Below are 57,671 nucleotides of genomic sequence, written 5' to 3' on the forward strand. Positions count from 1 at the left end.
CCACACTAGAGAAGTTTGATCCTGTTTTTGCTTCTATTTTTGTTTCCCCGCTAAAAACTATGGGTTTATAAAATAGATTCGTTGCCTAACTGAATATAAACTGTGAAAATTCCGGAAGGGGCACTGGTAATATAAAAATAGTATAACAAGAAAAAGATCACCTTCTACACTGCATAGAGGATGATCCGTTCTATCTTCATTTTCGCTGATCTAAAAACATCCCGTCCGGGTTATAGGAGGCGTATGGATTGGCGTATTGGACGGACTTGCTTTTCTTTTGCTTCATTACAATGATGTCATTTTTAATTTCATGTAATTGTTCGGTTAAAATTGGTTCGATCGATTGGTTGATTTGAACAATCGCTGATCCTATTTTCTTATCTTTTTCGGAATACGTTTCAGGAAGCTGTTCCATAATGGACTGGCGCTGGTCCAGCAATTCGTTCAGTCTCGTAATATAGGCTTCCCGCTTCTCTTTTGGCAGGCCGCTTTTTACGTGTCCATACAGCTTTTGCGAAACTTCCAGCAAAATTTCAATAGGACCCATTACACCCTGCCGCCTTCACCATATTGCTGCCTCCGGTTGATTTGGATCACTTCTTTCCACGTATCACGAAATTCCGTTACGTATCCTTCGACTTCTTCTAAAATCTCAATATCGCTTTTGACGTTCGCTTCAATTAAACGGCGATGGATATAGTCATACATTTGCATGAGCGACTTTGAGATTTCAATGTCCATGTCCAGCGTTACCATTAACTCTTGAATAATCTTCTGGGCTTTAAGGCAATTTGTATTTTTTTCTTCGATATGATTTGCCTTTATGGCCGCTTTGGCCAGGCCGATAAATTTTAAACATCCGTTATATAACATTAACGTCAACTCACCTGGTGATGCCGTTTGGACGCTGTTCGTTTGATATTGTTGATACGGATTCGGTAGAGACAATTCGATCCACTCCCTCTAGTTGCTTCCTTTAAATTGATACTTATTGCCCGCCGCCAAATTGCTGCATCAAGTAGGCGCTTTGCTGGTTGGCCCGCTGAATCGCGGTCTCCATTGCTGTAAACTGGCGGTAGTAGCGGTCTTCAGTATCTTTTAGGCGCTCTTGCAAGTCAGAAATACGTTTATCGACATCAATTAAATTTTTGCCGATCGTGAACTGTTGGTTCGTTGAATAGCTTTTCCCGGCTTTCAGTTCGACTTTGGCCATCGTCGCGTCGATCGAGTCGCGCATCCGGTAAGCAATTCCTTTATCTTCATAGGTTGTTCCTCTATTGGCGAAAACTTTCATAACGCTTTCAGGATCCTTGGCAATCGCATCACGGAGCTTCGTTTCATCGATTTCAAGCTTTCCGTTCGCCAAATAATCGCTCGTCGTCTTAATCCCAATTTGGGCAAGCTGGTTCATCTCTTTGTTGCCTGTGTTGACCGATGAATAAATATCGCGGCGCAGTTGGGCCAGTCCGCTTGATAAAATCGAATCGCCGCTCAACATCCCGCTTTTTGCTTTCTCATCCCATAGCTCCGCTTCTTTATCGGACATTTCCTTACGCTGCTCAGACGTCAGCGGCGGATAGTCGCGATACCGTTTTTCGGAAATCTTGTCATTGACCTTGCCGATCACTTCATTATATTTATCCACAAAGCTTTTAATCGTGTTAAAAATGGAATCGGTATCCGTCGTCGTCGTGATTGTCGCCGTGCTATTCGCCTGTTTTAACGTATAAGTAATGTTGGAAATCGTAAACGTATTGGTTGTTCGCTCAGTCGCCAAACCGTTGATCGTAAACGCAGCGTTTTTTCCTGTATTGGCAATGGCCGTCGATGTAAAGCCCAATGTTTTTGTAAAAAAGTTGCCCCCGGTTTCACTGACCAGTTCAATTTCCGCCCCGTTTTTATTGTCGCCCGTCTGTTTTGTCGAGATGGAAACTTTATCCGTTTGTGAGTCATAAAAGGCCGTAACCCCGAGACCAGAGTCATTGATTTTTTTAAAAATGTCATTAAGGGAATCTTTAGACGGATCAATATCAAATTTTAAATTTTTAAATGTGCCGTCGGGTTGAAAGACTTTCAACTCAAACGAAGTTCCAAAGCTGTTATCTCTAAATGTCCCTGCCTGGTCTAAAGGTTTTGTCGGGTCAATTTTTGCATTCGGATCGGCTGAGAGCGTTCCGGATATTCCTGTTGAGATCTCTGCAAGTTGGCTTACCGAAATTTGCGCGGACGTGTTGCCGGAAAGACCGCTTGCTGTAGCGGTAACGGCTGCTTCATTCGTGCTCGTCACCTTTTTGGTAAGGAAATTCCCCTGTCGGCCAACGCCTGTAAAAAGGAGGTCATCCAGCTCCTTTAATGTTTTATTCATATCACGGTAGCCATCCCGCTGCCATTCGAGAATTTGTTTCTTTTGCGTTAATTTATCAAGCGGCTGGCGTTCGGCCTTCATTAAGTCAGAGACCATTTTATCAATGTCCATTCCACTCGCCAAACCGCTAATTCTCATGTTGTTGCTCATTTTCGTTCACCGCCTGACTAAATTTTTTTATCCACCAATAAACCCATAAAATCAAGCATCGCTGCATACATATCAAGGAACTTTTTCGGTGGGATTTCTTTAATCACTTCCTGTGTCCGGTCATCCACGATTTGAACGTAATAGTCGTTTAGCTTCTCATGCAGGACAAATTTAGCAGATGTATGCGACGGCGTTAAAAATTGATTCACACCGCTAATCATTTTTTCGATGTCTTCTTTACCAGGATGTACCGACAGTCGTTCTTGCTGTTCTGAGGCTTCTGGCTGTTCCGTCAGTAAATTCCTTTCATTTGTCAATTGAAATGAAATGGGTGGGGTTACACGATTCACTTCCACCACGACTGCCTCCTTGCATAAAAATAGAACTACTAGTTATATCGGTTAAAATGGCGGAAAATTAAATGAGCGGAAAGTCCTAATTTAAATAAGAAAAAAAAACAATGCCCTTCCGTTAAATATGTGAAAAGGCATTGTCTTATCGTTTTACGTATAGATATTCAGCAATAATCCCTTCAATTCCCCGATTACATCTAAAATATCGAGGCTGCTTTTTTGGCCTTCAACGACCGCATTTGTTAAATTTGTAATCTTTTGATCGACTTCCTGAACGATTTGATAAACTTTTGTCTGGCCCCGGCGGTTATATCCGCGGCGCTCTTCTAAGCTGAGCCCGTGTTTTACGGCATCTTCCAAAAACTCTTTGACGAGCTGTTTATATTTCCTTAGTTCCTCGACGGTCCGTTTTTCAGCTAAAACTTTTCCCTGATCTTCGATTTTCGTCATGAGCTGATTGAGCTTTTCAATCGTTTGTTGCTCTCTTCCCTTTGCCATCACTTCCGCAAAAGAAACCTTTTCCGCTGTCTGGCTGGGTTTAGGTTGAAGTGGATTAAACCCGGGACGCCAAATTTTCTGTACATCCATGCCTATTTCACGCCTTTATCATTATTTCATTTCAAGCTTAATACTCTTTTTCCAATTGTTCAATCATTAGCAGGATCTCGGCAATGACCGCATACAATTGAGGGGGAATGCTCTCCCCTAAATCGATCTCGAGCAAATTCCCAATCAACGACTCATCCTTCTGAATAGGGATATTATGTTTCTGGGCAAGCTTAATAATTTCTTCGGCAAGCTTTCCTCTTCCTTGAGCCGTTACTTTCGGCGCTCTTCCTGATGACTCATCATATTGAATAACAGCTGCAGAAGGGCCGTTCATTTTTTTCCGATTGACCGCGTTAAAATATTGACTTCTCATACCGTAATGTTCAATCCTTTGTCCGTGCTGTAATCCTCTTGTCCGTGTGTCGCCTGAGCAGATGGGGATTCTTTCTTTTCGTTCAGCGGAGAAAATTGGATACTCGAAACATGGTAACCGATCTCTTTTAATCTTATAGATGCTTCTTTAGCAAGCGGCTCCAGCTTTTCTTTAGCATCCTCTTTGTCATTTTTAATGGTTATAGAAAGCTTCCGATTGACGACAGAAATCGTAATTCCGACTTCCCCTAATTTTTTCGTTTCCAGTAAAAAATATAAGCTGCAATTCTCCCAATCTACCTTTTCCCCACTATTTCGCGAATTCAATACGATCTTTACATTTTTCACTTCATCGTTCATGACAAATGGCAATTGAAAAAGCAAATTGGATATGCCGCTGGATTCCGTTTTAGCAAGCAATTGCTGGCCGGCAAGATGGGTTAACGCCGTTTCAGCCAATTGGCCTGCTTTTGAATGAACCTGTTCGTTCGCCAGCTTAATAAGCGACGATTTTATATTTTCCGGTAGTTCCGTCGCAGATTCCTTGTTTGAAAGGAGATGTCTGGCCACATCGGATTCATGATTGAAGCCGAGCTGGCGTACTTTTTCAAACATGTGCCTTGGTGATGCTTCTGCCGCATCGTCTATGACTGGCAAAAAGGAAGAAGGGGAAGGAGCTTTAAAAAGCTCTTCGGCGACAAAGTGCTGCACTTTCGTGATGCCCGGCTGCCAATTGATTTTCTCTAACTCTGCCTGCACTTGTTTGACGATTTGCCCGCTAGACGACATGTCCCCTTTTTGCACGAATTGCTTCGCTTCCGCCAACCGGCTGCTTGCCTCCATTAACGCCTTTTCCGTCTCCATATCGGCAAACAACATCATGTCGCTTTTTAAAATGCTTTGATCAATCTTTTGAATGACCGTCTCAAGCAATTGTTTTGCCGGCACCGCTGCATTTTTCCCCTGTCCGAGGATTGGCTCCACATGGTTCAGGCTGCGGACAACCTCTCTTTGCATCTGTTTAAAATCCTGCGCTAAACGTGAAAGCCTGGCGGTCACGGTATGAATCACTATATCTTTTGATTGGAAAGGACCCAGTGCTGGTGCTTCTTTCGCATTTAGTGAAAGAGGAAAAACGTCATTATTATCACTTTTATGAATAGCCGTTACGTTCTCCATCTCCGTCGCAATTGTCCGGTTCCCGTTCAATGCATTTATAGATGAATGAAGACCTGGTTCTTCTTGAACAGAAAGAGGAACATCGCCAGGGCCACTTGAACGCGCAAGGCTATTTTCCAATTTTGCGAATTGTTTAATGGCTTCGTCCGTTATACGCATGACTTCCTGGTCAGGGGATTGAAGCTGCGATGGTTTCTCCTGTCCAATCGAAAGACGTTGAAGTTCTTTTTCCAACTGGACGAGCAGTTCCGAGAACGGCCTTCCATTCAATGCCGAATGAAGAGCTTCTAAATTTTTTGCGGTTAATGAAATATCTTTTTTGACTGCCATTTCAATCGTTTGCAATTTTGCCGATAATGGCGCTTTTTCTGTTTTTAAAAAAGTAGCAACAGCTTCTATCACTTCTCCCGTTACGGGAATTCCTTTTTGTTTCAAAATGGTTAACGCCGCTTCTAAACCGGGGAAATTCTCCATTCCGCGCGGTAATGCCCCTTGTTGCAGACGTGACGAAACGTTCGGGACGATGCTCGCTTCAATGGTTCCGTTCTTGATCGCTTGAATCTGCAACTTCATCGTGCCATTGTCTGGATGAAACGCGGAAGAGGTAAATTGAACATGAACATCATTTCCTTTAATGGTCACAATCGCTTCATGAGCCGATTTCCACTCCTTAATCGAAGCAGAATAAACATCCCCAACCTTGAGCGCTAAAGGCTCTTCGCCAGACAAAGCGTGGGCCGCAATCACAAATGGTTTTTGACTTACTTCCATTGACTTCACTCCGACCTGTTCTGCTTATAATAGTTATATCGGAAGAAAAGTGGGTTTGTTTATAAAAAATCGAGTTGACTTGATAATAGTTCTACTTTAAAATCCATTTAGGAACACTTGTTCTGAATGTATAAAAACAATGGAAGGTGAATAATTTGAACGATTCAATAAATTTGCCTGATTACAAATTAATTAAAAAAGTGCCAAATGAAGGGCTTGAAATGTTATGTGGAAAATTACTTGGTGATGGAAATATCCTTATTCAAGCGAAAAGAACTCCAAGATTCCGATTCTCTCACTCCGTTAAAGATAAAGAATGGTGCTTTTATTGTTACAAAGAACTCTCCGTTTATTTTCCTTTAAATTCTCCCCGGTATCGAAAAATAACTGACAAAAGAGTAAACGCTGGTTTTACAGAGATGTATTATGTTCAGTCAAAAACCTCTTTAGTTTTTAAGGAATTAAAAAAACTTTGGTATCCTGACAATAAAAAAGTTCTCCCTATAAAATTACTCTATCATGTCATGAGCCCTCTATGTCTTGCTTGGTGGTATCAGGATGATGGTAATTTAAAAATTGGAAATGGTATCCCCAATAAAATTACACTATCAACTGATTCTTTTTCATACGAAGAAAACCATTTCTTAATTCAATTACTTCAATCCAAGTTTGGACTATCTTTTTCATTAGATGGACAAAATCGACTTTTATTATATGACCGTCCACAAATATTTTACTTTTTAAGCATCGTAAGGCCTTACATTTTAATGAAAAGAAAGATGTGGATCCCACTACCTGCTAACAAGTTTTTTCCAAAATTTAAAAGAACAACAATTTATTTATCAAAACAAATTAGAATTAATAAACCTACATACGATATAAACCAACAATTAACGATTTTACCAAGATTAAATGAAATACTTGATAGTGATAAAACGTATCAGCTTTTCTACCAAAAGTACATCATACCATTAAAACAGAGTGTAACAAATTCATATCAAATCAGAATTAATCAAAAGTCTTTAATCGAATTAGACAAATGTCAGAAAAGAACAGGTTTGAAAATCAGTGAGATTGTAGAATTATGTTATCTTCTCAATAAATATAAACACAACTTTCTCAAAGTGAGAGTTGCAAATAACCCTTGATACACTTTATTTAAAATAGAATCTAGTGAAAATCTAGAGGGTTTTCAAATAATCTTAATATTAACGAAGAAATCAAAGAACTCTCTTGTGATCGTGGGTTGACTTGCTTTCCAACTGAGCTTTTCGGCTTTAAAATAGTCATAAAAACTGTTTCAAAATTGGAAGCCAACTTCTGAACTTTGCACACAGTGATTCTTCTGTAGAATACTCTACTCCTTCACTAGCTTTATGATAACAATGTTCACAAGTTTTGCAGAAAAATTTTTCATAATTTCGATTCCTCCTCCAAAGTAGAAAAAGGACTTCCCTACAAAGAGAGTGAAGCCCCGTTTTGGCTGGACATCATGTACATGGATGTTCAATATTATGATATATACTTATTTTTAGAGTTATTGCGGATTGCCCTTTATAACATTGCATCCTGTTTAGCTAGTGCCAAAATTTTTTCTTCATCGTCACCCAGACTAATTTTCCCTATCTTGAAATCTTTACTATTACTACAATCAACACACTTTAGTGTTGTTTCTGTTTCAAAACCACTATCAACCAGATTGCTTGCACACTTGCCACAAAAAATAATACTAAGACTCATGTCTTCATCCCCCTTATCAGTGTAAAAAGGGAATTCCAGTAAAATTAGAATTCCCAATTTGAGATAAATACTATTAACGAAGAAGTTGAAGAACTCCCTGTGGTTGTTGGTTGGCTTGCTTTGCCGCTGAGCCTTTCAGCTTCAGAATAGACTATATCTTCACCCATCTATTTGATTGGGGCCGGGCACTTCGAATGGCTTTTGCCACCCTACAAGATTCATAGTCATAGTTTTCACCTTAGACCGTGTTCTTTAGTCGTTGAACGTTCTCCAGGCTTTCGCCACAGGAGCTTCGCTGCTGATTATCCATCTATCATCCTCATTTTCAAACCGTCACGCCTGCCGTTTCCAGCTACGTTGTGGTTGAGAAAACTTTAGGACGTTCCAGCAATTCACCCGGTGATCCTCCTACCTGTTACCAGATAAGACGCCCTTCTTTCAGTTACCGCAGAAGTTGTAAAACTCCGTTCGGTACTTGATTCGATTGAGCTAACATTGCTTGTGCTGCTTGAGAGAGGATGTTGTTCTTCGTGAACTCCATCATTTCTTTCGCCATCGTGCGAACATTCACTTTCATGAATGACTAGACTATATCTTCACCCTCTTGTTAAAAGTAGGGGTCGGGCACTTCGGATCTATAAGGTCTCTCAACTCTTATGTCACCTACAGAGATCATCGCCATAGCATAAGCCTTAGGCGGGCTCTTAGTCGTTGAACCTTCTCCACTCTTTCGAGACAGGAGCTTGGCTGCTGATTACCCAATCTTTCTTCTTTTTCACCCGTCACGTTTGCCGTTTCCAACTACGTTGTGGGGTAGAAAGCTTTAGGGGTTTCCAGCAATTCACCCGATCATACTCACTAACCGTTACCAGTTAGGACGACTGTGCTTGTCGCTACCTATGCAGCTAAAGCATAATCAACGTCACGGATACGAGATTCCGCTGCTGTTAAGTTTTCAGATGATGTTCCTAAGTTGTTGATTGTGTGCTCTAGACGGTTTTGGAAAGCACCAAGTTTAGAACGCTCTGCAGATACCTGTTGAATTGCTTTGTCAAAAGTTGCAATAGCTTTATTTGCACCATCTTGAGTTTGGACATCGACATCTTTCACAAATCCAACGGTTGAATCTCCAAGGGTATTCGTGCTCATCTCATTAATATCGATTAACATATTTTGATCCTTGTTAGCACCAATCTGTAACGATGCACCACTTCCAGTTACTGTAATAGTTGCAGTAGAATTTGCTGCTCCTTTTACAACAAATTCAGCACCCTTATAATTTACGTTTTGCCCCATTCCAGTCACTTGTTGTGATACACCATCTTGATCAACAAATGTTGCCTTAGCATCTTTACCAGGAGTCACTATGCCACCGAATTTAGCAGCATCACTACCCCCTAAAGTGATTGTTGCATTTGATCCAAATTTATTCTGATCTAATTTAACATTATCCGAAGATAAGGTAGCAGTAACTCCTGTAGTATTACTATAACTATTAATTTTAGCAATAACATCCGCTCCCGTAGCAGCTGTCATACCAGAAAAATCAATTTTCGTTCCATTAATTGTTAAATCCATACCACTCACATCTACAGCACTAGCAAAGCTTTGAGAACCTGCTGCTGCACTAGCTTTTTTAGCCTGAACATTTACTGTTACACCATAATCCCCAGTTTTCAGACCTGTAACACTTGATACAGTTACGTTTGCAGAGTCACTTGAATTACCCACCGCACCTAAACTGCCATTTAATAGTTTTTGAGTATTAAACTCGGTAGTGTCAGAAATACGATTAATTTCGGACTTTAACTGCTCAACTTCTTTTTGAATTTCTTTACGATCATCTAGTGTATTAGTATCATTTGAAGATTGAACCGCCAATTCACGCATACGCTGAAGAATGCTGTGAGTTTCATTAAGTGCACCTTCTGCTGTTTGGATTAGAGAAATCAAATATGTTATCGCAGTGGCTTTTTATCCGCAGCTTCTTTATGTTTCCATAAAGTTCAGGTCATATCTTCATCCAATTATGGATGCTCCGCGCTCTTGGGTGGGTTATTGGTACGGTTCCTCACCACCTGACCGTCACACCTTCCTGACTACCCCATTACCGATTCATCAGGCTTGGCTCGGTATTGCCCACCATCCGCTTCATGCTGGTTTGGGGTTTCACCGAATTCACGGAGTTTTCAACTAAACATTACTGCTTAGTGCGGCATTTCAACTTTACCGTCTTGAGCGTTTTTAGACGCCATGTCTAATCCACGAATTTGTCCGCGCATTTTTTCAGAGATTGCTAGTCCTGCTGCATCATCCCCGGCACGGTTGATGCGAAGACCGGAAGAAAGCTTTTCCAAGTTTTTGGAAGCTGCTGCACCGTTAGCTGAAAGCTGACGGTATGTGTTCAATGAAGCAATGTTGTGATTAATTCTCATGTTCTTTTCCTCCTTGAATGGTTGTCCGCCCACGTCCTTGTGGTTGGAAAGATTTCAAACAAAAAAGACGATTGCGGCCGTCAACCATCTTTCTTGTTTGTACATTCTTTATATCGTCTTTTTTTCGTTATTCTTTACTATTATTTTAAAGTTTTTAGCTGGTTGATTAATGCTGCTGATGGATTGGCGGCTTTATTGTTTTCTTCCTGGATGGCCAGATAAATCTCTTTCCGGTGAATCTCGACATGTTTTGGGGCGTTGATGCCGAGCTTGACTTGTTCCCCTTCGACTCCAAGGATCGTAATTTCAATGTCGTCTCCGATTTGGATCGCTTCTTTTAGCTTTCGAGTTAGGACAAGCATCGTTACCCCTCCTGTCCGGCAGGGGCAGCCATCTTGATCGGGTGCCTGGTTGTATAGTTCGCGTCATTTAATACGACTTGCTTCCCTTTATTGTTTCTTTTATTCATAATGACAGGCGCTTGCAAGTTCGCCGTTGATTGATGCAAGGTCTCCCCTAATGTAATGATCACCTGGATAAACAGGTCTTCCTCGCTATGGATGTCAAGCTGTTCGATGACGCTGTCCGGCAACGTGAATTCGTAGTCTTTAAAAAAAGAAAACGGGTCTGCCATGACAAAAGCCAATTCTTTTGTCGTTACCGATTGGAGGATGGAAAATGGCGAATCTTCCAATGGCAGGACGATAAATTTTTTTTCGTCTTCAAATCCGGGAATGCCGTTTTCAAATGTTACGACGTCGTTTTCATTCATCTCTATTTCCTCTTGAAATTTTGTTTGCAGTTTCATCGTTTCACCACTTTACATTTTTTAGCCGGACACTTCAATCTTCAACGAAGGCCATTGTTTCATTTCCACGTGAACAGTGCCCGGCGTATAGTTATGCTTCGGTTGATGGACTTGTACGTTAATCACCGGTTTTTGATAGGTTTCCCATTCAATATCCAGTCTGCCCGGTTCGTAATTCGTTTTTACACTGAACGGTGAAGGAATAAAACCGATATTGAATTCATGCACTGGCTTTTCGCTATTTTCTTTCGCCTGTGCTTTAATCGGGTTGCCGCCGTTTTCAATTCGCATCAGCTCGTCGCCTTGCCGGGCTCGTCTGGCAATCCCCTCCAGCCAATCTCGATGGCCGTTCTGCGCAAATTCCTCAATCCGCCGGAAAATATGCTTTAAGTCCATATCTTCCCATGCCTTTGTTTGATCAATCGTTAACTTCCCCGGTGTCCGGTCAATCTTCAATTCCGCTTTCGGCTGTTCGATCGAAAGTTCGGCCGGCGGCTGTTCCATCTCTTGAATCGGTTTCGTAATTGTTAATTGTACTTGCGCTTTCGTTGATTCCATACGCAGTTGAGGTATATGCAAGCTACTTCCCTCCTCATACGGGAAAGAGCTATCACTGGAGGATAGCTCTTTCCTTTTATCGCAAGAAGTCAAGCAATGACGGTTGGATGACGCGGGAGCCGGCCCCGAGTGCAGCGCGGAGGACAGATTCCTGGGTGGTTAAGTCCATGATGACCTTTTCCATGTCGGCATCTTCATTGTCAGAGAGAATGCGGTTTGCGATGACAACCTGGCCGTCAATCCGATCTTCCATTAATTCAATGCGGTTCGTCCGTGCCCCGAGGTCAGCCCGTTCGCCCAGCACGGCATTGATCCGGTTATCGATATCTTTCAAATAGTCGCCAATCGGCTTCGATGGACTTGTGCTATTCAAATCATTGATCAAATTGTCGAGGTCTTTAAACAGCCCATCGGAAAAGACGTGGGTTGGATTAATATTGACCCCGATTTCAATTCCTTTTGACAGCTCAATTTTCACTTCATTTTGATTTGTAGAAGCCGTTATTTTGCCGGATGCATCAACTGTAACCGGAGGGTTGTTCGTATCGTTTCCGTTAAAAATGTATTTGCCCGCCACCTGTGTATTGGCGATGGAAATGAGCTGTTCCTTCAATTGACCGATTTCAGTGGCGATGGCGCTCTTTTGATTTTCTTCGTATGTTCCGTTGCTGCCTTGAACGGTCAACTCGCGAATCCGCTGAAGCGTGCTTGTCGCTTTATCGAGCGCATCGTCCGAACTTTCCAGCCAATTGTACGCCTCGGAAAAGTTGCGTTTGTATTGCTCAATTTCCGTCAGATTGGTCCGGTATGACATCCCTTTCATCGCCACGACCGGGTCCTGGGACGGCCGCGTAATTTTTTTATTCGTTGCCAGCTGGTCTTGATACGTTCCTAGCCGTTCATAGCTGTTGCTTAAATTGCGCAGCATATTCCCTGTTAACATGCTTTGTGTTACACGCATCGTTTTCCACCTACCTTCCGACGACGCCCATGCCGTTAATGATTTTATCCAGGATTTGATCGACCGTCGTGATCATTCTGGCCGATGCATTGTAGGCATGCTGGAATTGAATTAAGTTTGTCATTTCTTCATCAAGCGATACACCGCTGACAGATTGCCTCTTATGATCAACGGATTGGGCGAGCACTTCTGAATTTTTCACGAGGCGATTCGCTTTTTGCGCATCAACGGCCATTCTTCCGATCGCACTTTCGTAATAGCTCTGAATCGTCGTCGTATTTCCATCAATTGTAAGTGTATTATTTTTGACATCCGCCAATTTTTTGGCATTGCTCGCATCTCCAGAAAATACGTTGCCGGAAGCATCCGGCAGAGCTGCCGCAATATGATCAAGGTGATCTTTATCAATGACCACTTGAATGTCTTTTGCAGTTGTGCCCGAAAAAAAGTCGTTTCCTGTATTCGTGTTCGGGCTCGTTTTTGACAATCCGTATCCCTGGCGGTGAACGTCATTAAATTTTTCAATAAAGGCTTTTGCCATTGAATCAAGCTGTTTCAGCATGTCAGGATAATGCCCTTTTACCGCCGTGCCATCGGTATAGCCATACGATTCAATTAAACCTCTTAATTTCCCTTGAAACGTATCGTTGTCTGCTAGTTTTGTAAAGTCGATGTCAAGCTTCTGGCCGTTACAATCGATTTCCGCAATCGGGCCAGTCGGGTTTCCGTTGCTGTCACTCGGCTGAACCGAGAGGCGGTTCACTGTATTTCCCTGGACTAAATACGTTTTGTTTCCCTGGCTGTCCATAACAAAAATATTGTACGTGCCTTCCGCGATCGGCAAGGCGTTTCCGCCACTTGTATTTTTTTCCACTTTTACATTCAATAATGAAGATAGCTGGTCAACGAGGTTGTCCCGTTCATCATATAAATCGTTCGGCAAGTAGCCGTTCGGCTCGATCTCGCTAATTTGTCGGTTGATCGAGCTGATCTGGTCAAGGATGGAATTAATGTCCTTCACCGTCACCCCGATTTGGTCGCCGAGATCTTGCTGGATATTTGTTAAAGAGTTGCTAATGTAGCGAAAAGTATCGGCAACTGCCTCCCCACGTTCGCGGACGACCGAGCGTGCCCCGCTGTCCTGTGGGTTCGCCGAGAGATCTTGAAGACTCTGCCAGAATTGATTTAGCGTTTTCGAAAGCCCCTCATCACTTGGCTCGTTCATAATATCTTCCATTCGGGCAAGCGCATCGTTTTTTGCTTCCCAGTACCCTTGCTTATTCGCTTCTCCGCGGTATTGCTGATCCAGGAAATAATCACGGACGCGCTGGATTGAGCCGGCTTCAACTCCAGTGCCGACTTGTCCCGGAATGGCCGGACGATTCATGCCGACACCGGGATATGGGGACGTTGCCTGGAAATTGACGCGTTGCCGGGAAAATCCCGGCGTGTTGGCATTGGCAATATTATGTCCGGTCGTGGATAGTGCGGATTGTTGGCTCATCATGCCGCGTCTGGCCGTTTCCAACCCGCTAAATGTTGAAATCATCGTCGTTACCCCCTCATTTATTGCTTAAGCTTTTGAGTCAAAAAAAGATTGTCCGACTGCTGTCTCATAGCCTTTCTTTTGCGGCTTGCCGTATGTTACCGGTTCTGGCTCCGGCAAAAGCAAGTCGATGGATAGATGGACAAATTGAAGCGACTGCTCAATTAATTGCTGGTTCAGTTCATTTCTCTCTTTTAAAAGTAAATATTCCGCTTTTACTTTTTCTTGAAGTTGAGAGATTCGTTCTCTCTCGTCTTCTTGTAGCTCTTCCAATAGAAGGCTAATCGTTTTATTGCCAAAAACGGTTATACGTTCTTGTTCCAACTGACGGAGATTTTTGACAAGTGTCCCTTCTTCGGCCATCAACATTTCTAATCGCTTCATGTTCCCTTTTTTCAAACTATCAGTCTTTTGAACGGCTAGCTTATTTAGTTGTTGATGTAATGTGAGCAAACGATCAAGGATCGATTCAATCGGTAATGTCATGACTGTCATTTTAATTCACCCAAAACTTATAAAACTTCTGTGCCGTTTCATGAATGTCTGCCACATAAGTTCCGGATTGCACTTGCTCTTTAATCTGTTGAACCCGTTCTTTCCGTTTGGTTTCATAGAGATAGGAAGATTGGAGTTCTTTTGCTTCTTTCGAAATATGAAGCTTATCGGTTTGCATTGTTACATCCTCTTTCTGTTTCAAGGATTGATTCATTTGCTTTCTATACGGATTAAGATTCACTGTATTATAATGGTTGATTTTCAAAACGATCACCTCTTTCGAACAACTTCCAGCGTTGCCCGGGCTTTTAAAACAAATAACCGATACTGCGGTTCTCATACATAGTATCGGTTTTGTTTCTGCTATCTTTAGTTGCTGAATGAAAAATAGGTCTATCGGCGCCTATCGATATGGTACGATTGTCCTAGTTGTTCTTCCCTTTTTCTCTCTTCTTCCGTTTTCATCCATTCAAGGCCTTTCGTGATCTCTTTTTTGCAGTTGAAACAAAGCCGTCCTTCCTGAATCGGTGAACCACATGTTTCACATTCGTAAAAAAGATTTGGAAATCCGACAACGCGAATCCGGCCCTGGCGAATAAATTTCGTAATTTTATCTTCCGGGACTTCCGTTGCTTGATGGACCTGGTAAAGTGTGGCCTTGCGATTTTCGCTTTTTCTTATAAAACGGTACACTTTGTCAAACATTTCTTCTTCTTTTTTAAAACAATCATCGCAAACATCTCTTAATACCTGGACAAATAAGTTCCCGCATTCCGGACAGTTTTTCAATTCTCCCATTTTTGAAAGACGCTCCTTTAGTGCCTTTTTCTATATAAAAATGAATAGTTTTGATCCAATGAGCCAACGGGTGTGTGGCTAACCACTGTTGGCTCTCCCCCCTTTTTTGAAATGGAAAGAAGATATACATTGGTCAAATGCCAATCATATATCTCACTTTTCATTTCATAAGAAAAACTGGATTGCCGCCAATTTCCAAGCGTGCGCCTTTGTTTTTCTTATACTTTCACCCATTTGAAAAACGTTAAAGGTTATTAATGTGGAACAATACTTTGTTCCGCCACACTTACTTTAATTATCGGAAACTTTCAAAAAAAGTTTAGCGCGCCAGTGTGATCGAACATATCGTTGTTGCGCCTGCTTCTTTTAATGCGAGGGCAGCCTGACGCAAGGTGGAGCCCGTTGTATATACGTCATCGATTAATAAAATGTTTTTCGAATGTACGGATTGTTGTTCGACCATACGAAAGATCGGGTGTTTAATGGCGATCCGTTCGGCACGGGATTTCTTGCTTTGTTTTTCTTCATGAATGGTTCGTACAAGAGCGTTCATTACTGGAACATCTAAAAGTCTTGCCAGAAGTTCCGCCTGATTAAAACCGCGTTCATAATGGCGTTTTTCACTTAAAGGAATAGGGACGACAGTGTAGTCCTTGAAATGTTTTTTGAAAAGTTTTTTTAAGGGGAGTTGGAAAGCTTCGATCAATTTTGCATCGCCTCTATATTTAATCCGGGCAATCATTTCTTTTAAATGATCATTATAAATATAAAGGGAGCGGTTTTTCGTAAGCAGTCCTTGCCAATTCTTTTCTTTTTCCCAACGTACACAATCGTAACAAAGTTGGTCCTGTCGATATTTCTCAGGAAATAACGACAAAGGTCGTCCACAACAGTGACATATTTCTCCATGAATTTCTTGTAATGAACCCCGGCAAATTGAACAAAGTGTCGTCTCTTCGTTTAAGCCGAGGAAAAATCTCCAGCTTACTTCGTCAATATACAATTGATCACAATACAAACAATGTTTCACAAAAACCCTTCCTTATTCATCGATTCAATATGCCGGATCGCCTGAATCATCGCATTCGTTTTCCCGTAATGATAGAAAATAACTTCACCGTTCGGGTCATCTTTGCTTCTTCCGGCACGGCCTGATATTTGCACGAGGGCACTTTCGGTAAACACGTCATCTTCAGCGCCTAAAACGGCGATATCGGTAAACGGAACCGTCACCCCTCGTTCAAGAATCGTTGTTGTTACAATGATCGGAATGACTCCTTTTCGGAAACGTTCAACTTTCTCTTTTCGCTCCGGATCTTCCGCATGTACCCCTTCAATCTGCGGATCGAACGTTTGTAAATGTTCCGTGATGGTTTGCAAAATTGGAATCGTTGGGACAAATAGAAACCCTTGCCGCCTTTTTTCTAATTGTTGTTTCACCCAACTTTCTACTGGCTCTGGCAATTTTTTATGATTTAATTTCCGTTGCCAATTGCCGCACCATTTCATTTTCGGGACTGGCAATGGAAAACCGTGATATCGGCGCGGAATTTTAATAAAGTCCAGTTCGCCTTTTTGCATCCGTTTTTTCATCTGAGTAGAAGGTGTTGCCGTTAAATAAGCAAGTGTCGCCTCTTCTTTTTTCGCTTTTTGAACAGCAAACTGAAGCGATTTGTCAAAGGAGAAAGGAAACGCATCGACTTCATCTACGACGACAAAATCAAACGCCTGTTCATAGCGGAGCAGCTGGTGTGTTGTTGAAATGACAAGCTGTCCAAATTCCTTTCGTTCTTCGCTTCCGCCATATAACCCGATCACGTTCGTTTGCGGGAATACGGCCTTTAGCCTTGGCAACAATTCCAAAACGACGTCCGTTCTCGGTGTGGCGATACAAACCCTCTGCCCCATACAGAGGCTTTTTTCAACAGCTTCAAATAGCACTTCCGTTTTACCCGCGCCACATACTGCCCAGATTAAAAACTCGCCTCTTTTCCCAATTCTGTCTGCAAGTTGCCGTGAAGCTTCCCTTTGCGCACTGGACAATTCCCCGTTCCAATTGAGCAGGCTTTTCTTTTGTCCACCTGGGTAAGATGGGCCAATCCATCTGACAAGCGGGGTGCATTGGCTGATCCGCCCCATCATGATGCATTTCCGGCAATAGACACATTGTTCTTCCTTGCAGCGAAAACAGGCAAAAGAAGCAAACAAATGCTTTTCGCAATTCCCGCACCGTCTGCATGAATACCGTCCATTGTTTTCAATAATGCCTTTTTCATATGTTACACAGCCGTTTAGGAAATGTGTGTGAATGTCTTCGAGTGAAAAGGGAATTTCATCAAACAGGAGGAGTTTTCCAAAGAGGTGTTGTTGTAAGTCCGGGTTCGGTTTAAAGCTTTCATTATAAGGTTCGGGTTGAAATGGAGGAAGCAAATGAAAGGAAACCGGTGGGCTTTTTGCTTTTTCAATAGAAACAAGGCCTTCGGGGGCAACCATCACTTTGCCTTTATCCAAATAGGAAACAAATCTCAAGATTCATCACTCCAATGAAAGTTTAATAAACGTTAGAATCATCCGATTGATTGCTATAATGGTTTCATTGAAGATTAATAATGTGAGGTTAAATGCCGTGGTTGTTTAAGCACCCGGACAAACGACAGATAGCATTTGCCCGGGCTTTATTAGTGGTGTTTATACCAGCAAATTCCGATCGTTCCTTCGCCAACGTGTGTGGCGATGACCGGGCCGAAATAATCGATGGACAGCTGTGCCTTCGGGTATTTTTCTTGAATGCCCTCAGCGATTTCGCGTGCCTCGTTTTCCCGTTCCGCCTGAACGATGCTGATTGTAAACTCGTCTTCGGGCGTAACGGTGCTGCCGACAATGTCCAAAATTCGCTTGATCGCTTTTTTCTTCGTCCGGATTTTTTCGAATGGGACGATTTTTTTATCTTTAAATACGAGAACCGGCTTAATTTGCAACAAGTTCCCTACGAGTAGTTGAGCCGCGTTTAACCGTCCGCCGCGATGAAGATGGTTTAAATCTTCTACAACAAAGTAGCCGTACACTCCCCGTTCTTTCATTGCCTGAAGTTCGTCCATTATCGCTTCGGCAGTCGCTCCGTTCTTCGCCATCTCTGCTGCTTTTAATACGTAAAATCCTTGCGGGGCGCAGCTGATTTCCGAATCAAACACATGCAGTTTAATCGTATCGACCATATTGGCTGCACTGACAGCGCTTTGATACGTTCCGCTTATGCCGCTCGATAGTGTAATCATGACCGCTTCATCATAGTCTTTCGCTAGTTCCTCAAGCAATTGAACGAGTTCCCCAATTGGCGGCTGTGAAGATTTTGGCAGCGCTCCTTCTTTTCCAATCTTTTTATAAAATTCATCTTTCGTTAACTCGACTTCTTCTTTATATGTTTCTTCACCAATCGTAACGGTCAGCGGAACCATAAAAATATTTAGTTGTTTGCGAATGGATTCCGGAATATAGGAAGTACTGTCTGTTATAATCGCTGTTTTGGTCATTTTCAATTCCTTTCCTTTTAAAGGATGTTCAAAAAGTCCGGAGGTTCACAGGACGTGATGTCTTTAGTCGAACTTTATAAACGTTCGATTTTCTGCGTCAGCTAGCTCCTATTTGTCTTCCTTTTTGAACACTTTCTTTTAATCATCCATAGTTTACACGAAATCGGCTTTTCTTACATCATGATTCTACTTAATATTGTCATTTCCCTGCAAATTTGGGTTTCATTTATAAAATTTCGACAAAAAGCAGGAGTATGTGACGGGAAAGGCGAAATAGTTAAAAAGTCCTAGTTTTTATAAATGATTAGTAATCAATGCGGAGGTTTTTTCAATGATGGAACATAATCAGTTCATTGTAGCATTGTCCATCTTTATCTCGTATATTTATTCTTGTGTTGCGCTCGATTTTGCATCAAGAAGTAAAGAGAAACAAGAGTGCCGCAAGAAATGGAAAATAAATGCGGCCCTTACAATGGCCATTGGGCTCTTGTCGTTTCAATTCATTTCTATTGTAGCATTCGAGCAATCCATGCAGCGGGCGGGTTACATTTTTCCAATGCTGATGCTTTCTATACTTTTGGTTACAGCTTGCAGCTATGTAGCGTTTACCTTCTTTGCATCCTCTCTATCTTCTCCTATTTATCTTCTACTAGCAGCCTGCTTTATAACCATAAGTAACCTGGCCATTCATTCCATGGATATGTCAATCTTCAGCCCGAATCCTATACGACATCATCCAATTGATTTCTTCGCTTCGATCATCATTGGCTTCTTCTTTTTATGGGTCGCTTTAAAGCAACAGTCCTTAAACCGTGAGCGTTCTATTGCAAAGCTTGGCACGAATGGGTTATTTTTTACAATCGGCATTGTTTGCATGCATTATGTAGGAGAAATTTCACTTTCTATAGATGAGATGCAGCCTTATTTGACAGTGCTTGATCCGGCCGTCGAAAATATTTCCCTGCTTTTAACGTTAGTTGTAACGATTGCGTCGTTGTTTGTCGTATTGTTATTTACGCTTGGATACATTAGTGATAAACAGCTTCGAATGAAAAGCCTGAATTTACAAGAGAGCGAAAATCGATATCAATCGTTTATTGATTTAAACCCAGACGGTGTATTTATCCTTGACCGGAAGAGAAGAATTGTAAAATGCAATCGTGCCTTTGAACAATTGTGCAGCCGGCCTTTTGAACAATTTAAAAATACTGATTATACCTTGTTTATTAAAGATCCCGAGAATCGTTCAAAAACGAAAGAAGCATTTAAAAAAGTATTGAATGGAGAAACAAGCAAACAGACCGTTACGGTAACGAATTTTGCCGGGGAATTGATCGATCTGGAAGCGACAAGTGTGCCTCATGTCGTAAATGGAGAAACCATAGGCGTGATCGGAATCGTAAAAGATATTACCGATATTAAAAAGGCGGAAGAACTTGTTCGCCAATCGGAAAAACTTGCGGTAGTCGGTGAATTGGCGGCGGGCGTTGCACACGAAATTCGTAACCCGCTTACTACGTTAAAAGGTTTTACACAAATGTTTTTTGCCAGAAGTTCCGAACCGGAAAATGAGAAGTTTTTAAAAATTATGCTCGATGAGATTGAGCGCATTAATTTTATTGTCAGTGAATTTATGGTGCTTGCAAAACCACATATGACCATTATGCAGCCAAAAGATATTATCTCTATTCTTAAGAGTGTAAAGGCGATCCTGGATACACAGGCGGTTTTAAAAAACATTGAAATCGATTTCCGCTGTCCAAATGAAACTATTTCCGTTGTTTGTGAAGAAAATCAAGTCAAGCAAGTTTTCATGAATGTGATTAAAAATGCCATTGAAGCGATGAAAGATGGAGGCACGATTCAATTAATTGTGGATCAAGAAAAAGATAGAAACGTAACGATTCATGTGATCGATGAAGGAGTAGGCATTCCAAAAGAAAACATTTCACAGCTCGGTCAGCCTTTTTTTACGACCAAACCTGAAGGAACGCTACAAAATCATTGAAAATCATAATGGCAAAATAAAAATTGCCAGTGAAGAAAATAAAGGAACTGCCGTTACAATCACATTGCCTGTCGCTATGTCCACGCGACAGGAAAATCACGGCATTGTCCGGGATGCCAAACGAAGAAACGCTACGATTATCCAATATAAAAAACGTTCAAGTTTCTGATGCTACAAAACCTGGCTCCCGCGGCAAGAGCCAGGCTTTGGTTTTATCTAGCGCATCTTCACCCAGCCGTTTTTAATCGCCTCAATAACGGCCTGCGTACGGTCGGTGACGCTCATTTTTTGCAAAATGTTGCTTACATGGTTTTTGACTGTCTTTTCGCTAATGTACAATTGATCGCCGATGCTCCGGTTGCTCTTTCCATCTGCCAGCAATTGAAGCACTTCGCATTCACGCCGTGTGAGAAGATGGAGCGGCTTGCGGTATTCTACTTCTTCAAGGTCGATATGCTCTTCCTTCTGTTCGGTTGTCATCCTGCGATATTCATTTAATAGATTGTATGTAACTCTTGGATGTAAGTAAGCGCCGCCATCGGCTACTACTTTTACTGCTTCAATGAGCGAGTCGGCATCCATCTCTTTTAAAAGGTATCCAGAAGCTCCTGTTTGAACGGCATGAGATACATATGTTTCGTCATCATGAATGGAAAGAATAATGACTTTCGTGTCCGGATTTTTTTCGACAAGGCGTCTTGTTGCTTCAACCCCATTTACTTTTGGCATATTAATATCCATTAATACAACATCCGGATGGTGCTGTTCCACGATCTCTTCAGCCTCGATTCCATCATCTCCTTCTGCAACGACAGAAAATTCTTCCTCCATGTCTAAAATCCGCTTGACCCCTTCGCGAAATAAACGATGGTCATCAATAATTGCAATGGTCGTTTTTTCCTGAGCAGGGGCATTGTTTTCTAATGTATTTATTTCTGCCAAGGTTAACCCTCCCTATCACTTACTGGTATTTGAATAAAAACGCCAGTACCAAAATTTACGCGTGAATTAATTTTTAATGTTCCTCCTAAAAGGTCCACTCTCTCTCTCATGCCGATCAGCCCGAAAGAGTTTGTTTTCCTTGACTGGGAAGTATCGAATCCTTTGCCGTCATCCCTGACATATAAAGAAATCGCCTTTGGCCCAAATTCAATTTTCACCTGAATTTTTGAAGCTTCGGCATGTTTACATGCATTTTGAACAGCTTCTTGCGCCAGGCGAAACAAGGCAATTTCCATTTTATTCGGCATTCGCCTTTCTTTTCCTAATGACTGTAATTCAATGTCTAAACCAGTGTTTTCCGCTGTGTTCCTTAAATACTTCCGCAATGTCGGAACAAGCCCGAGGTCATCAAGGGCCATCGGACGCAGGTCGTAAATGATTCGCCTGACTTCCTTCAAGGCAGCCCGAACCATTTCCCTTAACCCTTTTATTTCTTCAAAGCCTGCCTCTTTTCCTTTTTCATGGTAAATTCTTTCGATTAATTCTGAACGAATGAGGACGTTTGCCATTAGTTGAGCAGGCCCGTCATGGATTTCACGGGAGACGCGCTTTCGTTCCTCTTCCTGCGCTTCAATAATTTGCAGGCCAAACTCTTGTTTTTGCTGGGCATCCTGAACGATTTCGCTAATTTTAATCAAGTCTCCGCTTAAATAATTTAATACAACCGAAATTTGTCCAACAAGCGCCTCCGCCTTGGCAACGGTTTCTTTTAATGCGATCAATCTTCGCTCCAGATCATCGCGTTTTTCACGCAACTGTTTCTCCGTCTGCCTGATGACGGACATTTCAATTTGAATGGCGTTTGCCGTTTCATAAGCTTCGCGAATGTCCTGTTCCCCATATCTTTGAAAATGTTTGCTCACTTCGGCTAATTTGGAACGTGAATGTTTCGATAGCGCTTCTAATTTATCAGCTTTTTCAATCGTTTCAATGACCTTTCTCTTAACATCCTCAAGTTCTTTTGATAAGTGGATAAACTCATTTCGGGAATGTTCGCTAATTTCAAAAATTTGCGTTTTGCTTTCTTTGACGGTTTCAATCGTTTTCAAAAGAATACCGTCAAGCACTTTAGGGTCAATTTGTGTTTTTATTGACATGTAATACCCTCCATTTTAACCGTTGAAACATAAAAATTGTAAATTTTATAAGGAGAAAGTTACAGGAGGAATGTTTCATTAGTAAACGGACCGATAACTTTTATACTATGATTTTATCATTTATTTACTATTAGATATACACTATTCTCCCTATCCCTTCAGGCGAATTTATCCATCTATAGAACATTCGTTAATTTGAGGAATATTATGTCTGTGTTTTTGAACAAAATTGCTAAAGTAATTTTGTTCTCTTATAATTAGCTTAGCACGGTTACATGCAAAATGTTTTAAGTTTTTATTAAGAAGGAATTAAGAGGAGTTTTCCGATGTTATCAAACTATTTTACTATAAAAACGACTGGTGAACACGAACTGATTATCGACAAATCTCGATTTATTGCGCACATCGCAAGAGCCGAAACGGAAGAAGAAGCCATTCAATTTATCCAATCGATCAAGAAAAAACATTATAATGCGACCCATAACTGTTCCGCTTATTTAATCGGCGAGCAGGATCAAATCCAAAAAGCGAATGATGACGGGGAGCCGAGCGGGACGGCAGGGGTTCCCATGCTTGAAGTGCTGAAAAAGCGAAAGTTAAAAGACGTCGTCGTTGTTGTCACCCGTTATTTCGGCGGCATTAAACTTGGTGCCGGCGGATTAATTCGCGCCTACGGCAAATCTGTAAGCGAGGCATTAAATGCGGTTGGAGTGGTCGAACGCAAGCTTATGCAAGTCGTGCATACGAAAATTGAATACCCCCTTCTCGGAAAAGTAGAAAACGAGTTCCGCTCTTCCCCTTATCCAATTAAGGACATTCATTATCTTGAACACGTCGAATTTGAATCGTATGTCCCTATTGATGAAGTCGACCATTTCAAAGAGTGGGTAACGGACTTAACAAATGCCCAGGCGGAAGTTGATTTAGGTGAACAGGAATATCTTGAATCTCTAGTTTAAAAAGGAGGACAAACAGAACCAGGAAGTTCAAGGCTCCGAAGTCCACGAGGATTGAAACGTAGTAGTTCCTACGTAAGAACCGGAGTGGCGAGGCAACGAAGAAATTCGCAGGTAATGTTTCCCGGACTTTTAAACAACATTTAAACAAGATGTGACAGGTTCTTGACAATCCCCCAACAATGAAAACAATTTTACGAAAAGTGTGTATGTCGAATGGATAGACTTATTGTCTAATGGTGAAAAAGAAGATAAAATATTGGAGTTACGTGCAATATTTTTGGAACGATTGTTAGAAAATTCCGCCATTTTTAAGTTGAATTGAGGAGATGTTAATGAGTCAGCCGCAAACGAGGCTAGAAAAACACAAGAAAAAAAAGAGCCCCCTGCGCCGTTTTTTTAAATATGTGCTTGTTGTTGTTTTCATTGGTGTATTAGGCGGAGCGGGTTATGCCGGATTTTTAGGCTGGAAGGTAAAATCAACTGCTGAAAAAACATATCAAGGATTATCGCGTGATAAATCAAGCTTGCGCGAGGAGAAAGTAACATTAGGAGAGAATCCTGTTACCATTCTTCTTCTCGGTGTCGAAGATTATCCCGGTTCTCCGGGCCATTCCGATTCGATCATGCTGCTTACGATTAACCCGAAAACGAAAGAAACGGCTATTCTTAGCATTCCAAGGGATACGAGAGCGTTCTTGCCGATCGTCCAGCGAGAAGATAAAATCACCCATGCCTATGCGTTCGGAAAAAAAGGACATAAAGAAGAAGCAACGATCGATGCGGTTGAACACTTGCTGGATGTTCCGATCGATTATTACATTACAACGAATTTCCTTGGCTTCAAAAAAGCGGTCGATGATTTAGGCGGAATTGATGTAAACGTGCCATTCGACTTCCAGCAGCATGCAATGAAGGAAATTGGCGGGGGCACGCTTACATTCAAAAAAGGGGAAATGCATCTGAACGGAAAAGAGGCATTGACCTTCGCGCAAATGCGGAAAAAGGATCCTAAAGGAGATTTCGGCCGTCAGGAACGCCAGCAGCAAGTCATTAAAGCGCTTGCCGATAAAGCTTTGTCCATCACATCACTCACAAAAGCGAACGATCTTTTGGAAACGGTCGGCGACAATGTGAAAACAAACATTAGCTTAAGAGAGATGTTTGCCATCCGCAATTTCTACAAAACGATCCAAAATAATGATTTTGAGCGCTGGACGCTGAAAAAAGGGAAAGATGCGATGATCAATGGCATCTATTATTACCAGCCGAATATGGATGAGATCCATGAGTATACGCGCAAAATCAATAAAATTTTAGAACGAAACGACACACAAATGACGGATAATCATCCTGAAAATCAGACAACAACTGAACAGGCACAGCAATAAAGACGAGCCTCCTGATCGCTTCAGGAGGTTTATTTTATGTTTAAAAAGAAGCGCTGGCACTGTGCGTGCTCACATAATGACCTGGCGGAAAGCCAGGTTTTCTAATGCTTATTCTTTTCAAGTCCGTATGTAATCGTTGTGATGATTTTTTCATATAAGTTCAGAATCGGCTTGTAGCGGTGGCTTACTAAGCCGATGAATTCCGCAATAATTTCTACCATTAAAATGAGAGCGATAACGATCGTGATGGAGCCCCATAATGATGTGGCCTGAAACAATACTGCCGCCGCACTGAAAATAATGCTTAATGCATAAATCATGAGCACCGTTGCTTGATGAGAAAACCCCATTTTTAATAAACGATGATGCAAATGGCCTTTATCAGGTGCTGCGATCGGCTTACGATTCGCGATTCTCCTCACGATTGCATAGAGCGTATCAAATACCGGAACCCCGAGGATGATGATCGGTACAACAAAGCTAAATAATGTGACGCTTTTATAAAGTCCAAGGAGCGAAATAATCGAGATGGAGTAACCTAAAAAAAGTGATCCGGCATCCCCCATGAAAATTTTCGCCGGGTGAAAGTTATATACTAAAAATCCAAGTGTAGAGCCGATTAAAATAACCGACATGGCGACGATCAGCATATGCCCGTGCGTACCAGCAATAAAGGCGATTGTGCTTGTAATAATGACGGAAACACCTGCCGCAAGCCCATCTAGCCCGTCAATTAAGTTAATGATGTTTGTAATCGTAATAATCCAAACAATAGTTGCAATAAAATCAAGGCTGCCTAATTGAAATTGCCCGATAAGCGGAATCGTTATAAGATCAACGTTTAAACCGGTACTGGCAACAATCACCGCTGCACAAAATTGGCCAAGTAACTTTGCTTTTGCGCTTAACGTATATTTATCATCGAGAACGCCGATGATCAGTATGAGGACGGCACCGATTATGATGCCCGTTAACTGTATATGATAGAGGCCGGACAAAAAGTAACCGACAAGAACGCCTGCAAAAATGCCGATCCCCCCCCATCTTGGCATTACTTTATCGTGTACTTTTCGATGGTTCGGTTTGTCGGTTGCGTTAAGAAGACGGGCGATTCGGATAATAAATGGCGTTACAAGAATTACCGTGAGAAATGAGGCTATTGTCGCCACCAATAATCGAGTGTCCATTGTTCGTTCTCCTTCACCAATGTCACTCTTAAGTTGCCCAATTTAACCAATGTCATTCAACTTAACTTTGTTTGCAGGACTTGAGAATTCAGCTGTTCCACGAAAGGTGGAGAAATCATCTCCTGAATACTTCCGGTAGCAATAAAAAACTCCCGCTGATCATCAGACCGACAAGCAATCCAAGAATGGCGCGTTGTTTTGGATTGTCACCGATGTTTGTCATTGTGACTGGAGTAATGACCTCTATTCCTTTGACCTTTAACCGTTTTTCTTCGAGATCAAAAAGAAATTTCTGCTGCATGACCTTCCCTTCATCTGTTGCGCGCACTGCTTTTAATGCATCTATTTTCTGATCGATTAAAGTTGTCCATCGCTTTTTCTCTTCATCGCTTTCTTTCAGCGCCTGGGCAACGATTGCCCTTAGCTCATCTTCCGCATTTTCGCTTCCTTTTAAACTTAAATTAACGGTTTTCAGCCCTTCAGGTACGGCTTGAAACCGGGACTGAATGGCGGCGGCCGGTTCTTTGAGTTTTTTTACGCGCGCTAAAAACGGTTCACTCATCATGTAATCTTTCATTTTCTCAGGGGATGAGAGTGTCGATTCTTCGAAATTAGCGAGACTAATTTTCGCTTTTGCTTCATAAAGAGGCTTCGACTGAAGCGCCATCCAATAGGCGATGCCACATGTTAAAACAGGGATCAGAATATAAACCGGCATATATTTTTTTAATCGAGAAAGGGTTCGTTTCATCATCTCACTCAAATGCTTGTCCATGATTGACTCCTCTATTTGATCTTATGAGTTCGTTTGAATGATCTTTTTTCCGCTGAAAATGAATGAACGCAAAGGAAAAGGCAAATAAAAGCCATAAATAATTGAGCGAAATTTGCGAGCTCGGGCTGATGCATGAGAAGGAAAAAGCGATCATCCCACCGATTAAACCTTCGCACACCATTTTTTCATATCGTAACGTTCGCTGAAATAGTTTGCAAAGCTGGACGATTGTCCAAATATAAATAAGCAAATAGCCGACAAACACAAACATTCCATAATTCACAAGAATCTCCACCCACCAGTTATGGACATTTATAATCCCCCCTGTCGGATAATGGGAAAAATGGGCTAAATAAAATTCTGCATTTCCTGATCCAATCCCAAATCCGAAGCTTTTTTCAAAGAAAAGGAGACTATTTTTGATGAGATTCGTACGAATATCTACAGATGTATTTCCCGCTGTGTTTAAGCTGTGTAAGCCTTGTTCAAAACGGGAGAAAAACTCCAGGGCTTTTTCCCGAAACAGAATTAGCGCGCCTGTTCCCGCAATAATGAGCCTTTTTTTTACCAGTCTGTCCGTTAAAAAGAGGAACCAAACCAGAACGCCTAAGCCAATAGCGATATCATTGGCCCTCGATGACGTTAAGAGCAGCACATAAAGAGATAAAACAAGCACGATGAAGCCGATCCCTTTTAGGAAAAAGGAAGGGATTCGATGAATGAACGCCAGAAGGAAAAAGAAGCTGACGGCGATAAAGCTGGCATAATCGTTTTCATTGACAAAAACGGCAGTGGGAATGCCCTGCTGGTACAATGGCGCAACGTTAATTCTTGAAATCGGCAAATGGTGCCTGGTGAAATGGTTCCATAAGCCGATCAATATAAGAAACGTGAACATGAGAATCCAAATGTAAAAAATGTGAAGAAAATGCTTTCGTTCGTTCAGTAAAAAGACGGCAAAAAAAATAAGCGATACACCAATGGCAAGGAAAATAAAGTCGAGCAGCCCAACTTTCAATGAACGAACCCAGGCGAGCGAGGCACACGCATAGAAAAGCCAGAAAAGATGAAATAACAAAACAGGTTTTATTCTGTTATTTTCCCAATCAAGAAAGGTCTTTTCTTTTATAAAATAAAGAGCGAATACGAAAACCATCACAATATACAGCATCCGATAGGGAAATAAGCTGACCGGGCCGATTTTGACGTTGAAAATGGCCGCTCCGAAAAACGAGCTGATGATGAGTAAATAAAGGACGATGACCGGAAAAGATAAAGGAAAGATCCACGGTTTGAACACGACTAAAAATAGAACTGCGATAAAATAAAGGACAAATAGAGCGACCGCTATTTTTACAGAGATAAAGGCCATTGATCTTCCCTCCTTTACGTTTGGACAATAAAATGTGCGTTTTGGAAAATAAAAAGTGACTTTCGTGAAATAAATTTTGACTTTTGGAAAATAAAATCTTACTTGCGGAAAATAAAATGCGTTTTTGGGAAAACAAGCTTCACATTCCAAGCATCTTGGACATAAAATTTCAAATTTCTACGGTAACGTAAGCCGATCGGCCAAAAAATCGCGGATTTTTATCAAAATTAGCAAATCTTTTTATTGACGTTCCAGCCTTTGTTCTTCTGGCACATCTTTTAATTTTTTCGCCGGAACGCCCGCGACAATTTCGTATGACAGGACATCCTTCGTCACTACGCTTCCTGCGGCGACCGCTCCTTCTTCCTGGATCACTTTGCCGGGTAAAATTGTACTATTCGCGCCAATTCTTCCGCCGTCTTTCACCGTCACCCCGAGAAAGTGGCTAAATCGTTCATTTGACCGCGCCATAAAGTTGTCGTTGGTTGTGACGACAGCCGGTGCGATGAACACTTCATCGCCAAGATTGGAGTAAGCGGTAATGTAGCTATTTGTTTCGAGTTTGCAGTTCTTACCGATGACGCAGTCATTTTCAACCGCAACCCCGCGGCCGACAATCGTTTTTTCTCCAATTGTCACGCGTTCACGGATCGTTGCAAGGTCGGCAATATACACGTCATCGGATATCGCGGCGCCTGCATACAGGATCGAAGACGTGCCGACGGTAACCCTTGCACCGATAGCTGTCGGCGGCAGGCTATTATCATTTTTCAATGTTGAGTTGGCGGCTCGCACCGGTTGTTTTCCGATCACTGCACCGTCCTGGATAACAGATCCGTCGCCGATCACCGTCCCATCATAAATGATGACATGATTGCCGATGTTGACATCGCGGCCAATCTCAACCCGTTCGCCGATCGTTACATGCTGGCCGATGACGACATTGTCTTTTAACCTGACATGTTTTCCGATGCTTGAATAATGCCCGATATCCAAATGGTTGCCTGTTATGGCTCCTTTTTCGATGATGACGTATTGCCCGCGCTTGATCGTCTTTTTTGGGATTTTAAAGCGTGATGTGATCGGAATTGCGGTCAACATTTTTTCCTTCTTATAAAATTCGACCATTTTCGAGATGACATATTCTTGCTGCTCGATGCGCAATTCCGGATACATCGGGAGTGACAGCACTTCCTCGGCCGCTTTTTCTGTTTCAGGGAAATCCCCTTCTTTATAGCCTAAACTGCTGAAAACGGGCTGAAGATGTAGCGGCTTAGGGTAGTACACCATTGTGCCGATTCCGTTTTCTTTTAAAAATTGCTGCAGTTCGGCCCGGCGCCTTACGCGGACAGTATATTGGTGAAAGACGTGGTCATTTTCGTCTGCAACAAAAGGAGGAGTGACAAATTCCCTCATCTTTTCATCGATTAAGCTCGTATAGATCGCCGCATGCTTTTGCCGGGCTTCATTCCATTTTTGCAAAAAGGGAAGTTTAACGTGCAAGATCCCGGCCTGTAGCTCGTCTAATCGGCTATTGCAGCCTAACTCATGATGATAATATTTTGGCTTGCTGCCATGAACGCGTAACATACGGAGTTTTTCAGCGATGTTTTCATCGTTTGTGATGACCATTCCGCCATCGCCATAGGCGCCGAGGTTTTTTGATGGGAAAAAGCTAAACGTTGCGGCAATGCTTCGTTGTCCGGCATGCTCTCCGTTTTGCTTTGCGCCAATTGACTGTGCTGCGTCTTCAATGACGGCAATGTGATTGTTTTTAGTGATTTGACTGATCGCTTCCATATCGGCCATCTGCCCGTACAAATGAACAGGAATAATCGCTCTCGTTTTTTCCGTTATCGCCGCTTTTATTTTTTCCGGGTCGATGGTATATGTACGAGGGTCAATATCGGCGAAGACGGGCGTCGCTCCAATTCTCGCCACAGCGCCGGCCGTTGCAAAAAATGTGAACGAAGGAACGATCACTTCATCTCCTTCTTTTATCCCGCACGCAAGAAGCGCCAGCTGAATCGCGTCGCTTCCATTTCCAACGCCAATTCCATAACGTGCCTGGGACAATTTTGCAATCTCTTCTTCAAGCGTTCTTACATGCTCGCCTAGAATGAAATGTGATCCTGACATGATTTCATCCAGTTTGGCTAATATGTCTTCCTTGAGCGTTCTGTATTGTTCCGTAAGATCGAGCAAAGGTACATTCATTGGTTTACCCCTCTTTCAAATGATCATTTAAAGAACAAATCGTCAGAAACCTTTCAGCCAACTTCTTCATATCATGATGATCCGTTACGTAGCGAAAGCTGTTAGATGCGATTTTCAATTTTTCATCGTTCGATAGTTGGAGCAATTTTTTCAATCCTTCGGCAAAGGCCCGCTCATCTTCTGGAACGACCGTAAGCCCCGCGCCAGCGTTTTCAACTATGTTGTTCGCGACATTTCCGGCAAATAAAATCGGCTTTCCGATCAGCAAATAGTCGTTCAGCTTATTTAAGCTAATGCCGTATTTGTAAAGCGGCGTATTGAGCATTGACACTATCAGTACATCGGCGAGGTTAAGTGTTGCCATTACTTCATGTTTCGGAATGCCGCCAAAAAAATAAACATTTGGCACGTTTTCTGCTAGTCTCATCAAATTGGGCTTATCAGGGCCATCCCCTATGAAAACATAGGCGACTTCTTCCGGGTCCGTCCATTTTGCGCTATTGACGGCCGTTTCGAGGGAGTTGGCGATGCCGTGAGCCCCGATATACATGGCGATTTTTCCATGCTTTCGTTTAATTTCATCCAGCTCCCCCCGAAGAGAAGGTTCGCGATGTTTTTCAAGGATACGTTCCAATTTTATTCCATTCGGGACGAAATGAATGATGTTTTTGTCGACGCCAAACTGGCTGATATAGTCGATGGCGCCCGGAAGCGTTACGATGATCCGTTCCGCCCGTTTGTAAACAAATTTTTCAATTGCGCCAAACATGAGGACAGCGGGATGCCTTTTGGACATAGAGCCTAAATCGACGAGGGTTCGCGGCCAAAGGTCCCGAATTTCGACAACGTAAACTGCCTTTTTCCATTTGCTTAAAAAGTAGGCGGCCAAACAGGCAAATAAATGGACGGAAGAGCCTACGATGACATCTGGCGCCTCTTTCACCTTCATTCCTCTATAAAGTGTCATGAAAAAATAGCTGATCATATTGAGGACACGCTTGATTCCATTCCCTTTATAAGGGAGCGTCCACATCCATTCAAATTGAACGCCGTTCACATTCTCGCTGTAATTTTTCTTCTCTTCGTTCCGCCATTTAAATTGATAGGCTAAAAAACTGCTGGCAAAAATGCGGATTTGGTGGCCTTTCTTTACTAGTTCGTGTGCCAGATCGTAATGTCTTGTAATACCTGTATCTGTTGGTTTTAATGCGACGTGATTTAAGATCCATATTTTCAAAGCCTTAATTCACTCCAATGCTGCGACTCATAATGGATATGGCTCTAACGTAGCATCCTCCACCTTTTCAAGTGACTGATACATTTGAATGAGCCGTTCGCTTTCTCTTTCCCAATTGAAGTTCTCGAGAACCGCCCTTCTGCCGTTTTCGCCCATTTTCCTTGCCTCGAACGGGTGCTCGATCATCCATTTCATCGCGTCTCGAATTTCAGACGGGTCAAGCGGATCGACGCAAATGCCGCATTGGTTATCTTCAACGAACTCTCGCCAGAGCGGAAAATGGGAAGCAATGGCCGGAATGCCTGCTGACATATATTCAAATAATTTAATCGGGTAGGACACCTTGTAGCGCGGCTCGGGATGAAGCAAGACAAGGCCCGCAACCGCCTTTGAAAGCTCCGTTTTGATCTCGTTCCGGCCGAGCCATCCTTTATGATCGATATGCCGCCAGCCTGACGCGTTTTTCAATTCTTCCTTTAATCCTTTCGGTGAAAAATGGCCGGCCAACGTTAACGTTCCTTTATGCGTTTCATTGAGAAGTTCAATCGCCTTTGCCATCTCCCGAACTCCCCTTAACGCGGTAATTCCGCCAATATAGAGAAAGTTCGCTTCTTTTTCCCCGTGATTCTCGCTTTCTCCTGAAAGCTCATTTACTATTGGGAAATTATGAACCGTGAATGTATTTGGATTGTACATTTTAAAACGATTGGCGATCGTCGGCGTTGCGGCGATTACGGAGTCGAAGCGCTTTGAGGCAAATTTCTCCGCATGGCGGGCGCCTATGGAAACGATTTTTCGCATCCCAATAGGAATCCACTTTTTCGAAAGAACTTGTTCAGGAACATCCTCATGTACGTCATAAATCACTTTTTTCCCATTCTTTTTAAGGAGAAGAGCGATTCCGATCAATTCAGGGTCATGAAAATGATAGACATCGGCATCCACTTTTAAACTTTCTTTATACACCTTCCATGTCGTGCCAATCATCCGGGTGAATCGGCTTTTCGAGCGGGACTCGACTCCAATGACATGAATGCCGTTATGAATATGGCTATCGGCATTAGCGGCTACAAGGAAAACTTCGTGGCCTGCCTGGCGAAGGGATTGGCATTCTTTCACAAAAATTCGTATATCATCTGCTGGATGGACCGACGTTAAATGACAGACTTTCACAAGATTACCTCTTTCCCGGACAATTGATTAATTGATATTTCTTTTAAATGGATTGATAAGTCTTCGAAATTGATCGATAATCTTATAACAAATAGTAATGCTCGATTTTTGCCGCCCACTGTTTCAGCCCATTGCGCGTATCAAAGAGGACCTTTGCATGTTCTGCAATCAGTTCGTAATTAAATGTGCTATGATCGGTCATTAAAATGACGAGATCCGCTTCATGGAGAAGCTCAGGCGTAACAGCGACTGTATCTATTATTTTGTCTTTAAAATGAAAAGATGATACATGCGGGTCGCACACTTTCCACTTCGCACCGGCCGCATCTAACTGCTCTAAAATAGGGATGGCCGGGGATTCGCGCATATCGTCAATGTCCTTTTTATATGCTGCCCCGAGTAAAACGATGGCCGATCCGTTGAGCGCTTTTTTATGCTCATTTAAAATTTTCGTGCACCTACTAATGACGAAATCGGCCATGCTATTGTTAATTTCTCCTGCCGTTTCTATCAAGCGGGTATGATACTTATACTCCCGCGCTTTCCAAGTTAAATAAAACGGGTCGATCGGAATGCAATGCCCGCCGAGTCCAGGACCAGGGTAAAATGGCATGAATCCGTACGGTTTCGTCGAAGCGGCTTCAATCACTTCCCAGACGTTTATGTTCATTTTATGGCATAAGATCGCCATTTCATTGGCCAGCCCGATATTGATGTTTCGGAACGTATTTTCTAAAATTTTTTCCATTTCGGCGACGGCAGGGCTAGATACTTCATGGACGTCCCCTTCCAATACGGCGCGGTAAAGGGCGGCAGCAATTTTTGTACAGGCCGGGGTCACGCCGCCGACGACCTTTGGTGTATTTTTCGTATTATAAACTTTATTGCCCGGGTCGACCCGTTCAGGCGAATAGGCAATGTGCAAGTTGCGGCCGCAAACGAGCCCGCTTGATTCTAAAATCGGCTTTAACAGTTCTTCCGTCGTGCCCGGATATGTCGTGCTTTCTAATACAACGAGCATTCCTTCATGCAAGTGTTCGGCTATCGCTTTTGCCGAATTTTCGACATACGATGTATCGGGCTGAAAATAGTTGTCGAGTGGAGTGGGAACGCAAATCATGACGGCATCGACTTCGCGGATGAATGAATAATCGGCGGTTGCCCGAAGCCTTTCTGATTTCGTCAAAACGGCAAGCTCTTCATCAACGACATCACCGATATAATTAATTCCGTTGTTCACCATTTCTACACGGGCTTCCTGAACGTCGAAGCCAATCACCTTGTACCCGGCTTTCGCTTTTTCAACGGCTAGCGGAAGGCCGACATACCCTAAGCCAACCACCCCGATCGTCGCTTTCTTCGTTTCGATCTTCGCGTACAGTTCTTTGCTGACGCCATTTAATGTCGCTATCATGTGTAAAACCCCTCCCTATGAGAAGTTCCTAACATTCACTGGCTGCTTGATGGCCGCTGACTCATACAAGGCTAATACAAACCGCAGGGCACTAAGGCCGTCTTCTCCTGATACAACAGGTGGGCGATCGTCTTTTATCGCCTTCATCATGTCTTCGATGATGACCTCGTGGCCGGATTTTTGCTGCGGAAAATGCTCGATCCTTTCAGATATCGTTTTTTCGTCTATGTTTTTGACAGACCAATGTTCAATTTTGGTTGCCGATTTCCCGCCTATTTTAATGCTTCCATACTCTCCGAAAACGCTGATCGACTCTTCATAGTTTTCCGGATAAATGGTCGTTGCCGCCTCGATGACTCCAAGCGCCCCGCTTTCGAATTTAACTACGCCGACAGCTACATCTTCCGCTTCAATTTCTCTTATTCTCGTATCGCACATGCTGAAAACTTCCACCGCATTTCCTGCCAGCCAGAGCATTAAATCAAGATTATGGATCGCCTGATTCATAAGGACGCCGCCATCGAGCGACCTCGTCCCGCGCCAGGTTGCCTGATCGTAGTACGCCTGATTGCGATTCCACCTGACCGTTGCGTTGATATGGCTGATTTTCCCGAGCCATCCTTCCTCCACCACTCGTTTTAATTCGCTGATAGCGGGGCGGAACCGGTTCGGATGAACGACCGCCAATTTCACCTGATTGATTTTAGCCGCCGCGATCATATCCTCGGCGTCTTTTAAACAAAGGGCCATCGGCTTCTCGACGATGACATGCTTCTTTCTCTCTGCAGCTTGCATCGCCAGTTTTGCATGCAGCCCGCTCGGCGTGCAGATGGACACGGCGTCGATACGGGGGTCGTCAAGCAATTCCTCTGTCTTCGTATAAGGTGTCGCATCATACGTTTGTTGATAAACGTCCATATTTTCGGGGATCGTATCGCAAACGGCAACAAGCCGCGCCTCCTTAATACTTTCTATCGCCCGGGCGTGCTTTTTCGCAATATGGCCGCACCCGACAATCGCAAAATTCACCACTGGCAAACCCCCTTTGAAAATGACCTTATATCATTCATATGCAAAAAAAGTGAGCCTCATTAAAAGAATCGGCTCACTTACAAAACCAAAAGCCATCCGCCCGTAAGCGGATGGCTTTTAAACTTAACGATTTTCATTTAACGCCTGAATGGTCGTGCGTATTCCTTCTTCCAATGATACTTCCGGTTTCCAGCCGGTCTTCTCGACGAATTTATGATGGTCGAGACAGCTTCTGTAAATGTCGCCTTTGCGCGGCATGCCATAATTCGGCGACATCTTTTTACCCATTTCGGTTACGATAACATCAAATAGTTTATTAATGGTCACTTCTTCATTCGAACTAATGTTGTAAATGCCGTCAGCAGCATGAAGTGCTGCGACATTCGCTTTTGCGACATCAGTAATGTAAATGAAATCCCTCGTTTGATTTCCATCTCCGTCAATTGTCACTTGTTCGTCTTTCGAAAGCTTGTCCAAGAAAATTTTAATGACGCCGCCTTCTCCTTCTTTCGTCTGTTTCGGGCCGTAAATGTTCGCATAGCGAAGAATGGCATATCCAATTCCGTTGGTTCTGCATAATGTTTCGATGTACATTTCTGCTGACGCTTTTGAAATGCCATATGGTGACATCGGCATGTAAGGCTCGGTTTCTCTTAAAGGCACCCTAATATTGTCCCCATAAACCGCGGCGGACGAGGCAAAGACCACCTTTTTTACATTAAGCTTTGCCGCAAGCTCGCAAATCTTGATCGTTCCTTCAATATTTTGCTTCATGTCAAAGATGGGATCGGCAAATGATGCTGGTACAATTATTTGCGCTGACAGATGGATAATCGCGTCAATTTTTTTTGCTTCTAGTACCTTTTGCACTTCTGTATCCAGAATATCCCCTTCAATCAACACGTCGCCTTCTTCCACATTGTCGCGACTTCCAGTATAAAAATTATCGACAAGGATCGGCTGATGACCTTGCTTTTCCAGCTCTTTTTTTGTAAAGGTGCCAACAAAACCCGCACCTCCAGTAATAAGTACGTTCATCTGTATTTCCTCCATGAGGTTGTGGTGTCTATTCAATTTTAGCCTGTTGATGGCGATTTTGTAAAATCAAAAAAGCCTCTCCCAACAATAAAGAGGCTATTTTTCTCCTGGAAATTTAACTCCTACAACAATAGCTTTTGTTCCAATCTGCTTAACATATATACGAAACCGTCGGATCACAAGCCGCATAAACCCGGTATACTTTCCTGTCTCTTCAATATACATTTTTCCATATACTGGATTCATGAGTATATCTTCGGTTTCTAAAATTGTCTGAATGATAAAATCGTATGTTTCTTCAGGGGTAAAATGTTTGCTTCGAAAGGATAGCAATTTTTTTCTAACTGGCAATGGCCACTCTACTTGCTGAATTTTCATTTTTTAAAATCAGTAGGGGAAATCGATGTAAGAAACTCCTCTGTTGTCATACTAGTTCCCTCTCTATACGATTCTAGACTGTCTGCAATCATTTGGCGCAAGTTCGGATCAGATTCTACTTCCTCTAAAATTGATGGAGATTCTTCTTCTTGAAGAACGATCGCAAATTTGCCTTTGCCAGGTACATAAATTTGAGAAACAGAGTTCTCCTTGCTCATCTTCCCTAAATGTTCGTATAATTCGTCTCCGGAGCGAACTTTATCCATTTACCACTCACCGCCCGCAATTTTAGTTTTAATTTCATTATAGCATAGTCAACTTGCTTATTAGGCGTCTATAAATGCGAAAATCGGTCCTGTTAATGAGAAGAAAGCGGGCAATTGGCTCCCCGGCGACTTGCTTAAAAATGATCACTTTTATGGCAAAGCTTACGGCATATGTCAACGTTGCCGATAAAGCGGCGCCTTTTAGCCCGATGAGAGGGATGAGCCAAACATTTAAAAGGACGTTCAGCAACACATTAAAAACGGACAAATACATGTTAAGTTCCGGCTTACCGCGCCCGGCAATGTCGTTCGATAATATTTTCTCAACCGACAACAATGCGATGCCCGGCAAAAGGATTCGCAGGAGAGTAGCGCTTTCGGTGTATTTTCCCCCGAATAAAAGGACGATCCATTCAGTTGGAACGCACAAACCAACGATAGTAAGGCCGATCGAGACCGCCATCATATTCCGGCTGACGATCGAAGTCAGCCGATTTCGCTCCTCTTCTGTATCAAAGGAAGCAATTTTCGGGTACAACACGCTGGAAAAGGACGCGGCGAAAATCGCCAGACGTTCCGCAATGTTCATCGCAATGACGTAAATGCCGACCGCTTGATCCGCCAAAAAGAAACCGATAAGAAAAACGACAAGACGATAATTTAGAAAGCTTGAGAAATTGCTGATGTATGCTTTTAAACCATAGTTTACCGATTTCCGAAAATAGTCGGCCGAAAACGTCGACAGCACCAGGCGCAACTGATATTTCTTTTTTAACCAGCCGACCATAACGATGGCTGTTACGATATTTCCGCATAAAAAAGCGAAAATCGCCCCAGGCAATTTTAATTTTAAGAGAATGACCAATAGGCCAACAAATACTAGAATGGCAAGCTGGTTAACGACCATCATCGTATTGTATGCTTTAAAATCTTGTAATCCTTGAAAAACGGTTAAAAAATATTCCCGCAAAAACAAAAAAGGAAGAGTTAGCAAACATACGTAAAGAAGCCCATCCGGCGTATGGCTGAAAAACTGGCCGGAGTAGAAGAAAACAATGATCGCGCCTAGAACCATGCTGATTAATCCAAGCGCAAGCCCGATAACCATATTATTCGTATACACGGTTTGGATCGTTACTTCTTTCTTGCTGACATAATAAATCGTTGATGTATTAATGCCGAGGGTGAACAACATCAGGAGCACACCGGGAAAAAGAGTAATTAAAGAATATTGTCCCTGTCCTTTTGGCCCTAAATACCTTGCAAGAACGATGAGCAACATAACGCCAAATAAAATGTTCATCACTTGTCTCGTAAACGTTAAAAAGCTATTTTTCAAAAACTGACGGTTTTCATTCATGTTCTTGATAGCTCCAATTCTTTAACCCGGTAATAAAATCGGTATAATTCTTTTTCGCATAATAGTATTCTTTCCACGTTTCATATGCTTTCTTACTATAATGTTGTTTTTCTTGCACGGATAATTTTGCAAATCGCCCGATTGCTTCCGCCAGCTGCTTCGGAGTGAGATCCGGAGCCAATAACATCCCGTTTTCTTCTGTTACAAGCTCCTTCACTCCGCCGACATTGGTTGCAATGGCAGGTATTCCCGAGCTAAAAGCTTCCATAATCGTGACCGGTATGCCTTCACTTGAACTGACATTGATAAAGACATCAACCGGCTCTTTTTCATAAAATGCATAAATTTCCTCGTTTGTCAGGGCTCCTGTAAAATGATACGAAACATGAGGGGGCAACAAATTTTTTGCTTTCTCTTCAAGTTGCGCCCGATGCGGTCCGTCGCCGATATGTGTCCAATGAGCCTTGATCTCTATTTCTTTTAACGCGTCAACTAGAAGTTCAAGCCTTTTAACGGGTTTAATATAGGAGCATGTGACAATGCGAAAAATGCCATCGTCCGAACGTCTGGCAAGAAAACCCGGGTCTATTGTGCCTAACCGGCTCACTTTTAGCTTTCCCTTCTTGTCAGGGTATTGTTCCCTCAAGTGGTTTTTCCCATCTTCCGAAATAGGAAAGATGAGATCGAGCGTTTCTATCATTTTTTGTTGCAACGGCAAATAAGGGGGAGAATGCCGGGTTTCATACAAGTCTCCTCCGTGCGCGCGCGATACGGCCGTCATTTTTGGATTCGTTTCTTTCAAAAACGCTAAGGCAAGCGCAGAAGGAGTCAACCAATACGAATAAAATAAACGATCGTCCAGGCACTTGAACTGCTTTTGAATATAATTGCGGATCAAAACCGCCCGGCCTAGCCAATTGATTAATTTGAACGGCGCTTTCCATCCTTTTCGTTTGGCCCGGCCAAGATCGCTTTTCAGCCATTTTCGCGCTTGCCGGTCGCGAAAAACCGCTGCAACTAATTGAAGGTAGCCAACTTTACCGGAGAGTTGGTGTACGATCGCCCGGTCAGGCGTTTCCCTCCGTTTTCCTGTCCCGTTTACGGAAACAATGTGGATTTCCTCAAACTGGCAGGCAATCGTTTTTAGCTCCGTATCGAAAAAAGATTCTCCGGGATAATAAGGGTATCGATTGGTTAAGATTACGATTTTTTTCATTTGCCCACTCCGCAACAGTCATAAAACTCCTTTAAAGTAAAAAATAAAAACGCCGGTTATCATCAAATCTTCCCCGGCGCGAGTTAATGCAATATAAAATACATAATGACGAGCCAAATCGGCGCGCATAATGTAACACCCCAAAACAGCCCGATCATCAAATCTTTTTCTTCATTTTTTGCGTTCATACTATCCTCTCCCTTACCGCTCTTTGATTCAATTCTTCTTTTCGCTTTACAGTGCGCTTGTTTTCGAATAGGATGAAACAATAGTATGATCCAAATATGATATAATTTATGGTATGCACTTTTGCTGAAGCTGTATCTACATATTAGAAATTATGCCCAATAGAAGCATTTTAATACGTCCTATGGCTATATTTGGGACATTTTTAAAGCAATTTTTTACACGATTAAACGAATCCTATCATTAACCATACGTTTAATAGGAGGAGGTTGCCAAATGGAACGTACCATGATTATTGCCCATCGCGGGGCGGCTGGTGAGGCACCTGAAAATACGCTCGCTGCTTTTCAATTGGCCGTTGAACAAAAATGTGATGCCATTGAGTTAGACGTTCATTTAACAAAAGACGGAGAGCTTGCCGTCATTCATGATGACACCGTGAAACGAACGACAAACGGCAAAGGCAGAGTCGGCGATATGACAGTTAAAGAGCTGAAGAAACTGGATGCCGGCCTCTGGTTTGGCGAATCCTTTCAAAAGGAGCGAATCCCGCTTCTCGATGAAGTGTTCGAGGTTGTGCCGGATCATATTTTAATAAACGTCGAAATTAAAAATGTGCCTTCTTTTTATAAAGGAATTGAAAAAAAGCTGTATGAGAAGCTCGTTCAATATAACCGGATTGAAAATACGATTATTTCTTCCTTTGACCATCAATGTTTAACAACAATGAAAAAGTTGGAAAACAGCTTAAAAATCGGATTGCTTTATCAAGTGAATTTGCTTGATCATGTTGCTTATACAAAATTATTCGATTTTCCAATTTATTCTCTTCATCCCCACCGACATTATATAAAAAAAGAAAACATAACCGATGCGATGGAGAAAGGATTGGCCGTGTATCCGTGGAACGTCAATAAAGAAAAAGAAATGAACGACTTTTTGAAGCTCGGGATTTCCGGCATCATTACCGACTACCCGGGTAAGTTATATAATTTACGTTCGGAAGCTTCAATTCCTTCGTAAAACTTTGTCTAGTTGTGTAAAATGAGGTGAGTTTTATGGAAAATTACATTAAGCACAAAATTACGTTGCTAAAAGAGCGCAAAAAAACAATTATGGTTGAAAAGTATAATTATGAACGGGTCCTTCTCGCCGCCCAAAAAGAGTTAATTAATACGGAAATCGCGATCGAAATTGCTGAAGAAATGAAACGGCTTGATCCAAATTCGATCTCCTTTAACACGAAAGAATATGAAGCGCTTTTAAAATTGAAATACGACGCCGAAAAAAAACTGGAGGAAATCGAAAACTCTAAACCGACGAAAGTCTTCCTTGAACTTGAAGCAATTGACAACTTATTAGAACGGCTGGAAAATGAAAATCACCAACCAATGGCAAGTAGATGACGGTCGTGCAGTAGAAAAAAGGAGAAAGAATATGTCTTCACCGTATTTTTTTAGTTTATTACTTGTTGTTCGAAACGAAGAAAAATATATCGCGAATTTGCTTGAGCGAATGATACACCAGGATTTTGATGCGAACGCATATGAAATGATTGTCGTTGACGGGATGTCGGATGATCGGACGCCGGAAATTATTCAAGATTATGTGAACCGGTTTCCAAATCGGATTAAATTTTACACGAACCCGAAAAAGACGCTTCCTGTTGGCTGGAACATCGCCATTAAGCATTCTTCAGGGAAATACGTGCTCAGGGTGGATGGCCATAGCCAGGTGGAACCTGATTTTCTCAAGCGCTATTACAGCGTCATCCAAAAACATCCGGAAGCGACATGCGTTGGCGGTGTCATTGATACAAAAGGGATCGGCTTCTGGGGGGAAGTGAATGCCTACGTCTATTCTCATATTTTTGGCGTCGGCAATTCGAAATTCAGAATAACGACAAAAGAGTGGGAAGGATATGTGGACACCGTTCCATATGGCGCCTATAAGCGCGAAATCTTTGATAAAGTCGGCCTGTTCAATGAATCGCTTAAACGGAATGAAGATATTGAAATGCATGCAAGGATCCGCAAAGCCGGAGGGAGATTCTTTTTATCAACGACGATCCAATCCGTCTATTTTGCGCGCGATTCTTACAAGGCGTTTGTGAAAAAGTCGTACGACGACGGAAAATGGGGAATGATTGCTTCAAGGGATGGCAAAGGCACGCTAAGGTTGCGCCATTTAATCCCACTTGTTGCCTTTTTGTTCGGTGTTCTTTTAGTTGTCGCCAGTTTCTTTTTCAAACCGGCGTTTGAAACCCTTTATACGCTTGCCGGAATTTATTTTGTGCTCTGCATAATTTCTTCATTCCCGCTTATTAAAATACAGGGACTCTCTTCCTTTTTCGCCGCCATTCTTGCCTTTTTCTCGCTTCATTTTTCAAGAGGGATAGGAATGACGGTTGGTTTATGCAGTCCTTATTTTTGGAGGGGGAAAGAACATGTCTCAAAATAAACGGGCGACCCTGCCGTGGGATTCGGAGAAAATATTGGCACTAAGGCAATTTTGCCAAAAAGATAGGGAACTGGAAGATATATGGACATGGTATGTACTCCGGAGAATTTCCATTTATTTCTCACTACTTTTTTGCAAGTTAAAAATCACGCCAAATACGATTACATGGGTAAGTTTCCTTTCGATGCTTATCGCCGGCTATTGCATGGTGTTCGCCAGTAGCAAAGCCTTTTTGCTTGCGTTTCTTTTTTACAACATTGGCTTTTTATGTGATTGCATCGATGGTGAAATGGCCCGGATTCAAAAGAAAACAAGCAATTACGGATACTTTTTAGACATATTGATCCAGGCGACGAGCATTCCGATTTATTCGTCCATCGGAATCGCGCTTATCCAGTTGCAAAGCGGCATTACGCTTTCCGTAACGTATGCAAGCATCATTTATTGGATGATGGTGACCGCGACGATGTCACTTTCAATTGCCTTTGCCCTTCAATTAACCGCAAGCAAGGTAAAGGAAATTGACCCGGTGAACCAGATCAGGGTAAAGTCCAATCTTTTTGAATGGGTCGGTTTTTTCACCGGATTGCCCGGCTTTTTCTTTGTTTTATTTTTGCTGAACCTGATCGGGTTATGGCTTCCAGATTGGCTTGAACGTCTCTATATGGCAGGATTTCTCGCCCTCTTTTTTGCTAAAGCCATCGTCCGCCTAAAAATTACGTTAGGATCCCTGGGAGATCAAGCAAGCGAGAATTGATTTAACCTATCGTCAAGTATATAATGAAATCTAGTGTCAAATTGAAACTATGTAACGAGGGGAAACAATGAAATTATTGAAAATCCTGGGCTTGTACGATTTGATGAAATACAAAGCCTTAGTATACTTTTTAGTTCACCGTGAAGTTAAAGTACGCTATAAAAATTCCGTACTCGGTTTTTTCTGGACATTAATTGAGCCGCTCGGGTATATGATTGTATATTCGATTGTCTTTAAAAAGATTCTAAATGTTAGCAGAGGACTAGATCATTATGAGTTGTTCCTTCTTTCTGGATTAATTCCGTGGATGTTTTTCTCAAGGTCGATCACAAGGGGCATCCGCTCGATTCGCTCGAATGCCAAACTAATTAAGAAAATCTACTTCCCAAGGCACATTTTCCCGTTGGTCATCGTCTTGTCGGAGTTTGTTTCCTTTATTCCGGCCTTTGTTTTAGTTATCCTTTATGGCATCATTTTAGGTGTCCCTTTTGACTGGCTGCATGTGTTGATCTTGCCAGTTGTCATGATTTTATACATTGTCATTGCGTATGGATTTGCATTAATTTTATCGATTTTAAACGTCTATTTCCGGGACATTGAATTAATGTCGACAATCCTGTTGCGGGCCGGACAATATTTAGTGCCGATCATTTATCCGATTTCGCGCTTTATGAAAAATCCGGATTTAGCCCATTATTTACCTTATTATTTGATCAATCCGTTAGCCGTTATTATTAATTCATTCCATACGGTTTTCGCGATTTACAAATCCGAAGCGATATCTTACTGGTACTACCTTTACGTCTTTATTTTTGCCGTTGTATTGCTGTTTGTCGGCATGGCGATCTTCAGAAAGCTTGACCGAAAAGTAGGAGAAGTGGTGTAAATGAGTATTATTGAAGTCAATCACGTATCAAAAAAGTTTAGCAAACCATATGAAAAGACGTTAAAGGGCCAACTCATTTCGATGTTAAAAAGGGAAAAAGTCCATAACCAGTTTGATGCGCTGAAAGACGTCACCTTTGATGTCAAAGAGTCTGAAGGCTTTGCAATTATCGGTCATAACGGTGCCGGCAAGAGTACGCTTTTTAAAATTTTATCGGGCATCATTCACCCTGACAGCGGGGAAATTAAAGTGAAAGGCTCTGTAGCGCCGCTCATCGAACTGAGCGCCGGTCTGCATCCGGATTTAAGCGGCCTTGAAAACATCAATTTGAATTGTGCCATTCTTGGCATCGAAAAAGAAAAAATCGATGAAATTACGCCGAAGATCATTGAGTTTTCCGAGCTAGAGGATTTTATTAACGTTCCTGTAAAATATTATTCTTCAGGAATGAAAGCACGACTCGGTTTTTCGATTGCCGTTCATAACGATGCCGACATTTTATTAATTGACGAAGTGCTGTCTGTCGGCGATAAAGAGTTCAAAAAGAAATGCAACGAAAAAATGCTTGAGATGAAAAAAGAAGGAAAAACGATCGTCATCGTCTCACATAGCTTAAAGTCACTGAAAAAACTTTGCGACCGGGCGATGATTTTGAAAAAAGGACAAGTTGTCGATATCGGCGACTTTGACAAAATGGTCGAATTGTACGAAACAAAAGTATCGAAAAAGAAACCAGCGAAGCAGGGCTAACGCTCTCCTTCGCTTTTTTTAATTACTTGTTCAAAAAGGAGGACAAACAGGGCCAAGAAGTTCGAGGAAGCGAAGTCTTCGAGCACCGGAGCGACGAGCAATGCAACCTGTTTCACTCCGAGTTGCACCGAGGAAGCAAGCTTCGGAGCAATGCTAGTAGATACAGGTGCATATGTCCTGTTAATACGTGAGGAGCGTAGAAGCAAGCTGACGCAGAAATTCGCCGGCAATGTTTCCCGGACTTTTTGAACATCCTCTTTATTGACTTTTTTTCGAACATAAGGATATAATAAATCAGATTGTAAAGCTTATATAAAGCTACTTTTATTTTTTTGTAATTTTCTCGTTTACATTTTGTTGTGAAGTGGAATGTATAAGAGAAGTTGCAGCATTCATTTCTAAAAAATTTATCTGCTCAAACTAGTTTGCTAGATAAAGGAGCACTAACTCATGAATAAGATTGAAACACCGATACAAAAAGTGGTCATTATGCTTGTTGACCTTGGCCTTTTGACTGCTTCTTATTTCAGCGCTTTTTATTTACGAAGCGAATATTTGGATGACCGTAACTGGGAATCCTATTTCCATGTCTTACCATGGATTTTATTGACCGGCTTATTTTTCTTTTCGGTTTATGAACTTAACTTATATTCCCGCAAAACGATCTGGGATTTATACAGAAGCATTTTTATTTCAACAACATTTATCATGTTCTTTGCGATGGCTGCATCGTTCTTGTTCCGCGCCTTTGCGTTGCCTCGTTCGGTCATTTTGCTTTCGTACATTTTGTCAATCGTATTTCTCATTACATGGAAAATCGTCATGTTTAAACTTGTGGTCCGATCAAAACAAGGCACGATTCTGCTTGTTTCGAAAGACATGGCCAGCGACCTCGGGATGATCAATAATGAACTTCCAACGATCAAAGGCATGAATATCGTTACCGTTGACCCTGAGTTGCCACTTGAAAAAATTTACGCAGCCGTTCCGCAGGCCGACTCGATTATTATCGGCGCCAACTGTTCAGAAAAAACAAAGTCTAAAATTATTTATCACGCGGTTGAAAATGACAAAATTGTTTATGTCGTCCCATCCCTATATGATTTGTTAGTATCGAAATCGGCGATTACTTCGCTTGATGATACGCTTGTGATGGGCGTAAAGCCGTTCGGCCTTTCGTGGGATCAACTTGTATTGAAACGGTTGTTTGACATTGTCGTTTCCGCTGTATTGCTCATTTTCTTGTCGCCATTGTTCATTATTAGCGCCATCGCGATCAAAATTGAGGACCCAAAAGGAAGCATCTTTTACAAGCAAGAGCGAATCGGACGCTACAATAAAGCGTTTTACATTTATAAGTTCCGCTCCATGGTAGAAAATGCGGAGAAGATGACCGGACCTGTGTTAGCAACGGAAAATGACGACCGCATTACGAAAGTCGGGAAATTTTTGCGTTTGACGCGAATTGACGAACTGCCGCAATTAATCAATGTCCTATCTGGCAGCATGTCGATCGTCGGGCCGCGCCCGGAACGCGACTTTTTCATTAAGCAATTTACGAAAAACAATAAGTCGTATCAATACCGAAACACTGTAAAGCCAGGGATTACCGGCTACGCGCAAATCAACGGCAAATATACGACCGATGTAGAAAACAAACTCCGGTTTGACCTTTACTATATTCGAAATTATTCCTTCTGGATGGATATCGTCATCTTAATGAAAACGATCAATGTTGTGTTAGATAAATCAAAAGCAGAAGGAAGCGCAGAGAAGCCTGCGGCAAAGAAAGACAGCATGACCATCCATTCATAATTCAATGCTATGAAACTGCAAAGCTGCCAGTATACAAAACTGGCAGCTTTTACTACTTTGTTTCGGTTGATTTTTACGTTTTTTGACAGTATAATAGCTTGTGATTCTTCAATATGTTAAACAAATTGGTATTCAAATAGAAAGACTATTGAATCACCTCTTTAAAAAGGAGGAAGATCATAAATGGAACAATCAAGAGCGAATCGACATAAGAAAAAACGTTCAAATTGGCGTAAAATCATCTCATCCATCCTTGTCATTTTGCTTCTTTCAGCAGGCGGTTACGGATTTTATATCTATCATTCCATCAAAGGCGCAGCCAATGAAATGCACTCGACAAAGTATTGGAGCGGTTCAAAACTGCGGACAGGCCCGCTTGATCTTGAAAGCGGCCAGCCCATTTCCATCTTGATTATGGGAGTTGACGAACGGGCCAATGATGTTGGGCGCTCAGATACGCTCGTCATGGTCACGGTCAATCCGAAAGATGAATCGATCAAAATGACAAGCATTCCGCGTGATACACGGACTGAAATCGTCGGGCACGGAACCATTGATAAAATCAACCATTCCTATGCGTTTGGCGGACCGAAAATGACGATTCAAACTGTTGAACACTTCTTAAATGTTCCTGTCGACTTTTATGTAAAAGTCAACATGAAGGCCTTTAAGAAAATTATTGATGCACTTGGCGGCATTACCGTTCAAAATAAGTTTACCTTTACAACGCACAAATATACGTTTAAACAAGGTGAATTGACATTAAACGGCGATCAGGCACTTGACTGGGCCCGTATGAGAAAGAAAGACCCTCGTGGTGATCTCGGCCGTAACGAGCGCCAGCGCCAGGTCATTCAGAAGGTCATCAATGAAGGAGCCAAACCTTCGACGTTGACAAAACTTGATGACATTATTAACGTTCTCGGCAAAAATATCGAAACGAACATGACGTTTGACGAAATGAAGACGATTCAGGCTAACTATATGGGAGCGAGAAAACATATTCAATCCGTAGAGATTGGCGGCTCTCCGCAAACGATTAACGGCATTTCTTATTATGTCGTTCCCGAGCAAGAGCGTCTCGCTGTCTCCAACGAATTGAAGAAGCATTTAGGACTTAATCAATAAGACGGGATTTTTCCCGTCTTATTTTTTTAACAAAGGAAATGTCGAACCGATGTATAAATAGTATAAGGGAATTTTATTAAGGGGGATTGGTTAGATGAAAAAATTACGGCTTATTGTCATTGTATTTGTTGTAATGTTTGCTTTTCTTGTTGAGGCGGGAATAGGCCAGGCAAAAGTGACAAAAATAAAAAAGACATTATACATATCGGTTTCCGGCGGGAACATAAGAACAGGCCCTGGGACAAACTATAAAAGAATTGAAACATTGAAATTCGGCACGAAATTAAACGCCTATGAACAGACGACGGGAACTGACCATAAAACATGGTATCATGTGACTTACGGCAAAAATAAATCCGGATGGGCTTCTTCGATTATCGTTACGACGAAAAACCCTGTAAAGCGCGTTTTAATTAGCGCTCCTCTCATTTCCCAAATGCCTGAGCTGCCCAGAGGCTGTGAAGTGACGAGTCTTGCGATGATGCTGCAACATGCCGGAAAGAAAGTTAGTAAAATGACGCTTGCGAAAAAAGTAAAAAAAGATCCTACATCGTATCGTGTAAAAAACGGGAAGACGTATTTCGGCAATCCGAACACAGGCTTTGTCGGCAATATGTATACGTTTAGTAAACCCGGATACGGCGTTTATCACGGACCTGTCTTCCAATTGGCAAGGACGTATTTAGGCAACAGGGCGGTAGACTTAAGCGGGAAAGATTTTTCAACTGTCATTCAATATCTCAATCAAAAGACGCCGGTCTGGGTTATTGCGAACACGCATTTTGCCCGTCTTTCCCCTTCCTACTTCAAAACGTGGTACACACCGACCGGCAAAATTAAAATTACGATGAAAGAACATTCCGTCCTCGTTACCGGCTATGACAACAACTATATTTATTTCAACGATCCGTTGGCCAATGTAAAAAACCGTAAAGCGGCAAAAAGCGATTTCATTGCCGCCTGGGAGCAAATGGGGAAACAAGCGATCAGCTATAAAAAGTGAGAAGAATGAATAGAAAAAGGCTTCATTCACTTGAATGAAGCCCTCTTTTTCATCTTTAATTTTTCATTAGAGTTGGAGTAAACATCGTTGATTTCAAACCTACACGTGAGCGGAATTTGTCTCCCTTCAGTTCAACCATTGATTGGTCTCCGGTTACCCGCAATTTAACGGCGTGTCCCCCGCTAGTCTGAATGACTTTAATATCAATCACTTCATTTCCGACTTCAGGGAATTTTTTCGCAAGATCAGCAAAGGACATTTCTTTCGTCCAGCCTTTTACCGTGTCATCCGATTTGTCATATGGATCTTCAACGCCGCGCAAATACGGGACGGCAGAAGACCAGACAAGTTCCGAATCTAACGTATGCCCGCCGGCAGAAGATGAGAAGTACGCCGTGATCAGCGTATTTCCGTAATAAATGACTTCCCCTTTCGTCGCTTGCACGAATTGATTCACATTGGCAGCTTCAACATTGACGCCTGCATAAACCTGGGATCGTTCATCGTTGTACATATCAAATTTACTTGCAGGTGATTTGATATTCGCCACCGCATAGTTTCTTGCAGCCAGAATTTGCGCTTTAATGGACTCAGTCGGCCATTTCGGCGATATTTCCCACGGAACGACACCTTGAATGTAATCTTCTACATTCAAACGGTTCACAACATCCATTTTTCCGCTTGAAGACATCGAGATTTCTAACGTTCCCCGATATTTATGACGATCGTAATATAATAATTGCCCTTTTTCAGAAACAACTTTAAAGGATCGGTCAATCGTTTTCGTATTGTTCCCGTTCGTTAAGGTGAATTTCCCTTTCTGAACCGTAATCGTTGTCGCAGTCGCTTTAGCCGGTATAAATAACACATTGCCGTTCATATCCTGAATGGTATAATTGCCTAATCCCTGGACATCGGCTTTGCTTAAGCCGAGAGATAGCGCTATCCGTACATCTTTTTTCGACGTATCGATCGTTTTAAACGTTATCCCTGTGTAATAATGGGACAGAATTTGATGGTAATTAAACCCTGCCTCCGCCATACCTTTTGCTCCCCATTGGGTCATCCCGACACCATGCCCCCAGCCTTTTCCGGTAAATAAATACCCTTTATATGCGGGGCTATTTTGAGCCTTGTCTTGTAGCCTCGTTAATGTTTTCGGTCCGGCCACGCCGGTTTCTTTATAGTTTATTGATTTTTGGAATGCTTTTACCGCTTTATCCGTGCTCTCGCCAAACGTATTATCGATGTCAACGCGGTATCCGGCCTTATTCAAATTCACTTGCAGCTTTCTGACATCCAGGCCATTCATTCCTAAGCGTAAAGTCCGGCTGAATCCTTCAGGGTATGTGACCGGTACCTCAGGCTTCGGTTCATCTGGTTTTGTCGGCGGATCCGTCTCGTCCTTTACTTTTTCTACATACTTGCCAGAAACGTAACCGTAAGAATCCTTATGCTTGATCTTCAGCCAGCCATTCTTCTCTTCCCCGGTCACCTCAACAATTGATCCTTTCTTTAAGGAAGTAAGAATTTTCCCATTGGTGTTTGGCTGCGTTCTTACATTTAAGCCATCAGTCGTTGTTTTTCCTTTATAAAGAACTTTTGAAGCTTCCGGTTCAGGCTTATTTGGCAGTTTTTCTTCTATTTTTTTTACATACTTCCCTGATACATAAGCGTATGTACTTTTATACTTTATTTTCAGCCAGCCGTTACTTTGTGCACTGACGACTTCAACCGTCGTTCCTTTTTTAAGCGTTCCAAGCAACTTCCCTTTTGTGCTCGCGGATGACCTTACGTTTAAATTTTCCGTTGTTGTCCCTTTATAAAGAACTTTTAATGCCGCAGGCTTTGCCACAGCCGCTGTCGATTTTTTCACATATTTCCCGGACACATAGGCAACACCCGACTTATAGTTGATTTTTAACCAACCGCCGCTGGCTGTACCGACAACATCGACTGTCGATCCTTTCTTTAATAGGGCAAGAACTTTCCCTTTCGTACTAGGTGAAGTTCTCACATTCAAATTGGCTGTTGTCTTTCCTTTGTACAACACTTTCAAGCTGCTTGCCGCAAATGTGTTCGATGTTGAAAACAGCATAAAAATGACAAGCAGCGCAGCACTCACTCTACTAAGCTTTTTCATCTCCGCCCCCCTAATTGTATAAGATTCATAACTTCTACTTTTTATATCGGCAGGTTCCGGAAAATTTCTTCTATTTCCGACAACTATTGTCTATTTTAATAGAAAATAAGTCTTATTTCCTAGTAATTTTACATAAAATTACTTGATCGGTTGTCTATCTCCTGTTGTTTATTTTTCTAGAAAATTAAATTTTTACAGGATTACACCAATTATTTTTAGGAAATCTCATCCAGAGACGGTTGATTATGATATAATCTTCCTATATGTTCCCTATTAAATTTAGGGACTTTTGGCCGATATTTTCCATAGGAATAGTCAAAGAGTAACAGATTAGCAAACTAGTTTACGATACAAGAGGAGAAAAATATTATGCTAGGAATAGTAAAAAAAGTCATTCAAGAATACTCCCCTGACATTAAACGATTAAAGAAACAAGTGGTGCGCATTAATGAACTTGAACCTCAAATTTCCGTTTTATCTGATGATGAGCTCAAGGGAAAAACAATCGAATTTAAAGAGAAACTAGAACGGGGCAAGTCGCTTGATGACATAAAAATAGAAGCATTCGCCGTCGTTCGGGAGGCGGCGAAACGCGTTCTCGGCCAGCGCCACTATGATGTGCAGCTGCTCGGGGGGCTCGTCCTTCATGAAGGCTCAATCGCCGAAATGCAAACAGGTGAAGGAAAAACATTGGTCGCTTCCCTTTCAAGCTACTTACATGCCCTTAAAGGTAAAGGCGTTCATGTCATTACCGTCAATGAATATCTAGCCCGTCGCGATTATGAAACGATCGGAAGAATTCACCGGTTTTTAGGATTGTCGGTTGGCTTAAATTTAGCAGAATTGTCAAAAGAATCGAAGCAAGAGGCTTACAAGGCTGATATTACATACGGAACGGGGAATGAATTCGGGTTTGATTACTTGCGTGACCATATGGTGCTGGATCCTTCTGAAAAAGTTCAACGGCCGCTTTATTATGCGATTATTGATGAAATTGACAGCATCCTGATTGATGAAGCCAGGACGCCGCTTATTATCGCCAATAAGTCGCACCTTTGTGCAGACCTTTTTTACATTACAAACCAGGTCGTTTCAGGATTGAAAAAAGATGTGCATTATGAAGTGGTTGTTGACTCGAAGCAACTTTTTTTAACGGAAAAAGGAACCGAAGTCGTCGAGAAAATGTTTGGTATTTCAAACCTATTTGATGCTCAGCACCAGCTTTTGTACCATTTTATTTTGCAATCATTACGCGCCCATACGGTAATGAAACGGGATGTTGACTACATTATTAAAGATGGCGAAGTGCTCTTGGTCGATTCATTCACTGGCAGGGTCATGGAAGGTCGCAGTTATTCTGAAGGGCTTCAGCAAGCGATTGAAGCAAAAGAAGGGCTCGAAATTAAGGATGAAAACGAAACTCAGGCGACCATCACCATTCAAAATTATTTCCGGCTTTATTCTTTGCTTGCCGGGATGACCGGTACAGCGTCCACCGAAAAAGCGGAATTTCAGCATACATACGGGCTGCATGTGATCGAGGTGCCGACAAACAAGCCGAAGCAGCGGATCGATCTTCCCGATGTCGTTTTTGCAACGCTTGAAGACAAATATAAACGGATCGTGGCTGACATTCGAAAATACCATGAAACCGGACGCCCGATCCTTGTCGGAACGACGTCGATCGAACAGTCGGAATATTTATCCGGGCTTTTAACAAAGGAAAAGCTCCCGCATCTTTTATTGAATGCCAAAAGCGAAGAACAGGAAGCTCGAATCATCTCTTTAGCCGGGCAAAAAGGAAGCATTATGATCGCAACAAACATGGCCGGCCGCGGTACTGATATTTTGCTCGGTGAAGGTGTCGCAGAGCTCGGCGGCTTGCACATCATCGGAACGGAACGCCACGAAAGCCGGAGAATCGACAATCAGCTTCGCGGACGTGCCGGACGCCAGGGGGACCCGGGCTCTTCCCAATTTATTTTGTCGCTAGAAGATGAACTGTTTATGAAATTTGATAAAGACGAAATGGAGCGCTGGAAAAAGAAGGTGGTGACGAACGAGGAAGGAGAAGTCATTCAGCCTGATCCGCTCAAGTTTGTGAATAAAATCCAGCTGGCGATTGAAGGCATCTTTTTCTCGGCCCGCGAACATTTGTTAAAAATCGATGATGTATCTGACCAGCAGCGGAAAGTTGTCTACGCCCTCCGCAACCGTCTGCTTGAGGAAACGGCTGTTTTATCGATCGCAAGCAGTAGTGTCAAAGAGCATGCTGAGCATTTAATTGAAACGTTCTGTTTAAAAGATACGGCATGTGAAGATTGGGACATGGGCGGTTTCACTGCAAAATTGGCCGACATTTTTCCTGATCAACCGATTCAACTTGCCGATTTTAAAGGATTGGAGTATGAAGATGTCGAAGTTAAAGTAGATGAACTTTTGGCGAAACGGAAAGAATGCCTCGATTCGTTCACCGAGGAAGAAAAACAGGCGATCGAGAAAGAAATGAAAATTTTAATGTTGCGCGCCTTAGATGAACTATGGCTGCAGCATTTAGACCGGATTAACTTTGTGAAAGAAGGGATTCATTTAAACAGCTACGCTCAAGAAGACCCGTACCGGATGTATGAACGGGATGCGTTTGAATTATTTAAAGAAATGCAAAGAGAATGGCACGAACAGCTTGCCATTCAGCTTGCACATCGGATAAAAGTAGTGCGGGCAGGAACGGAGGGATAAGATGCTTTCATTATTTAAAAAAAATAAAAATGTGGAAGAAAAGGATGCTTCTGTTGAGGCTGAAAACTTTGTCGAACGCGAGGCAACCAGACAGGAAACACCCGGAGATGAACAAGAGGTGGAAACATATCTTGATTTTCATCCGGATTGGGACGTTTCCAACCAGGAACGATACGTTTACGGCTTTCACCATGCCCAATTGCCAAAATTAAAGCCCAATCAAGTGTCCATCTCGGGTATTGACATTGTCCAGGACAATGAATTTTTTATCGTCAATGCGTTTATTCGGAATACGGTCGAGAAGCCGATCCGGTTTGAAGAAGTAGTCCTATTGTTGCTTGATAGAGAAGGAAAAATTGCCGCCCGAAAAACATTTGACCTTGAAATTTTAGGAGAGATTCCCCCTAATGCTTGCAGGCCATGGACTTTCCTTTTTTCAGAAGAAGATGTAGTGGCGGAATCGTTTCCTATTGACAATTGGACGTTAGCTTTTGAGCTAAGACAAAAGGAACCGTCCGGGCATTCGCTCATGTTGGATGAAGCATGGGAAAACAACTTAAATGATGTGCAAAAAACGAGATTGCGAGAATTGGTAAACAATCTCCCGCCACTTGCCTCCGGTGAAATTAATTTTATGGGAATTGAAGCAAGAATGAGCGATGCGGATGAATTGCATGTCACTCTCTTGATCCGAAACGGCAGCGAAAAAGATATTCACATTGAGCAAATCCCGCTTTTCGTCGAAGATGCAAGCGGACAAGTTGTCGCAAAAGGCGGCTTCCAAATGAATCACTTTGAGGTAAAAGCCAACACAAGTAAACCGTGGACGTTCATCTTCCCGGAATCGTTATTGGAGACGAAGGAAATCGATCTTTCCAGATGGAGAGTCTTTTTGCCGGAACATCAGCAAGCTTAAAAAACGCCCTTCAAAGGGTGTTTTTTATTATGCTATTCAATCGATTCATCAAAAAATAAATCATACTCCCTCCATCTTTTCGTTCCCGAATGTGGCAAGTTCATTGAAGTTAATAGTTTGTAGGCAATAGAGCTAGAAGGAAGCTGTAAAAAATTCCTGAATTGCTCATTCGTGATGGAGGATTGAAAGAGAAGAAAATAGTCGTTTAAAGCATTTTTATGGGCATCTCTTGAGGAAAAAGAGCAGGTTGTGCAAACCCATTTTCCCCACTTTCTTTCCATCGAGAGTTTTTTGCATTCAGGACAATGAACGCCCATTAGAAGATCGGATCTATTAATTTGAAATCGCTGAAGTACATCGAAATTTTTGGGGACATGCCAGTTTAAAAGAAGGTTACATAATTTGCGGATGTCCTTTTTGGAGAATTTTTCTTCTTTGTGGGTCTCTTTATACTCGTAGATTTTCTCAAGCAGTTTTGTGCTCCGAATGACACTTTGCAGCGGTAACTTCTGATGGAGTGATGTTTTAATAATCGTGTTTGAATTCGCCATAACAACAAGGGGTTCGATCGGTATTGCGGGGAAATGTTTGTTTTTCAGCCATTCCGTAAATTTGAACGTTTGAAAGTTGACCTGCTGAATCGGATCTGAAAACACTTCTTCCATCCCATTGTTTGTACGAATAAGTTGTTGGAAGGCCGGATCGAAAATCAGGGTGCCTGAAATATTTTTCACTTCGATGATGAGAATAAAAGATGTGGACAGAATTAATGTATCGATTTGAAAGAAGTATGCCCCATCTGAAAGTCGGAGATCATGGAAAATGAAGTATTCTTGATCGGGAAGGGATCTTAAATAATAGTCCAGCGACTGCTCTCCTTTAAAGCCCGCCAAACTTTTTGCTAACTCTTCTTCCACTTCACTGTATTTTGGATGCGAATGATGTAACCGCCTCAACAAAGCTTTCAACTTTCTAATTTTTAGCGGTATTTTTCGATCTTTTACAATCAATAATGACACTCCCCTTCTTGATTTTTAGATTAATTTCTGCACACGAACCACAATTCCTGCTATCAGATGTAATTTCTCCTTCAATGTGGGCAACTCTATCCGCCAATTCGGGTGCTCTATCCGCCAATTCGGGTGCTCTATCCGCCAATTCGGGTGCTCTATCCGCCAATTCGGGTGCTCTATCCGCCAATTCGGGTGCTCTATCCGCCAATTCGGGTGCTCTATCCGCCAATTCAAAAGCGCCCTCTTAAGGGGCGCTTTTGACAAATGCTAATCGGCTTGGCTTGCTTTCGTTGTGGAGCCGGTCGACAGCGGTGATCGCATACATATAACGCTTGCCGGGTTCCTCCGTTGTATCGACATAGGACTGCTTGCTGTCACCATTTTTTCGGACGGTTGCGATAATATGTTTCGGGTTCGTAAAATTGAAATCCTCTCCTTCGAACCGGTAAATGACATAATAGGCGGCATCACTTTTCTTTTGATCTTTCCACAAAAGCTTGACCCCTTCATCACTTCTTTTTGCTTTCATTAAGGTCGGCCGCTTCGGCGGAGCGTCGTCCAGCCACGGCATTGTCGGAACTAATGCAGGGTATGGATACACATCGTTCGTCAGGCGGTCTTTAATGCTGAGCGGATTGCGGTCCAAATCTTTAAAGCTGAAGTGCATGCTTCCCTGGATTTGCGGAAACAGCCTGTTGTACTTCAGCTGGTTCGGAAGTTCATCGGGATTGTTCCAAGCGGGATCCGAATTGTTCGCAATCTTGTAATCGGCCTGTCCAATATACAAATGAATGTTCCTGCCGTCCACTTCTTTCGTCCACCAATCAATCAACTTCTCATAAGCGGCCGGTTTAAATCCGAATGCCCAATAAATTTGTGGCGTGATATAATCAATCCAGCCTTGCTGAATCCACGTTCTCGTATCGGCAAATAAATCATCGTAGTTCGTTTGGCCAGCCGTCGTGTCCGATCCAGTCGGGTCCACCGCTTGATTCCGCCAGACGCCGAATGGGCTGATGCCGAATTTCACATAGTTTTTTTCCTGCTTGATTTTGGCTGAAAGTTTTTTAATGAGGTGATTCACATTGTCCCTTCGCCAGTCATCTTTGTTCGCAAACTTGCCCATTCCGTATTTCTCGTATGTTTCTTGATCGGGGAAATCCTGTCCTGCAACGCGGTACGGGTAAAAATAATCATCCATATGCACCGCATCAATGTCATACCGTTTTACCACTTCCATGACGCCATCGATGATAAAATCTTCCGCTTCTGGAATACCGGGATTATAATACAGCTGATCGCCGTAGCTGACGACCCAATCACGGTGTTTTCGTGCTGGATGGTCGGCCGATAAATTATCGATCGTCAGCCCTTTTTCTAACGTAATGCGGTACGGATTAAACCAGGCGTGGAATTCTAGGTTACGTTTATGGGCCTCTTCCACCATAAACGCAAGAGGGTCATAGCCCGGGTCTTTTCCTTGCACACCGGTTAAATATTTGGACCATGGGCCGTAGTTAGACGGGTAAAAGCTATCGGCCGTCGGTTTGATTTGAACGACGACCGCATTCATTCCCATCGCTTTTGCTTTATCAAGCATTCCCGTATACTCCGCTTTTTGCTGCTGAATAGGAAGGCCAGGTTTTGACGGCCAATCGATGTTCGCTACCGTCGCGATCCAAACGGCGCGCAATTCCCGTTTGACATAAGGGGAGTCCCCACCATTTTTCGCCTTCGCCATCGTTCCGGGGAACATAACGCAACCGAAAAAACTTAAAACAAACAACCATTTTCCTGCTCGCCATGCCGACTTCACATGATCTCCTCCCAATCTATTGATCATTCATTTCTTGCAAAGCCAAATAAAATGCTCCTTTTGCCGACGAAACGTCCTCTGTGACGAAGCGTGCACGCTGAATTTTTTGCTTCACCGATGAAGTAAACGAATCTTGAACGTACGGAATCGATTGAAGGATCCCCCCTTTCAACGCAATCTGAACATTTTGAGGAAAACCTAGCTTTTTATAAAGAGAGCCCGTTAGTTTAGCTAACTCTTCCCCTGCCTGATTCAAAATGGATAGTGCCTGTCCATCTCCGCCATTGGCTAGATTCACAATACACGGGACTAGTGCAGCCATCTCATCCT

General features: G+C 42.4%; 56 protein-coding genes and 2 pseudogenes (1 of these 58 running past the window's edge). 15 read left to right on the forward strand and 43 right to left on the reverse strand.

All coding sequences use genetic code 11. From position 1 onward, the window contains the following. Positions 1-196 precede the first annotated feature (196 nt). The 7 genes from WD019_RS13625 to WD019_RS13655 all read right to left on the reverse strand — a co-directional run bounded on the left by WD019_RS13625 (position 197) and on the right by WD019_RS13655 (position 5,739). Positions 197-547, reverse strand: coding sequence for a hypothetical protein (locus tag WD019_RS13625; RefSeq protein WP_425711838.1), 351 nt, complete (start codon positions 545-547; stop codon positions 197-199). Beyond that, entirely contained in the window at positions 547-948 is a 402-nt protein-coding gene (gene fliS, locus WD019_RS13630) for a flagellar export chaperone FliS (RefSeq protein ID WP_425711839.1), read from the reverse strand. Before fliS ends, WD019_RS13625 begins: the two co-directional genes overlap by 1 nt. A 40-nt stretch (positions 949-988) precedes the next feature. Then, complete coding sequence (locus WD019_RS13635) at positions 989-2,515, reverse strand: flagellar hook-associated protein 2 (protein WP_425711840.1); 1,527 nt, start codon at positions 2,513-2,515, stop codon at positions 989-991. A gap of 17 nt (positions 2,516-2,532) precedes the next feature. Continuing rightward, the gene (gene flaG, locus WD019_RS13640; protein WP_425711841.1) at positions 2,533-2,871 is read right to left on the reverse strand and encodes a flagellar protein FlaG; all 339 of its coding nucleotides are present in this window, start codon (positions 2,869-2,871) and stop codon (positions 2,533-2,535) included. A 147-nt stretch (positions 2,872-3,018) separates the two neighbouring features. After that, entirely contained in the window at positions 3,019-3,456 is a 438-nt protein-coding gene (locus WD019_RS13645; RefSeq protein ID WP_425711842.1) for a YaaR family protein, read from the reverse strand. A gap of 37 nt (positions 3,457-3,493) precedes the next feature. Further along, a complete protein-coding gene (locus tag WD019_RS13650) occupies positions 3,494-3,790 on the reverse strand; it encodes an EscU/YscU/HrcU family type III secretion system export apparatus switch protein (RefSeq protein WP_425711843.1) in 297 nt (98 codons plus the stop codon). Further along, positions 3,787-5,739: a hypothetical protein gene (locus WD019_RS13655; protein WP_425711844.1), complete on the reverse strand. Its 1,953-nt coding sequence runs from the start codon at positions 5,737-5,739 to the stop codon at positions 3,787-3,789. The genes WD019_RS13650 and WD019_RS13655 overlap by 4 nt, the downstream gene beginning before the upstream one ends. Positions 5,740-5,894: 155 nt before the next feature. Between WD019_RS13655 and WD019_RS13660 the strand changes: the two genes are divergently transcribed. Continuing rightward, a complete protein-coding gene (locus WD019_RS13660; protein WP_425711845.1) occupies positions 5,895-6,887 on the forward strand; it encodes an endonuclease in 993 nt (330 codons plus the stop codon). Positions 6,888-7,293: 406 nt separating this feature from the next. Here WD019_RS13660 and WD019_RS13665 read toward each other — a convergent pair whose 3' ends face one another. From WD019_RS13665 to WD019_RS13735, 15 genes and pseudogenes are all read right to left on the reverse strand, one after another. After that, the gene (locus WD019_RS13665) at positions 7,294-7,479 is read right to left on the reverse strand and encodes a hypothetical protein (protein WP_425711846.1); all 186 of its coding nucleotides are present in this window, start codon (positions 7,477-7,479) and stop codon (positions 7,294-7,296) included. Positions 7,480-7,921: 442 nt separating this feature from the next. After that, positions 7,922-8,056 carry a flagellin gene (locus WD019_RS13670; protein WP_425711847.1) on the reverse strand — a complete coding sequence of 45 codons (135 nt, stop codon included), beginning with the start codon at positions 8,054-8,056 and terminating at the stop codon, positions 7,922-7,924. 320 nt (positions 8,057-8,376) lie between these two features. After that, positions 8,377-9,369, reverse strand: a complete 993-nt coding sequence (locus WD019_RS13675; protein WP_425711848.1) for a flagellin — start codon at positions 9,367-9,369, stop codon at positions 8,377-8,379. A gap of 338 nt (positions 9,370-9,707) precedes the next feature. Next, positions 9,708-9,914, reverse strand: a pseudogene (locus WD019_RS13680) (flagellin); the annotation flags it as partial. 140 nt (positions 9,915-10,054) lie between these two features. Continuing rightward, a complete protein-coding gene (gene csrA, locus WD019_RS13685; RefSeq protein ID WP_425711849.1) occupies positions 10,055-10,276 on the reverse strand; it encodes a carbon storage regulator CsrA in 222 nt (73 codons plus the stop codon). Positions 10,277-10,278: 2 nt separating this feature from the next. Beyond that, positions 10,279-10,722 carry a flagellar assembly protein FliW gene (gene fliW / locus WD019_RS13690; RefSeq protein WP_425711850.1) on the reverse strand — a complete coding sequence of 148 codons (444 nt, stop codon included), beginning with the start codon at positions 10,720-10,722 and terminating at the stop codon, positions 10,279-10,281. A 21-nt stretch (positions 10,723-10,743) separates the two neighbouring features. Continuing rightward, the gene (locus WD019_RS13695; protein ID WP_026679185.1) at positions 10,744-11,301 is read right to left on the reverse strand and encodes a DUF6470 family protein; all 558 of its coding nucleotides are present in this window, start codon (positions 11,299-11,301) and stop codon (positions 10,744-10,746) included. A gap of 55 nt (positions 11,302-11,356) precedes the next feature. Further along, positions 11,357-12,241, reverse strand: coding sequence for a flagellar hook-associated protein FlgL (gene flgL, locus WD019_RS13700; RefSeq protein ID WP_425711851.1), 885 nt, complete (start codon positions 12,239-12,241; stop codon positions 11,357-11,359). A 10-nt stretch (positions 12,242-12,251) separates the two neighbouring features. Further along, entirely contained in the window at positions 12,252-13,790 is a 1,539-nt protein-coding gene (flgK, locus tag WD019_RS13705) for a flagellar hook-associated protein FlgK (RefSeq protein WP_425711852.1), read from the reverse strand. Between the two features lie 24 nt (positions 13,791-13,814). Beyond that, positions 13,815-14,282: a flagellar protein FlgN gene (locus WD019_RS13710; RefSeq protein ID WP_425711853.1), complete on the reverse strand. Its 468-nt coding sequence runs from the start codon at positions 14,280-14,282 to the stop codon at positions 13,815-13,817. A gap of 1 nt (position 14,283) precedes the next feature. Further along, complete coding sequence (locus WD019_RS13715) at positions 14,284-14,547, reverse strand: flagellar biosynthesis anti-sigma factor FlgM (RefSeq protein WP_026679189.1); 264 nt, start codon at positions 14,545-14,547, stop codon at positions 14,284-14,286. 128 nt (positions 14,548-14,675) lie between these two features. After that, positions 14,676-15,080 carry a TIGR03826 family flagellar region protein gene (locus WD019_RS13720; protein ID WP_425711854.1) on the reverse strand — a complete coding sequence of 135 codons (405 nt, stop codon included), beginning with the start codon at positions 15,078-15,080 and terminating at the stop codon, positions 14,676-14,678. Between the two features lie 319 nt (positions 15,081-15,399). Beyond that, the gene (locus WD019_RS13725) at positions 15,400-16,110 is read right to left on the reverse strand and encodes a ComF family protein (RefSeq protein WP_425711855.1); all 711 of its coding nucleotides are present in this window, start codon (positions 16,108-16,110) and stop codon (positions 15,400-15,402) included. Then, positions 16,107-17,609 (reverse strand): DEAD/DEAH box helicase, encoded by a 1,503-nt coding sequence (locus WD019_RS13730; RefSeq protein WP_425711856.1) that lies wholly within the window; start codon positions 17,607-17,609, stop codon positions 16,107-16,109. Before WD019_RS13730 ends, WD019_RS13725 begins: the two co-directional genes overlap by 4 nt. A gap of 149 nt (positions 17,610-17,758) precedes the next feature. Further along, the gene (locus tag WD019_RS13735) at positions 17,759-18,610 is read right to left on the reverse strand and encodes a DegV family protein (protein ID WP_425711857.1); all 852 of its coding nucleotides are present in this window, start codon (positions 18,608-18,610) and stop codon (positions 17,759-17,761) included. Positions 18,611-18,941: 331 nt separating this feature from the next. On the opposite strand from WD019_RS13735, the gene WD019_RS13740 reads away from it, so the two are divergent. Continuing rightward, positions 18,942-20,618 (forward strand): PAS domain S-box protein, encoded by a 1,677-nt coding sequence (locus WD019_RS13740; protein ID WP_425711858.1) that lies wholly within the window; start codon positions 18,942-18,944, stop codon positions 20,616-20,618. Between the two features lie 216 nt (positions 20,619-20,834). Here the strand turns inward: WD019_RS13740 and WD019_RS13745 are convergent, their stop codons facing one another. After that, positions 20,835-21,560 carry a response regulator gene (locus WD019_RS13745; protein ID WP_281172208.1) on the reverse strand — a complete coding sequence of 242 codons (726 nt, stop codon included), beginning with the start codon at positions 21,558-21,560 and terminating at the stop codon, positions 20,835-20,837. Between the two features lie 2 nt (positions 21,561-21,562). Continuing rightward, entirely contained in the window at positions 21,563-22,717 is a 1,155-nt protein-coding gene (locus tag WD019_RS13750; protein WP_026679196.1) for a sensor histidine kinase, read from the reverse strand. 326 nt (positions 22,718-23,043) lie between these two features. On the opposite strand from WD019_RS13750, the gene WD019_RS13755 reads away from it, so the two are divergent. Together WD019_RS13755 and WD019_RS13760 are read left to right on the forward strand one after the other, a co-directional pair. Then, a complete protein-coding gene (locus tag WD019_RS13755) occupies positions 23,044-23,676 on the forward strand; it encodes a YigZ family protein (protein WP_425711859.1) in 633 nt (210 codons plus the stop codon). A 332-nt stretch (positions 23,677-24,008) separates the two neighbouring features. Next, a complete protein-coding gene (locus WD019_RS13760; protein WP_425711860.1) occupies positions 24,009-25,064 on the forward strand; it encodes an LCP family protein in 1,056 nt (351 codons plus the stop codon). Positions 25,065-25,165: 101 nt separating this feature from the next. On the opposite strand, the gene WD019_RS13765 is transcribed toward WD019_RS13760, so the two are convergent. The 14 genes and pseudogenes from WD019_RS13765 to WD019_RS13830 all read right to left on the reverse strand — a co-directional run bounded on the left by WD019_RS13765 (position 25,166) and on the right by WD019_RS13830 (position 39,729). Next, complete coding sequence (locus tag WD019_RS13765; RefSeq protein ID WP_026679199.1) at positions 25,166-26,251, reverse strand: glycosyltransferase family 4 protein; 1,086 nt, start codon at positions 26,249-26,251, stop codon at positions 25,166-25,168. A gap of 115 nt (positions 26,252-26,366) precedes the next feature. After that, positions 26,367-27,026 (reverse strand): hypothetical protein, encoded by a 660-nt coding sequence (locus WD019_RS13770; protein WP_425711861.1) that lies wholly within the window; start codon positions 27,024-27,026, stop codon positions 26,367-26,369. Beyond that, on the reverse strand, positions 27,007-28,398 hold the full coding sequence (locus WD019_RS13775; RefSeq protein WP_425711862.1) for an O-antigen ligase family protein: 1,392 nt from the start codon (positions 28,396-28,398) through the stop codon (positions 27,007-27,009). The genes WD019_RS13770 and WD019_RS13775 overlap by 20 nt, the downstream gene beginning before the upstream one ends. 240 nt (positions 28,399-28,638) lie before the next feature. Next, positions 28,639-29,526, reverse strand: a complete 888-nt coding sequence (locus WD019_RS13780; protein WP_425711888.1) for a DapH/DapD/GlmU-related protein — start codon at positions 29,524-29,526, stop codon at positions 28,639-28,641. After that, positions 29,509-30,615, reverse strand: a pseudogene (locus tag WD019_RS13785) (DegT/DnrJ/EryC1/StrS family aminotransferase); the annotation flags it as partial. The pseudogene WD019_RS13785 and the gene WD019_RS13780, both read right to left, overlap by 18 nt. A gap of 4 nt (positions 30,616-30,619) precedes the next feature. Continuing rightward, positions 30,620-31,852 carry a glycosyltransferase family 4 protein gene (locus WD019_RS13790; RefSeq protein ID WP_425711863.1) on the reverse strand — a complete coding sequence of 411 codons (1,233 nt, stop codon included), beginning with the start codon at positions 31,850-31,852 and terminating at the stop codon, positions 30,620-30,622. Positions 31,853-31,879: 27 nt separating this feature from the next. Further along, a complete protein-coding gene (locus WD019_RS13795) occupies positions 31,880-33,025 on the reverse strand; it encodes a glycosyltransferase family 4 protein (protein ID WP_425711864.1) in 1,146 nt (381 codons plus the stop codon). Between the two features lie 82 nt (positions 33,026-33,107). Next, positions 33,108-34,439, reverse strand: coding sequence for a nucleotide sugar dehydrogenase (locus tag WD019_RS13800; RefSeq protein ID WP_425711865.1), 1,332 nt, complete (start codon positions 34,437-34,439; stop codon positions 33,108-33,110). A 15-nt stretch (positions 34,440-34,454) separates the two neighbouring features. Continuing rightward, complete coding sequence (locus WD019_RS13805; protein ID WP_425711866.1) at positions 34,455-35,471, reverse strand: Gfo/Idh/MocA family protein; 1,017 nt, start codon at positions 35,469-35,471, stop codon at positions 34,455-34,457. A gap of 123 nt (positions 35,472-35,594) precedes the next feature. Further along, on the reverse strand, positions 35,595-36,509 hold the full coding sequence (locus WD019_RS13810; protein ID WP_425711867.1) for an NAD-dependent epimerase/dehydratase family protein: 915 nt from the start codon (positions 36,507-36,509) through the stop codon (positions 35,595-35,597). A 96-nt stretch (positions 36,510-36,605) separates the two neighbouring features. Beyond that, positions 36,606-36,887, reverse strand: a complete 282-nt coding sequence (locus WD019_RS13815) for a hypothetical protein (RefSeq protein ID WP_425711868.1) — start codon at positions 36,885-36,887, stop codon at positions 36,606-36,608. Then, complete coding sequence (locus WD019_RS13820; protein ID WP_425711869.1) at positions 36,884-37,153, reverse strand: hypothetical protein; 270 nt, start codon at positions 37,151-37,153, stop codon at positions 36,884-36,886. Before WD019_RS13820 ends, WD019_RS13815 begins: the two co-directional genes overlap by 4 nt. Before the next feature lie 37 nt (positions 37,154-37,190). Next, positions 37,191-38,513 (reverse strand): flippase, encoded by a 1,323-nt coding sequence (locus WD019_RS13825; protein WP_425711870.1) that lies wholly within the window; start codon positions 38,511-38,513, stop codon positions 37,191-37,193. Next, complete coding sequence (locus WD019_RS13830) at positions 38,506-39,729, reverse strand: glycosyltransferase (RefSeq protein ID WP_425711871.1); 1,224 nt, start codon at positions 39,727-39,729, stop codon at positions 38,506-38,508. Before WD019_RS13830 ends, WD019_RS13825 begins: the two co-directional genes overlap by 8 nt. 462 nt (positions 39,730-40,191) lie before the next feature. On the opposite strand from WD019_RS13830, the gene WD019_RS13835 reads away from it, so the two are divergent. From WD019_RS13835 to WD019_RS13875, 9 genes are all read left to right on the forward strand, one after another. Next, the gene (locus tag WD019_RS13835; RefSeq protein ID WP_425711872.1) at positions 40,192-40,938 is read left to right on the forward strand and encodes a glycerophosphodiester phosphodiesterase; all 747 of its coding nucleotides are present in this window, start codon (positions 40,192-40,194) and stop codon (positions 40,936-40,938) included. Between the two features lie 35 nt (positions 40,939-40,973). Then, positions 40,974-41,321: a hypothetical protein gene (locus WD019_RS13840; protein WP_026679210.1), complete on the forward strand. Its 348-nt coding sequence runs from the start codon at positions 40,974-40,976 to the stop codon at positions 41,319-41,321. Between the two features lie 31 nt (positions 41,322-41,352). Next, entirely contained in the window at positions 41,353-42,375 is a 1,023-nt protein-coding gene (locus WD019_RS13845; protein WP_425711873.1) for a glycosyltransferase family 2 protein, read from the forward strand. Continuing rightward, on the forward strand, positions 42,362-43,132 hold the full coding sequence (locus WD019_RS13850; RefSeq protein WP_026679211.1) for a CDP-alcohol phosphatidyltransferase family protein: 771 nt from the start codon (positions 42,362-42,364) through the stop codon (positions 43,130-43,132). Before WD019_RS13845 ends, WD019_RS13850 begins: the two co-directional genes overlap by 14 nt. A 67-nt stretch (positions 43,133-43,199) precedes the next feature. Further along, entirely contained in the window at positions 43,200-44,018 is an 819-nt protein-coding gene (locus WD019_RS13855) for an ABC transporter permease (protein ID WP_035351828.1), read from the forward strand. Further along, positions 44,019-44,768, forward strand: a complete 750-nt coding sequence (locus WD019_RS13860) for an ABC transporter ATP-binding protein (protein WP_026679213.1) — start codon at positions 44,019-44,021, stop codon at positions 44,766-44,768. 450 nt (positions 44,769-45,218) lie between these two features. Then, entirely contained in the window at positions 45,219-46,583 is a 1,365-nt protein-coding gene (locus WD019_RS13865; RefSeq protein WP_425711874.1) for a sugar transferase, read from the forward strand. Positions 46,584-46,766: 183 nt separating this feature from the next. Beyond that, the gene (locus tag WD019_RS13870; protein ID WP_425711875.1) at positions 46,767-47,711 is read left to right on the forward strand and encodes an LCP family protein; all 945 of its coding nucleotides are present in this window, start codon (positions 46,767-46,769) and stop codon (positions 47,709-47,711) included. Between the two features lie 94 nt (positions 47,712-47,805). After that, positions 47,806-48,714, forward strand: coding sequence for a C39 family peptidase (locus tag WD019_RS13875; RefSeq protein ID WP_425711876.1), 909 nt, complete (start codon positions 47,806-47,808; stop codon positions 48,712-48,714). Positions 48,715-48,769: 55 nt separating this feature from the next. Here the strand turns inward: WD019_RS13875 and WD019_RS13880 are convergent, their stop codons facing one another. Beyond that, positions 48,770-50,857 carry a SpoIID/LytB domain-containing protein gene (locus WD019_RS13880; RefSeq protein WP_425711877.1) on the reverse strand — a complete coding sequence of 696 codons (2,088 nt, stop codon included), beginning with the start codon at positions 50,855-50,857 and terminating at the stop codon, positions 48,770-48,772. Positions 50,858-51,226: 369 nt separating this feature from the next. Here WD019_RS13880 and secA2 point away from each other — a divergent pair, with 369 nt between their 5' ends. Beyond that, the gene (gene secA2 / locus WD019_RS13885; protein ID WP_425711878.1) at positions 51,227-53,596 is read left to right on the forward strand and encodes an accessory Sec system translocase SecA2; all 2,370 of its coding nucleotides are present in this window, start codon (positions 51,227-51,229) and stop codon (positions 53,594-53,596) included. A 1-nt stretch (position 53,597) separates the two neighbouring features. Then, positions 53,598-54,512 carry an accessory Sec system S-layer assembly protein gene (locus tag WD019_RS13890; protein ID WP_425711879.1) on the forward strand — a complete coding sequence of 305 codons (915 nt, stop codon included), beginning with the start codon at positions 53,598-53,600 and terminating at the stop codon, positions 54,510-54,512. Positions 54,513-54,544: 32 nt separating this feature from the next. Here the strand turns inward: WD019_RS13890 and WD019_RS13895 are convergent, their stop codons facing one another. From WD019_RS13895 to WD019_RS13910, 4 genes are all read right to left on the reverse strand, one after another. Beyond that, a complete protein-coding gene (locus WD019_RS13895; protein ID WP_425711880.1) occupies positions 54,545-55,522 on the reverse strand; it encodes a nuclease-related domain-containing protein in 978 nt (325 codons plus the stop codon). Next, positions 55,485-55,754 carry a hypothetical protein gene (locus tag WD019_RS13900; protein ID WP_425711881.1) on the reverse strand — a complete coding sequence of 90 codons (270 nt, stop codon included), beginning with the start codon at positions 55,752-55,754 and terminating at the stop codon, positions 55,485-55,487. The genes WD019_RS13895 and WD019_RS13900 overlap by 38 nt, the downstream gene beginning before the upstream one ends. Before the next feature lie 15 nt (positions 55,755-55,769). Then, the gene (locus tag WD019_RS13905; RefSeq protein WP_425711889.1) at positions 55,770-57,281 is read right to left on the reverse strand and encodes a glycoside hydrolase family 10 protein; all 1,512 of its coding nucleotides are present in this window, start codon (positions 57,279-57,281) and stop codon (positions 55,770-55,772) included. 76 nt (positions 57,282-57,357) lie between these two features. Continuing rightward, positions 57,358-57,671, reverse strand: partial view of a BadF/BadG/BcrA/BcrD ATPase family protein gene (locus WD019_RS13910; RefSeq protein ID WP_425711890.1) — the 3' portion only. The gene runs 577 nt beyond the window's last position; the window shows 314 of its 891 coding nt (coding positions 578-891); its start codon lies off the right edge, out of view — the gene reads right to left on this strand; it ends in the stop codon at positions 57,358-57,360.

The organism is Fictibacillus sp. Mic-4 (assembly GCF_049843615.1).
Taxonomy (GTDB): domain Bacteria; phylum Bacillota; class Bacilli; order Bacillales; family Fictibacillaceae; genus Fictibacillus_A; species Fictibacillus_A gelatini.

Coding starts and splice junctions, on each gene's coding strand:
- WD019_RS13625 (WP_425711838.1), bottom strand. CDS start 547: ATGGGTCCTATTGAAATTTTGCTGGAAGTTTCGCAAAAGCTGTATGGA.
- WD019_RS13635 (WP_425711840.1), bottom strand. CDS start 2,515: ATGAGCAACAACATGAGAATTAGCGGTTTGGCGAGTGGAATGGACATT.
- WD019_RS13645 (WP_425711842.1), bottom strand. CDS start 3,456: ATGGATGTACAGAAAATTTGGCGTCCCGGGTTTAATCCACTTCAACCT.
- WD019_RS13650 (WP_425711843.1), bottom strand. CDS start 3,790: ATGAGAAGTCAATATTTTAACGCGGTCAATCGGAAAAAAATGAACGGC.
- WD019_RS13655 (WP_425711844.1), bottom strand. CDS start 5,739: ATGGAAGTAAGTCAAAAACCATTTGTGATTGCGGCCCACGCTTTGTCT.
- WD019_RS13665 (WP_425711846.1), bottom strand. CDS start 7,479: ATGAGTCTTAGTATTATTTTTTGTGGCAAGTGTGCAAGCAATCTGGTT.
- WD019_RS13670 (WP_425711847.1), bottom strand. CDS start 8,056: ATGAAAGTGAATGTTCGCACGATGGCGAAAGAAATGATGGAGTTCACG.
- WD019_RS13675 (WP_425711848.1), bottom strand. CDS start 9,369: ATGCGTGAATTGGCGGTTCAATCTTCAAATGATACTAATACACTAGAT.
- csrA (WP_425711849.1), bottom strand. CDS start 10,276: ATGCTTGTCCTAACTCGAAAGCTAAAAGAAGCGATCCAAATCGGAGAC.
- fliW (WP_425711850.1), bottom strand. CDS start 10,722: ATGAAACTGCAAACAAAATTTCAAGAGGAAATAGAGATGAATGAAAAC.
- flgL (WP_425711851.1), bottom strand. CDS start 12,241: ATGCGTGTAACACAAAGCATGTTAACAGGGAATATGCTGCGCAATTTA.
- flgK (WP_425711852.1), bottom strand. CDS start 13,790: ATGATTTCAACATTTAGCGGGTTGGAAACGGCCAGACGCGGCATGATG.
- WD019_RS13710 (WP_425711853.1), bottom strand. CDS start 14,282: ATGACAGTCATGACATTACCGATTGAATCGATCCTTGATCGTTTGCTC.
- WD019_RS13720 (WP_425711854.1), bottom strand. CDS start 15,080: ATGGGAGAATTGAAAAACTGTCCGGAATGCGGGAACTTATTTGTCCAG.
- WD019_RS13735 (WP_425711857.1), bottom strand. CDS start 18,610: ATGACCAAAACAGCGATTATAACAGACAGTACTTCCTATATTCCGGAA.
- WD019_RS13740 (WP_425711858.1), top strand. CDS start 18,942: ATGATGGAACATAATCAGTTCATTGTAGCATTGTCCATCTTTATCTCG.
- WD019_RS13750 (WP_026679196.1), bottom strand. CDS start 22,717: ATGTCAATAAAAACACAAATTGACCCTAAAGTGCTTGACGGTATTCTT.
- WD019_RS13755 (WP_425711859.1), top strand. CDS start 23,044: ATGTTATCAAACTATTTTACTATAAAAACGACTGGTGAACACGAACTG.
- WD019_RS13760 (WP_425711860.1), top strand. CDS start 24,009: ATGAGTCAGCCGCAAACGAGGCTAGAAAAACACAAGAAAAAAAAGAGC.
- WD019_RS13765 (WP_026679199.1), bottom strand. CDS start 26,251: ATGGACACTCGATTATTGGTGGCGACAATAGCCTCATTTCTCACGGTA.
- WD019_RS13770 (WP_425711861.1), bottom strand. CDS start 27,026: ATGGACAAGCATTTGAGTGAGATGATGAAACGAACCCTTTCTCGATTA.
- WD019_RS13775 (WP_425711862.1), bottom strand. CDS start 28,398: ATGGCCTTTATCTCTGTAAAAATAGCGGTCGCTCTATTTGTCCTTTAT.
- WD019_RS13780 (WP_425711888.1), bottom strand. CDS start 29,526: ATGGTCGAATTTTATAAGAAGGAAAAAATGTTGACCGCAATTCCGATC.
- WD019_RS13800 (WP_425711865.1), bottom strand. CDS start 34,439: ATGATAGCGACATTAAATGGCGTCAGCAAAGAACTGTACGCGAAGATC.
- WD019_RS13810 (WP_425711867.1), bottom strand. CDS start 36,509: ATGAACGTACTTATTACTGGAGGTGCGGGTTTTGTTGGCACCTTTACA.
- WD019_RS13815 (WP_425711868.1), bottom strand. CDS start 36,887: ATGAAAATTCAGCAAGTAGAGTGGCCATTGCCAGTTAGAAAAAAATTG.
- WD019_RS13820 (WP_425711869.1), bottom strand. CDS start 37,153: ATGGATAAAGTTCGCTCCGGAGACGAATTATACGAACATTTAGGGAAG.
- WD019_RS13825 (WP_425711870.1), bottom strand. CDS start 38,513: ATGAATGAAAACCGTCAGTTTTTGAAAAATAGCTTTTTAACGTTTACG.
- WD019_RS13830 (WP_425711871.1), bottom strand. CDS start 39,729: ATGAAAAAAATCGTAATCTTAACCAATCGATACCCTTATTATCCCGGA.
- WD019_RS13835 (WP_425711872.1), top strand. CDS start 40,192: ATGGAACGTACCATGATTATTGCCCATCGCGGGGCGGCTGGTGAGGCA.
- WD019_RS13840 (WP_026679210.1), top strand. CDS start 40,974: ATGGAAAATTACATTAAGCACAAAATTACGTTGCTAAAAGAGCGCAAA.
- WD019_RS13845 (WP_425711873.1), top strand. CDS start 41,353: ATGTCTTCACCGTATTTTTTTAGTTTATTACTTGTTGTTCGAAACGAA.
- WD019_RS13850 (WP_026679211.1), top strand. CDS start 42,362: ATGTCTCAAAATAAACGGGCGACCCTGCCGTGGGATTCGGAGAAAATA.
- WD019_RS13855 (WP_035351828.1), top strand. CDS start 43,200: ATGAAATTATTGAAAATCCTGGGCTTGTACGATTTGATGAAATACAAA.
- WD019_RS13860 (WP_026679213.1), top strand. CDS start 44,019: ATGAGTATTATTGAAGTCAATCACGTATCAAAAAAGTTTAGCAAACCA.
- WD019_RS13865 (WP_425711874.1), top strand. CDS start 45,219: ATGAATAAGATTGAAACACCGATACAAAAAGTGGTCATTATGCTTGTT.
- WD019_RS13870 (WP_425711875.1), top strand. CDS start 46,767: ATGGAACAATCAAGAGCGAATCGACATAAGAAAAAACGTTCAAATTGG.
- WD019_RS13875 (WP_425711876.1), top strand. CDS start 47,806: ATGAAAAAATTACGGCTTATTGTCATTGTATTTGTTGTAATGTTTGCT.
- WD019_RS13880 (WP_425711877.1), bottom strand. CDS start 50,857: ATGAAAAAGCTTAGTAGAGTGAGTGCTGCGCTGCTTGTCATTTTTATG.
- secA2 (WP_425711878.1), top strand. CDS start 51,227: ATGCTAGGAATAGTAAAAAAAGTCATTCAAGAATACTCCCCTGACATT.
- WD019_RS13890 (WP_425711879.1), top strand. CDS start 53,598: ATGCTTTCATTATTTAAAAAAAATAAAAATGTGGAAGAAAAGGATGCT.
- WD019_RS13905 (WP_425711889.1), bottom strand. CDS start 57,281: ATGTTCCCCGGAACGATGGCGAAGGCGAAAAATGGTGGGGACTCCCCT.